Source organism: Methylobacillus draconifructus, from assembly GCF_045984385.1.
Lineage (GTDB): Bacteria > Pseudomonadota > Gammaproteobacteria > Burkholderiales > Methylophilaceae > Methylobacillus > Methylobacillus flagellatus_A.
In genome coordinates, this window is the sequence record NZ_JBJQIJ010000006.1 from 170,288 (window position 1) to 222,213 (window position 51,926).

General features: G+C 49.3%; 59 protein-coding genes, 4 tRNA genes and 1 pseudogene. 53 read left to right on the forward strand and 11 right to left on the reverse strand.

Annotated features, from left to right (window positions below; translation table 11 throughout):
- Positions 1–134: 134 nt before the first annotated feature.
- Complete coding sequence (locus ACKF11_RS13635) at positions 135–575, forward strand: hypothetical protein (protein WP_407997515.1); 441 nt, start codon at positions 135–137, stop codon at positions 573–575.
- Between the two features lie 24 nt (positions 576–599).
- Here ACKF11_RS13635 and ACKF11_RS13640 read toward each other — a convergent pair whose 3' ends face one another.
- Together ACKF11_RS13640 and ACKF11_RS13645 are read right to left on the reverse strand one after the other, a co-directional pair.
- A complete protein-coding gene (locus ACKF11_RS13640; protein ID WP_407997516.1) occupies positions 600–1,643 on the reverse strand; it encodes a hypothetical protein in 1,044 nt (347 codons plus the stop codon).
- Positions 1,644–1,660: 17 nt separating this feature from the next.
- The gene (locus ACKF11_RS13645) at positions 1,661–2,677 is read right to left on the reverse strand and encodes a site-specific integrase (protein WP_407997517.1); all 1,017 of its coding nucleotides are present in this window, start codon (positions 2,675–2,677) and stop codon (positions 1,661–1,663) included.
- Between the two features lie 581 nt (positions 2,678–3,258).
- Here ACKF11_RS13645 and ACKF11_RS13650 point away from each other — a divergent pair.
- The 15 genes from ACKF11_RS13650 to ACKF11_RS13720 all read left to right on the forward strand — a co-directional run bounded on the left by ACKF11_RS13650 (position 3,259) and on the right by ACKF11_RS13720 (position 18,185).
- Positions 3,259–3,741: a DotD/TraH family lipoprotein gene (locus ACKF11_RS13650; protein ID WP_407997518.1), complete on the forward strand. Its 483-nt coding sequence runs from the start codon at positions 3,259–3,261 to the stop codon at positions 3,739–3,741.
- Positions 3,738–4,568, forward strand: a complete 831-nt coding sequence (locus tag ACKF11_RS13655; RefSeq protein ID WP_407997519.1) for a type IV secretory system conjugative DNA transfer family protein — start codon at positions 3,738–3,740, stop codon at positions 4,566–4,568. The genes ACKF11_RS13650 and ACKF11_RS13655 overlap by 4 nt, the downstream gene beginning before the upstream one ends.
- On the forward strand, positions 4,568–5,758 hold the full coding sequence (locus tag ACKF11_RS13660; RefSeq protein WP_407997520.1) for a type IV pilus twitching motility protein PilT: 1,191 nt from the start codon (positions 4,568–4,570) through the stop codon (positions 5,756–5,758). The genes ACKF11_RS13655 and ACKF11_RS13660 overlap by 1 nt, the downstream gene beginning before the upstream one ends.
- On the forward strand, positions 5,758–6,057 hold the full coding sequence (gene icmT / locus ACKF11_RS13665) for an IcmT/TraK family protein (RefSeq protein ID WP_407997521.1): 300 nt from the start codon (positions 5,758–5,760) through the stop codon (positions 6,055–6,057). Before ACKF11_RS13660 ends, icmT begins: the two co-directional genes overlap by 1 nt.
- A complete protein-coding gene (gene parM, locus ACKF11_RS13670; RefSeq protein ID WP_407997522.1) occupies positions 6,011–7,027 on the forward strand; it encodes a plasmid segregation protein ParM domain-containing protein in 1,017 nt (338 codons plus the stop codon). The genes icmT and parM overlap by 47 nt, the downstream gene beginning before the upstream one ends.
- Positions 7,028–7,429: 402 nt before the next feature.
- Positions 7,430–8,206 (forward strand): toxin co-regulated pilus biosynthesis Q family protein, encoded by a 777-nt coding sequence (locus ACKF11_RS13675; RefSeq protein WP_407997523.1) that lies wholly within the window; start codon positions 7,430–7,432, stop codon positions 8,204–8,206.
- Positions 8,207–8,218: 12 nt separating this feature from the next.
- Positions 8,219–9,949: a secretin GspD/PilQ domain-containing protein gene (locus ACKF11_RS13680; RefSeq protein WP_407997524.1), complete on the forward strand. Its 1,731-nt coding sequence runs from the start codon at positions 8,219–8,221 to the stop codon at positions 9,947–9,949.
- A gap of 3 nt (positions 9,950–9,952) precedes the next feature.
- Positions 9,953–11,236 (forward strand): type 4b pilus protein PilO2, encoded by a 1,284-nt coding sequence (gene pilO2 / locus ACKF11_RS13685; protein ID WP_407997525.1) that lies wholly within the window; start codon positions 9,953–9,955, stop codon positions 11,234–11,236.
- Positions 11,223–11,786 (forward strand): type IV pilus biogenesis protein PilP, encoded by a 564-nt coding sequence (pilP, locus tag ACKF11_RS13690; RefSeq protein ID WP_407997526.1) that lies wholly within the window; start codon positions 11,223–11,225, stop codon positions 11,784–11,786. Before pilO2 ends, pilP begins: the two co-directional genes overlap by 14 nt.
- Before the next feature lie 3 nt (positions 11,787–11,789).
- A complete protein-coding gene (locus tag ACKF11_RS13695; RefSeq protein WP_407997527.1) occupies positions 11,790–13,529 on the forward strand; it encodes a GspE/PulE family protein in 1,740 nt (579 codons plus the stop codon).
- Positions 13,530–13,531: 2 nt separating this feature from the next.
- Positions 13,532–14,584: a type II secretion system F family protein gene (locus ACKF11_RS13700; protein WP_407997528.1), complete on the forward strand. Its 1,053-nt coding sequence runs from the start codon at positions 13,532–13,534 to the stop codon at positions 14,582–14,584.
- Between the two features lie 131 nt (positions 14,585–14,715).
- Positions 14,716–15,282, forward strand: a complete 567-nt coding sequence (locus ACKF11_RS13705; RefSeq protein WP_407997529.1) for a type 4 pilus major pilin — start codon at positions 14,716–14,718, stop codon at positions 15,280–15,282.
- Positions 15,283–15,339: 57 nt separating this feature from the next.
- On the forward strand, positions 15,340–16,293 hold the full coding sequence (locus ACKF11_RS13710; RefSeq protein WP_510338918.1) for an ATPase, T2SS/T4P/T4SS family: 954 nt from the start codon (positions 15,340–15,342) through the stop codon (positions 16,291–16,293).
- On the forward strand, positions 16,290–16,889 hold the full coding sequence (locus ACKF11_RS13715) for a 5' nucleotidase, NT5C type (RefSeq protein WP_407997531.1): 600 nt from the start codon (positions 16,290–16,292) through the stop codon (positions 16,887–16,889). Before ACKF11_RS13710 ends, ACKF11_RS13715 begins: the two co-directional genes overlap by 4 nt.
- A 54-nt stretch (positions 16,890–16,943) precedes the next feature.
- Positions 16,944–18,185: a toprim domain-containing protein gene (locus ACKF11_RS13720; protein WP_407997532.1), complete on the forward strand. Its 1,242-nt coding sequence runs from the start codon at positions 16,944–16,946 to the stop codon at positions 18,183–18,185.
- A 277-nt stretch (positions 18,186–18,462) separates the two neighbouring features.
- Here the strand turns inward: ACKF11_RS13720 and ACKF11_RS13725 are convergent, their stop codons facing one another.
- From ACKF11_RS13725 to ACKF11_RS13740, 4 genes are read right to left on the reverse strand one after another with little or no spacing between them, the layout of a single operon-like run.
- The gene (locus ACKF11_RS13725) at positions 18,463–19,023 is read right to left on the reverse strand and encodes a hypothetical protein (protein WP_407997533.1); all 561 of its coding nucleotides are present in this window, start codon (positions 19,021–19,023) and stop codon (positions 18,463–18,465) included.
- A 12-nt stretch (positions 19,024–19,035) separates the two neighbouring features.
- Positions 19,036–19,695, reverse strand: coding sequence for an EAL domain-containing protein (locus tag ACKF11_RS13730; protein ID WP_407997534.1), 660 nt, complete (start codon positions 19,693–19,695; stop codon positions 19,036–19,038).
- Positions 19,688–20,110, reverse strand: a complete 423-nt coding sequence (locus tag ACKF11_RS13735) for a RusA family crossover junction endodeoxyribonuclease (protein ID WP_407997535.1) — start codon at positions 20,108–20,110, stop codon at positions 19,688–19,690. Before ACKF11_RS13735 ends, ACKF11_RS13730 begins: the two co-directional genes overlap by 8 nt.
- A 6-nt stretch (positions 20,111–20,116) precedes the next feature.
- Positions 20,117–20,677, reverse strand: coding sequence for a hypothetical protein (locus tag ACKF11_RS13740; protein ID WP_407997536.1), 561 nt, complete (start codon positions 20,675–20,677; stop codon positions 20,117–20,119).
- A gap of 82 nt (positions 20,678–20,759) precedes the next feature.
- Between ACKF11_RS13740 and ACKF11_RS13745 the strand changes: the two genes are divergently transcribed.
- From ACKF11_RS13745 to ACKF11_RS13790, 10 genes are all read left to right on the forward strand, one after another.
- Positions 20,760–21,167, forward strand: a complete 408-nt coding sequence (locus ACKF11_RS13745) for a type IV secretion IcmS family protein (RefSeq protein ID WP_407997537.1) — start codon at positions 20,760–20,762, stop codon at positions 21,165–21,167.
- A complete protein-coding gene (locus tag ACKF11_RS13750; RefSeq protein ID WP_407997538.1) occupies positions 21,164–22,666 on the forward strand; it encodes a hypothetical protein in 1,503 nt (500 codons plus the stop codon). Before ACKF11_RS13745 ends, ACKF11_RS13750 begins: the two co-directional genes overlap by 4 nt.
- Positions 22,666–23,172: a lytic transglycosylase domain-containing protein gene (locus tag ACKF11_RS13755; protein ID WP_407997539.1), complete on the forward strand. Its 507-nt coding sequence runs from the start codon at positions 22,666–22,668 to the stop codon at positions 23,170–23,172. The genes ACKF11_RS13750 and ACKF11_RS13755 overlap by 1 nt, the downstream gene beginning before the upstream one ends.
- Positions 23,156–24,268 (forward strand): secretion/conjugation apparatus DotM-related subunit, encoded by a 1,113-nt coding sequence (locus ACKF11_RS13760; RefSeq protein ID WP_407997540.1) that lies wholly within the window; start codon positions 23,156–23,158, stop codon positions 24,266–24,268. The genes ACKF11_RS13755 and ACKF11_RS13760 overlap by 17 nt, the downstream gene beginning before the upstream one ends.
- 118 nt (positions 24,269–24,386) lie before the next feature.
- Positions 24,387–24,899 (forward strand): hypothetical protein, encoded by a 513-nt coding sequence (locus ACKF11_RS13765; RefSeq protein WP_407997541.1) that lies wholly within the window; start codon positions 24,387–24,389, stop codon positions 24,897–24,899.
- 5 nt (positions 24,900–24,904) lie between these two features.
- Positions 24,905–27,346, forward strand: coding sequence for a TraM recognition domain-containing protein (locus tag ACKF11_RS13770; RefSeq protein ID WP_407997542.1), 2,442 nt, complete (start codon positions 24,905–24,907; stop codon positions 27,344–27,346).
- The gene (locus tag ACKF11_RS13775; protein WP_407997543.1) at positions 27,327–27,935 is read left to right on the forward strand and encodes a YcbK family protein; all 609 of its coding nucleotides are present in this window, start codon (positions 27,327–27,329) and stop codon (positions 27,933–27,935) included. The genes ACKF11_RS13770 and ACKF11_RS13775 overlap by 20 nt, the downstream gene beginning before the upstream one ends.
- 75 nt (positions 27,936–28,010) lie before the next feature.
- On the forward strand, positions 28,011–28,829 hold the full coding sequence (locus ACKF11_RS13780) for a disulfide isomerase DsbC N-terminal domain-containing protein (protein ID WP_407997544.1): 819 nt from the start codon (positions 28,011–28,013) through the stop codon (positions 28,827–28,829).
- Positions 28,830–28,858: 29 nt separating this feature from the next.
- A complete protein-coding gene (locus ACKF11_RS13785; protein WP_407997545.1) occupies positions 28,859–29,320 on the forward strand; it encodes a hypothetical protein in 462 nt (153 codons plus the stop codon).
- 108 nt (positions 29,321–29,428) lie between these two features.
- Positions 29,429–30,382 (forward strand): 3'-5' exonuclease, encoded by a 954-nt coding sequence (locus tag ACKF11_RS13790; protein WP_407997546.1) that lies wholly within the window; start codon positions 29,429–29,431, stop codon positions 30,380–30,382.
- Between the two features lies 1 nt (position 30,383).
- Here ACKF11_RS13790 and ACKF11_RS13795 read toward each other — a convergent pair whose 3' ends face one another.
- From ACKF11_RS13795 to ACKF11_RS13815, 5 genes are read right to left on the reverse strand one after another with little or no spacing between them, the layout of a single operon-like run.
- Entirely contained in the window at positions 30,384–31,061 is a 678-nt protein-coding gene (locus ACKF11_RS13795; protein WP_407997547.1) for a hypothetical protein, read from the reverse strand.
- Positions 31,039–32,556 (reverse strand): DNA topoisomerase, encoded by a 1,518-nt coding sequence (locus tag ACKF11_RS13800; RefSeq protein WP_407997548.1) that lies wholly within the window; start codon positions 32,554–32,556, stop codon positions 31,039–31,041. Before ACKF11_RS13800 ends, ACKF11_RS13795 begins: the two co-directional genes overlap by 23 nt.
- A 5-nt stretch (positions 32,557–32,561) precedes the next feature.
- Entirely contained in the window at positions 32,562–33,722 is a 1,161-nt protein-coding gene (locus tag ACKF11_RS13805; protein ID WP_407997549.1) for a hypothetical protein, read from the reverse strand.
- Positions 33,719–33,994 (reverse strand): hypothetical protein, encoded by a 276-nt coding sequence (locus tag ACKF11_RS13810; RefSeq protein ID WP_407997550.1) that lies wholly within the window; start codon positions 33,992–33,994, stop codon positions 33,719–33,721. Before ACKF11_RS13810 ends, ACKF11_RS13805 begins: the two co-directional genes overlap by 4 nt.
- Complete coding sequence (locus tag ACKF11_RS13815; RefSeq protein WP_407997551.1) at positions 33,994–34,386, reverse strand: hypothetical protein; 393 nt, start codon at positions 34,384–34,386, stop codon at positions 33,994–33,996. Before ACKF11_RS13815 ends, ACKF11_RS13810 begins: the two co-directional genes overlap by 1 nt.
- 46 nt (positions 34,387–34,432) lie before the next feature.
- On the opposite strand from ACKF11_RS13815, the gene ACKF11_RS13820 reads away from it, so the two are divergent.
- The 27 genes and pseudogenes from ACKF11_RS13820 (at position 34,433) to ACKF11_RS13950 (ending at position 50,629) form a co-directional block, all read left to right on the forward strand.
- Positions 34,433–34,951 (forward strand): type IVB secretion system protein IcmW, encoded by a 519-nt coding sequence (locus tag ACKF11_RS13820; RefSeq protein ID WP_407997552.1) that lies wholly within the window; start codon positions 34,433–34,435, stop codon positions 34,949–34,951.
- Complete coding sequence (locus ACKF11_RS13825; RefSeq protein ID WP_407997553.1) at positions 34,938–35,510, forward strand: hypothetical protein; 573 nt, start codon at positions 34,938–34,940, stop codon at positions 35,508–35,510. Before ACKF11_RS13820 ends, ACKF11_RS13825 begins: the two co-directional genes overlap by 14 nt.
- Positions 35,511–35,519: 9 nt before the next feature.
- Positions 35,520–36,683 (forward strand): conjugal transfer protein TraW family protein, encoded by a 1,164-nt coding sequence (locus tag ACKF11_RS13830; RefSeq protein ID WP_407997554.1) that lies wholly within the window; start codon positions 35,520–35,522, stop codon positions 36,681–36,683.
- A 7-nt stretch (positions 36,684–36,690) separates the two neighbouring features.
- On the forward strand, positions 36,691–37,308 hold the full coding sequence (locus ACKF11_RS13835) for a hypothetical protein (protein ID WP_407997555.1): 618 nt from the start codon (positions 36,691–36,693) through the stop codon (positions 37,306–37,308).
- Positions 37,298–38,212 (forward strand): M23 family metallopeptidase, encoded by a 915-nt coding sequence (locus ACKF11_RS13840; protein WP_407997556.1) that lies wholly within the window; start codon positions 37,298–37,300, stop codon positions 38,210–38,212. Before ACKF11_RS13835 ends, ACKF11_RS13840 begins: the two co-directional genes overlap by 11 nt.
- Positions 38,213–38,338: 126 nt before the next feature.
- Positions 38,339–38,737, forward strand: a complete 399-nt coding sequence (locus ACKF11_RS13845; protein WP_407997557.1) for an ankyrin repeat domain-containing protein — start codon at positions 38,339–38,341, stop codon at positions 38,735–38,737.
- Between the two features lie 2 nt (positions 38,738–38,739).
- On the forward strand, positions 38,740–39,024 hold the full coding sequence (locus tag ACKF11_RS13850; protein ID WP_407997558.1) for a hypothetical protein: 285 nt from the start codon (positions 38,740–38,742) through the stop codon (positions 39,022–39,024).
- Positions 39,025–39,353: 329 nt separating this feature from the next.
- A tRNA-Arg gene (locus ACKF11_RS13855) sits at positions 39,354–39,429 on the forward strand.
- Positions 39,430–39,456: 27 nt separating this feature from the next.
- Positions 39,457–39,532: transfer RNA gene (locus ACKF11_RS13860), tRNA-Gly, on the forward strand.
- Positions 39,533–40,040: 508 nt separating this feature from the next.
- Positions 40,041–40,592 (forward strand): GNAT family N-acetyltransferase, encoded by a 552-nt coding sequence (locus tag ACKF11_RS13865; RefSeq protein ID WP_407997559.1) that lies wholly within the window; start codon positions 40,041–40,043, stop codon positions 40,590–40,592.
- An 82-nt stretch (positions 40,593–40,674) separates the two neighbouring features.
- Positions 40,675–40,748: transfer RNA gene (locus tag ACKF11_RS13870), tRNA-Cys, on the forward strand.
- Between the two features lie 86 nt (positions 40,749–40,834).
- Positions 40,835–40,912, forward strand: a tRNA-Gln gene (locus tag ACKF11_RS13875).
- Between the two features lie 18 nt (positions 40,913–40,930).
- Complete coding sequence (locus ACKF11_RS13880) at positions 40,931–41,365, forward strand: hypothetical protein (protein WP_407997560.1); 435 nt, start codon at positions 40,931–40,933, stop codon at positions 41,363–41,365.
- A 4-nt stretch (positions 41,366–41,369) separates the two neighbouring features.
- Positions 41,370–41,690, forward strand: coding sequence for a hypothetical protein (locus tag ACKF11_RS13885; RefSeq protein ID WP_407997561.1), 321 nt, complete (start codon positions 41,370–41,372; stop codon positions 41,688–41,690).
- A gap of 19 nt (positions 41,691–41,709) precedes the next feature.
- Complete coding sequence (locus ACKF11_RS13890; protein WP_407997562.1) at positions 41,710–42,582, forward strand: DUF6036 family nucleotidyltransferase; 873 nt, start codon at positions 41,710–41,712, stop codon at positions 42,580–42,582.
- Positions 42,583–42,758: 176 nt separating this feature from the next.
- Positions 42,759–43,805 (forward strand): RNA ligase family protein, encoded by a 1,047-nt coding sequence (locus ACKF11_RS13895; RefSeq protein ID WP_407997563.1) that lies wholly within the window; start codon positions 42,759–42,761, stop codon positions 43,803–43,805.
- Between the two features lie 182 nt (positions 43,806–43,987).
- Complete coding sequence (locus ACKF11_RS13900; RefSeq protein ID WP_407997564.1) at positions 43,988–44,713, forward strand: hypothetical protein; 726 nt, start codon at positions 43,988–43,990, stop codon at positions 44,711–44,713.
- Between the two features lies 1 nt (position 44,714).
- Positions 44,715–45,455, forward strand: coding sequence for a hypothetical protein (locus ACKF11_RS13905; RefSeq protein WP_407997565.1), 741 nt, complete (start codon positions 44,715–44,717; stop codon positions 45,453–45,455).
- Positions 45,452–45,997, forward strand: a complete 546-nt coding sequence (locus tag ACKF11_RS13910) for a protein-tyrosine phosphatase family protein (RefSeq protein ID WP_407997566.1) — start codon at positions 45,452–45,454, stop codon at positions 45,995–45,997. Before ACKF11_RS13905 ends, ACKF11_RS13910 begins: the two co-directional genes overlap by 4 nt.
- Positions 45,998–46,030: 33 nt before the next feature.
- Positions 46,031–46,285 (forward strand): annotated as a pseudogene (locus ACKF11_RS13915) (PCRF domain-containing protein); the annotation flags it as partial.
- Between the two features lie 18 nt (positions 46,286–46,303).
- Positions 46,304–46,711 (forward strand): peptide chain release factor-like protein, encoded by a 408-nt coding sequence (locus ACKF11_RS13920; protein ID WP_407997575.1) that lies wholly within the window; start codon positions 46,304–46,306, stop codon positions 46,709–46,711.
- Between the two features lie 69 nt (positions 46,712–46,780).
- The gene (locus tag ACKF11_RS13925) at positions 46,781–47,044 is read left to right on the forward strand and encodes a hypothetical protein (RefSeq protein ID WP_407997567.1); all 264 of its coding nucleotides are present in this window, start codon (positions 46,781–46,783) and stop codon (positions 47,042–47,044) included.
- Between the two features lie 2 nt (positions 47,045–47,046).
- Positions 47,047–47,676, forward strand: a complete 630-nt coding sequence (locus ACKF11_RS13930; RefSeq protein ID WP_407997568.1) for an HD domain-containing protein — start codon at positions 47,047–47,049, stop codon at positions 47,674–47,676.
- Positions 47,677–47,730: 54 nt separating this feature from the next.
- Positions 47,731–47,991, forward strand: a complete 261-nt coding sequence (locus ACKF11_RS13935) for a hypothetical protein (protein WP_407997569.1) — start codon at positions 47,731–47,733, stop codon at positions 47,989–47,991.
- A gap of 8 nt (positions 47,992–47,999) precedes the next feature.
- Positions 48,000–48,704: an A1S_2505 family phage non-structural protein gene (locus tag ACKF11_RS13940; protein ID WP_407997570.1), complete on the forward strand. Its 705-nt coding sequence runs from the start codon at positions 48,000–48,002 to the stop codon at positions 48,702–48,704.
- A 118-nt stretch (positions 48,705–48,822) separates the two neighbouring features.
- Positions 48,823–49,098, forward strand: a complete 276-nt coding sequence (locus ACKF11_RS13945) for an HU family DNA-binding protein (RefSeq protein WP_407997571.1) — start codon at positions 48,823–48,825, stop codon at positions 49,096–49,098.
- Between the two features lie 109 nt (positions 49,099–49,207).
- Entirely contained in the window at positions 49,208–50,629 is a 1,422-nt protein-coding gene (locus ACKF11_RS13950) for a type II secretion system protein (protein WP_407997572.1), read from the forward strand.
- The last annotated feature ends 1,297 nt before the right edge of the window (positions 50,630–51,926 follow it).

Genomic DNA, 51,926 nt, shown 5'->3' on the forward strand with positions numbered 1-51,926 from the left:
GCCAGTTTCGCCACTATATATGTAAACAATAGATATTGCAGGGATGGCCAATTTGGGAGACTGAGAGCTGATGGGTTTGTGATATGGTTATATTGACAAACGAATGCGTTTACGGTATAATATAAGCAGTTTCAGTGATTGATCCCAAGCCCAACTTTTTAGGAAATCCAATGAGAGACATGCTGGTCCCATCAGAGCGCGATATGGAATCCTACCTGGTGATTGTGGGTGCCTGGATGGTCGTCATGTTCACCATGTGGGGACTCTCCTTCATACCCAGCGGTTATGTGGTCTACAAAGAATACATCGCCGTGATCTCATCCTTTACCTGCCTCCTGATATCCATTTCCGTGCTGGTGGGTGAACCACGCGCCTTGGCGCCCGGATTATCCGCAAACCTCATGATGATGTTTGGTTTCCTGCTGGTGGCTTTCTTGAGGCCCGAGGTGACTACTGGTTGGCAGTATCAATTCTTTGGCCTCCTCTTCATGCTGGTGGTGCTCTTCTATCCGCTCATCAAGCTAGCCATCGTTTTTCTAGCCTGGGTACCAACACGCGTCAGGCCGAAGTTCTGATCCCAAGCCTTCCCACCAGCTGGACTACACGATAATTGGGGGTTTGACCCCATTTACCACCGCATGCACTACCTCCCGCATTTCTTCCAGGGATTCCTCAGTTAATTCCAAGGGCATGCCCAAAGACCGCCTGTATTCGGATTCCCAAAGTGCGCATTGGGTGTACAAGAAGATGTGGTACCAGTCAGCCTCGGTTCTTGGAACCGTGTCACCAACAGCGCCCCGGATGTAATTGAAGGTATTGGCCAGTGCCGTGGTCACAATGTAGCGAAGGATGATGGCTTCATGCACTTCCTGGTAGGTCTTGAGGTCATTTTCAGCAACCCATGATCTCAATGCAGCATGGCTTTGGGTTAGGTCAACCAGATTCTGACTCATGTTCCCCGAGATTCCAGGGGAGCCACGGAGCTTTGATTTGTCTGCCTTAGGTTCTGGCTGCATTACGAGAACCAACATCATGGATAATTCGTTGACCGCCCAGGCAAGACTTTTTCTGTTCTCCAAAAAGCTGTTTGAATCCTTGGCGACCCGGATTACTTCTGACATCAACTGCCTTCCTATGTCGCCCCTGTTATCTATTGAGAACCTTTTCGCACTAGGATCTGTTAGCCAATATTTGATGATCGCCTTGCGACCAAACTTGATGACAGGTTGGTTAGCAATATCCCGATAAGCCCTGAGCTCAGCCCACATCGCCGGGATAGTCTTGATCACAGCAATGTCAGCTTGGATTTTGGATCGCAGGCTTACGGTGGCAATGAACAGCACCGCCCCGGCAATCGAGATAAATAGTATCGAATGCGAGAAGCTCGCCGCTATATAAAGGATTGTCGTAAAACTAAGAGCAGCTACGAAAAACAACTCCTTCACCTGGGTGGCCGCGATCAGTACCAGGCCCACAGCAATGAATGACATGGGCATTCCCTGATTCACCACCAGCACAGCAGCAATGACCAAGAATATCGAGATGGAGTACCGTACCCACCACTTGGGGCCGAGCATCCCGGTGGGGAGCAAGAACTCTGGGTCTGTATAAAAGGATGACTTAACAACTTTGGCTGCTGACATTTTGATTGTCCCGGGGGTTAGCTGGTTTGTTCTTCATTGGCGACATCTTGTCGACGCTCGAATGGACTAGGTGTCTCTTTGGAAACCCGATCCACTTCTTCCTGGAAGGCATGAAGCCCCTCCACCTTGTGCCCAGCACGCGCATGGGCATAATTGATTTTTGAGGTGTCAGCTATCTTGTGACCCATGAGTGCCCCAGTTTCCTGAAGGGATAGGGTGGCCTTGGCGTTGGCCGAAAATTGATGCCTCATTGTATAAAGCGAAATCCCATTGTGTCTTCTGGAAAAACATAACCGGCTGGCGCGGTAGATGGTGAACCGGCAGCGTTCCTTGATATCGGAAAATGACAGCTGCTCCATCTCAATGGCCAGAAGGTTTAGGAATGCCGTAATACTTTCTCGGGTGTACTCATCCAGATGCCCAATAGGCACATGTCTGAATTCACCATGCGATCGACCATTGGTGTTCTTCGCGTTCAAGATTCTTACAGCTCGAACACCTTCATGCTCAACTAGGGTGGCAGACTCACACTCACATGGACGCATGCCCAGATGGTAATTGGAAAAAATCCATAGGGCGCTGAGCACGTTGAACTTGCCTTTATGGGCATAGAGCCAGTTGCACAGCTTAACCATGTCATCAAATGTGATCTTCTTGGACTTCCGCGCGCTAGCTCTTTTGATGGTCGGCCTGACATTAGGCGAATATTCAATGTCCTTTAAATACTCGACCGCATCAGCAGTTTCATCGTCTCCACCCATCAGCTCTTCAAAAGCGCAAATTATCGAAGCCTTGTAAGAACGGTATGTAGAGGCAGATATCAAGCCGCGCCTCATACGATCGACATGCCATGTCGCCAACTGCATTGGAGTTAGCGGGTGTGCAGGATCAACTGAGCCTGGCATCGTCTTCATGAGGTCTTTACGGGCCTGCAGTTCGATTCTCCGAGCTGCCGCAAGGTACTGTGCGACCGTGTTTGCGGTGCGCGTAATGGATTTTTTATTCTCAGAAGTATTGTTTGTTTGAGATTCCATCCTGCCCCCGTTAGTGAGAACTAAAAGTAGTCATCTTTAAACGCTTTTAAAATCAATAATTAAGTTCACGTTGTTGGCTGGGTCGATTTTCTGATGCCCAAACCTTGTTTCGACCCAGGCATCACCAGGGCGGAAATTGTCCCTGAATTGCACACATGGTCATCCAAAATTCCTTAGGATTTGAGCGCCAAAAAATTCCAGATCTCTCGATATTTATAAATATCGCTAATTAGGTATCACATGCGATATACACAAATTTTGGGAAATATTACCATGCAATTGGCCGGGATTTCCAACATAACGCGATGTCAAAATTTGGATAACATTTCTATTTGTTTACTTTATCAAGTTGATGCGTGTTGTAACACACTGATTAATAAAATTATAAATACACCAATGTAGCATTCATATTAGTCAACTTAATGCTGATAAAAAGTCATCCTATTAGATTTCCGGTATACATTTGGATGTCACTTTGAATCCAAAAGATGCTTTTCTAATCCTTTAGGTGTCATTTAGTTTGACTTTGGATATCCAAATGATATGATGCGAATGTTATCCCTTATACGAGATTTCAGAAAATGAAGATCAGTCTGGTGCTTTTTGCGCTGTTGGCCTTGGTTGGTTGCAATGCCACCACCACCAAAGTAGTGCAAGAAAAGAGTGGCCCACCACCATTGACGGTGGATGAGCGCATTGCCGGTGCTGCCGAAGTGGCAGTAAAGGCGTTGAATGAAATGGCCCAGGTTGAAGTTGCAACCAGCAAGAAGGCTGCGCCAGTAAGTAATAAGGTGCCCCCTGGCCTGGCCACTAAGGTCAACGTGAACTGGAGTGGGCCGATAGATGCATTCCTAAAGCGGACTGTGGAGCTTTCCACTGGCTATAAATTGGTTGTCCGCGGAAAAGAGCCTGCTGTCCCTGTTATCGTGACTGTGGATGTCAAGGGCGTTACCCTCTTTGAATTGGTCCGCAATGCGGCTACTCAGGCTGGCGTTCGAGCTAATGTCACAGTTGATGCAAGTGATGCTGCTAATCGCATAGTGGTGTTGGAGTACGCAGTATGATGGACGCCCCAGATCTTCAGCACCTCCAGGAACTGGATAGGGGCGCCATCGTATCTGAGGTTAAGGGTGGACAAATTCGCCTTGATGCCCTGCGTGAGATTGCGATCGGCATTGGTGCCCGTGGTGGCCTCAATAAGCGTAACGGTGAAATCAAGGATCGCCTTGAAACCCATTCCAAGCATATGGACCGGGTTTTTGATTTTCGCCCTTTGCTGATTTCTGCACCTGCAGGCATCTCACAGACAACTCAATACTACATTCTTCCCCCGGTGATCACTGAGGGTCGCAATGCACTGAAGACGGTGGATGCGCTAGAAATTCACGCGGCCGACAAAGTATTTAAGATCGAAGCCCAAGCTAAGTTTGTCACCAATCCTCCCACCTGGAAGGAATATCTGAGTCAGCCGACACAGCCCGTAGAAACGCCAGATGCAACATTGCTTCCTCGCGATTCTAATGAGCGAGCTGCCTGGAAGCGTTGGGTTGAAGAGGGCTGGAAGATTGGCTACCAGCAAGCTGACGCAATCTTTGATCTCAACATGTCCCGTCTTGAGCGCGATTATCAAGGCATGCTTCGTTATAAAACTCTGTTGAAGCAAAACATCGTGAGCAAGCCCTTTGTGGCTGAAGCTCGCCTGGGTGTAGTGGGCGGTGGTGACGATCTTGAAATTGATAGTCGTCAACTTCGTATTACCGCGCTGCCTCTGCTCAATACCAGGGCCGCAGAATGGAAACCTACAGCTTATGCGATTCAACAGCCTGCACCCGCAGTTGTTGATGTTAAGCCCAAGGCTGCTGAACGTCTTGATGTCAGGAGCATCCGCTAATGGAGAAGCTCATGTTCCCGGACGCCCCGGCAAGATTTGAAAAAGAGGATCTTGATGGTTTGCTGGTCTGGGCTTCCCAGAACAACATTTCCGATATCACCTTCCGTAGTGAAGAGTGCGTTTTTGCTAAGCACTTCGGTAGGCGTATGCGTGTTACTGCGCGCCGCCTGACAAGCCCGGAGGTGGGTGGCATCGTGAATACTATTTACGGAGACAACGGGACTGCACAGCTTTCAGCTGGCCGGGATGTCGATACCGCGTACTCCGTTCAGGAGAATCGTGATACCACGCATCGCTTCCGCTTCAATGCTACTGCGGTTCAGGTTAATGGGGTAAATGGATATTGCATCGTTCTTCGCTCTATCCCGTCAATGCCGCCTAGCCTGGAAGCAATCGACTTTCCAATGCAGCTTCTGGGTCCCATGTCGATGAATCAAGGGATGGTGCTGATTACCGGCGAAACAGGCTCAGGTAAGTCCACCTTGCAGGCGGCATTACTCAGGTATCGACTGGAGCAAGATGACGCAAATCTTCACGTGCTCACTTACGAGCAGCCAATCGAATTTGTTTACGACGATGTTGTGAAGCCTTCATCGATGGTAAATCAAAGTGAAGTGCCTCGACATATACCTTCTTTCGAGGCAGGTATTAGAAATGCGATGCGTCGTGACCCGGACATTATTTTGATCGGAGAGTCGCGAGACCGCATGACCATGGAGGCATCAATTGAGGCTTCACGATCAGGACATTTGCTGATGACAACGATGCACAGCAATGGGGTGCCTTCAACGATCAGGCGTGCAGTTGGGATGTTTCCAGAGGGTGAGCGCAACGTTAGGGCGATGGACATTATCGAGTCGACCCAGGTCATTTTGACTCAGCGCTTACTGCGTACGGTAGATGGTAAGCGTAAAGCTGTGCGCGAGTTTTTGGTTTTTGATGACCAGATCCGCAACACCCTGTTATCGACCCCGGTAGACAACCTTTCGTATATCACCAGAAAGCTGACCAAGCAGTACGGCCAGACCATGGCTGATGATGCCAAAAATCTATACAGGGACAACCTGATCAGCAAGTCAGAGCTGGAATTGGTAGTTGCCCGCGAGACGCATAAGGATGAAGACAGCAAGGTTGCCATTGAGGGGGCAAGCCACATCGTTCCGCTGGGTGACAGATTGGAGCAAAACTGATGGCTGCCTGGAGGGAAACAGGTAGGAGCGTGAAGATTGCCTTTATTGGAGATGCAAGATTGCTTTCTCCTTTTGGGCTTCTGGTGTTCTTCCCAAGCTGGTGGATCCTGGGGTTGTGCGCAGTCTCAACCGTATTACTGGTTCTTCTCAATTACAAAGGTTATTCGTTTCCGGTTTTCAAGCGCTGGCTGAGAACCAAGCTGATCGGAAAAGTACGCCTATCAAGGTCGGCAATTAAAAATAGGAGGTTTTATGGCAAAGCAAACCCCGGCAGGGCAAATCTACGCCGTTGGCATTGATGATGGTCGCGCATACACAAAGCTGTATGCCGGCAATGGTCAGCAACTGAAAATCCGCACTTCGGTTAAGCCAGGTGTTCATGCAGGTATGGCAGGTCTGGCGGCAGATAGCAACCAAGGATCTGGTGTTTATACGATCAATGGTAGCCAATTCACGGTTGGCGACCGCATTGCTGGTGAAGATACCAGGTTTGCAGATTTTGATGGTTCTGTCATCAACTTGATGGCAATTCACCATGTATTGGTAAGGGCTGGTTTCTCAAATGAACAAGTGGCCATTGCCACCGGTTTGCCGGTAAACAGTTTTTATCTTGGTGGCGCGATCAATGAGGATTACATTGAACTCAAGCGTGATGCGCTTTCAAAGCCTATCGAGAAATTTGGGGACGGTGGGATTCCTGCCATCATCTCTAAGAACATCGTCTTCTCGGAAGCGCTGGCAGCCTGGATGGATCATGTGCTGGATGAAGAAGGCAATATCCTTCCTGGTGTGGATATTACGAGCCCGGTAGGTGTTGTTGATTTTGGTGGCCGTACTTTCGATACCCTCTGGATTAATCCACCTGGTGAAATTGATCATGGTCGTTCTGGCACCACCAATATTGGTGTACTGAATTTGTTCGATTTAGTAGGCACGGCGATCAAGAAGGAATTCAAGCAGGAAGCTTCGCGCAACATGCTTGAGCAGGCCGTCAGCACCAAAATTATCACTCTGTATGGCGAAACTCACGATGTCACTGACATTGTGGCCAAGGCTGGGGCTGAAATTGCCGAGCAGGCTCATCGGGATATCCACCGCAAATTCGGTAGTGCTATTGCCGAGCTCAGTAAAATCATTTTCGTAGGTGGTGGTGTAGCGGCACTTCCCCAGATTGCAGAGCCTTTCCGTAATGCTGTTATTCCAAAAGACCCTGAATTTGCAAATGCACGCGGCCTTTACAAATTCCTGCGTCATACCTTGGAAAAATAATGGCTCGCCATGCAAGGTCTATTCCGCTGAGATTGGATGCAAGGGTGGCCGAGGAAAAGGCCATCCTTGATCGTTATGACATGAGCATACCCGGGAGAAGGGTGGACTACCTCAGGGGCTTGCTAATAGCTGGATATCGCGCGCTGAACGGTAAGGCGCCACCTCCCACAATGTTTGATGCCCCAGAACAAACAAAACATGTTGTAGATAAAAGTGCACATGAGGGAGTCAGTACGCATTCTTCAAGGCCCTTACAGAATTCAGAAGAAAACCAACAAAAACCCTTGGCAGATAAGGCACAAAAGGTGTCTTTCGCGGGGCTAGCTGGTAATCAACTATAATTTTCTGGATTTGCTTAAAGATTGCGTATAATATACCTCATAAGAGAAGGAGTTGAACATTATGAACCGTTGGAAGATGAACTTAGTTGTAGCTGCAATTCTTGGTGCGATAGCGCCAGCATCAGCGTTTGCGGGCTTTGAGGTGGTTGATGCGCCTGAAGAGCCTGCGAAAGAAGTTGCGAAGCCAGTTGCGCAAAAGGTAGCTCAATTGCAACCTGCAGCCCCCAAGGCGACTATTCGCCAGCAAGCAGTCCTGATTGGTGGCTTGAATCAAGTGGGCCGTAAGCCTGCAATCATTCCTCCGGCAAAGGGCATGGTGAATGGCCAGCCCTTGCGTGATGCATTGTCCTTGCTGGTACCTACAAGCTTCTCCATTTACAACGATGGCAACATCAACCTGCTTTCCGCTACCAGCTGGCGTGGCAATGGCCAGGATGACTGGACAGTTGTCCTGGGCAACCTGCTGCGCACCTCCGGGATAGCGGCGACCCTGGACTGGGATCAAAGCACCCTGAGCCTGGAAAAACAGGTTCAAAAGGTAGCTCCTCCAGCACCTAAGCCAGTATGGAAGCTCGCGCTGGCTGACAAAACTGTTCGCACCGCGCTTTCCCGCTGGTCGAAATCCAATAACTGGCAGCTCGATTGGGATGTGGCCGTTGATTTCCCGATTCCTTATGACATCGAGTACCAGGGTGAATTTAAGTCTGCAGTTGAAGAGGTGATGCAGTCTCTTCGTGGCAGCGACTATCCCGTTGAAGCTTGTGCCTACGATGAAAATCGTGCCCTGCGCATTGTGCGTATGGGTGAAGCAAACAAGTGCAAGCTCGCATCTAATTAACAAGGACTCATCATGAAGAAGCATTTTGCCCCGGTGTTATTGCTTGCGCTGACGACAGCAATGACTGGCTGCGCCCTGGAGCCATTGGCTCGTAAGGAGGCTGATGCCAGCTACGCAAACAATGACAAGAAGATTGCCGAGCTGAATAGCACGGTCAAGAAACAGATGGATGAATCCAATACGCTTGTGAAGTCCTTCAAGGGCAAGTGGATTGGCGCCAAATCTATCCCTGTTTCCAGCGATGTCGTGCTGCCTGAAGCGTTTTATGCTTCCTGGGGCTTTAACTTCCCCGGCCGGGTCAATATCGCAACTGCTGCTGAACGTATAACCATGGTGACGGGCATTCCGGTCTTTGTTAAGCCTGATGCCTATGTGCCACTGGCTCGCTTCGTGCACGGCGCCAACGTTTCGAACTCAACTAATACCACTGCTGTGGCTGGCACCCTGCAAGGTCAAGAGCAGATGCAAATGCTGGGGATGGCCCAGGATGGTTCTATCAATGGCAGCATCGCCTCCGATTTCTCCACCACAATGGAGCTCAACTTCCAGGGCACGCTGGTAGATTTCCTGAACCGTATTGCCTCTCGCGCTACGCTCAGCTGGGAGTATCGCGATGGTCGCATCGAGTTCTACCGTGTAACCACCCGTACATTCACACTGAAGACTACGCCTGGCGATTCGGTATACAGCTCCAAGATCGGCAAATCTGGCTCAACTCAGGCTGGCAACCAAAGCAGCGGCACAGGCTCCAACAGTGCTAGCAATGCTTCATTCAGCGCTGACTCTGCGGTCACTATGACCACTAACATCTCCGTTTGGACCTCGGTGCAAACAGCTGTTTCATCCATGTTGTCTCCATTGGGTCGTATGTCCATCAACCAGAGCACCGGCACGATTACTGTCACTGATAGTAAGGATGTGGTGGATGTGGTCGGTAAATACATCGAAAACGAGAATCGCACACTGAACCGCCAGGTGCGCATGCGTGTTGAGCTGTTCAACGTAATTTTGAGCAAGAACTATGAAAATGGTGCTGACTGGAACGTGGTGTTCAGTCGCTTGAATAGCCTGCTGAATCCAGATTGGTCCTTGAACTTCGCCACACCAACATCCTTGGTCGGCCAAGAAGCTGGCAGCCTGGGTTTCAAGATTACAGCAACTGGCTCCAGCGGCCTGGCGCGCTGGAATGGTACTGAGGCCATGATCAAGGCTCTGAACGGTATCGGGATTGGTAGCGTCTCCCATACGACTACGGCCGTTACCCAGAATCGTCAGCCAGTTCCAGTGGCGCTCACTGAGCAGGTAAGTTACCTGGCAGCGACAACACCTGTAGCTGCAATGGTCGGTGGCGGTACGGGCGGCGTGCCGGGCCTTACTCCAGGCATGGTGACCACTGGCTACATCATCAACCTGCTGCCTACGGTTAATGACAATGGCTCCGTGTCTGTGCAGTTCAGTATCGATATGTCTGAGCTGAAGCGCATCAACACAATTTCATCCGGCCAAGGCGCAAACCAACAGTCGATCCAGGCGCCTGAAGTGTCCAGTACACAGTTCCAGCAGAAGATAACTGCGCGCTCTGGCGAAACCATCATCCTGAGCGGCTTTGAGCGTTGGAATTATCAGTATGAGAAGCGCACGCTGACCGAGGGCGGTAATAGCTGGCTGCAAGGCTCGTTGTCTGGCAAGGGGCGCAAAGAAGGCCTGGTCATGATGATTACCCCTGTAATCGAGGATAACTAATCCATGGCTGCCACCACCATGTTCGTTCGTTCCGTAGGCGAGAAGAATACCCGTCTTGCCTTTGGGATGATGTGGTCCACCCTTAAGAGGGTTGGTCGCGAAGCGGATGAAATCCGTGAGCTGGCCAAGGACAACAAGGTTACTTCTTATGCAAGGTCAACCAAGGGTCACTCTGAGGATGCCCTGATTGGCCTGCCAATCAACCTGGATGCTTCTGACCTTAAGGGTAAGGTTTACTCTGCAGCGCAGGCGTTTGCCTCTATGGATGGCGTTCAAGATCACAGCATGATGATCTGGCGCTTTGAGGATGACCTCGTATGGGTTTGCCGTATCAAGAACGGTTTACCCATGGTTGGCAAGGATAAGGTCATGCCTGCCAGTGAGGTGGCTGGTTTCATCAATGAAGAGCACAGCTTTTCTGATTACTCAATCACCACATACGGTAACTGGAGTGGCGAACCTGAAGGCCTGAACATTGAAGATATTGCCTTCGCTTGCGGTCGTGATGATGAAATTCGAGCCGTACCTGGCTTCAAGCTCACGCTGCCAAAGATCCTGACACTTGTCTTGATCCTCGGTAGTGTCGGCGGCGGTTATGTCTACAACAAGGACAAGGCTGCGCGCGAAGAAGCTGCCAGGCAGGCTGCCATGGCTCAGCAAGTGTCGGCCAGCGATCAATATGTTCAAGCCATTAAAACGAACAAATCTGGTACGCCAGCTGCTGTTCGCTGGGCTGAGCTGCAAGACGCTATCAACGGTATTCAGCTTGTTTCCGCAGGCTGGGCCTTGGATCGCATTGATTGTGATGTTGAAGTGGCGAACAGCTGCACAGTGACTTGGAAGCGCGAGATTGGTAGCAATCTTGAGCTGAATTCAGAGTTGAATCTCCCTGAAGATACCCAGTGGTCTCTTGATGCGGGCAAGGTCACTTACCAGGTCAAGCTTCCTGATGCAGCAAAGGACAGCAATTTTGGCCTTGCTGAATCGCCATCCATCCGAGATTACCTGAAGAACTTTGTTAGCCAGATCCAGGATGCCTCATTGGCTGGCCTCAATATCAGCCTCAAGAATGGCCTTCCTTACGGAATTCCTGCTGGCGTGACCCTGGGTGACATCAGCCCTGATGTGCTGGTGACGGCTGGTGAGTGGGAAATGCGCGGTGAGATCTGGTTGGCTGAATATGCCTTCAATCTGCCTGCAAACATGGTTCTCAAGTCTTTTTCAGTCAACGTCGAAAACGCTGACATCAAATTCAGTATGAAGGGTAACTACTATGCAAAAAAATAATGGATTCCTGATGGTCGCATTGGCCTTTTCGGCTATGTTCCATGGTCCAGCGGCAATGGCTGAGGAAGCTGCTGCCAAGGCACCTACAGAGGTATTCACTATCGGTGATTACTCTGCGATGAAGAAGAAGCTCGCGCAGCTGAAGCTCGAAGTCGAGATCAAGAAACAGCAGTCTGAGCTGGATGGCACAAAACAGTCCAACCAGATCCAGATGCAAAACTTGCCGGTGGTACCACTCGGTAATGCGTCATCCAAGGTGAACTTCAGCAACCCTGATGATTTCGAGCTTTCCGCGATTTTTGGTCGCATGGGTGCTCTCAAGGCCGAGGTTAAGGTTGATGGTCGCCCTTATATCGTAGAAGCCGGCAGCAGGATCATTCCTGGCTGGGCAGTTACTTCGGTGAGCAATGATCGTGTGGTCCTGCATGATGGCAAGAAGTCCAAAACCATCTTTATGGCAGCAGCTAGCTCTGCACCAGCACCATTTGATGCAGGTATCAAGTCTCTGCCTCCCGTCCCTTCTATCGGCTCAAATAACTTCGGGCGTTAATTCATGTTCTCGAATCTCTTCGGTCGTGGCGATAAAAAGAAGCCCGCTGCAGTTAAGGCGTCTACAAAGCCTGTAACCGCAAGGCCTCCCAAAGCTATACAAGCCACTGATGTGAAGCCTGTGCGGGCAAGCACTGGTCCCATAATCTCTAATGCTGAGGAAATTCCAGAGCATAGGTCGGTGGCCACGGCTGAGGGCGGGTTATTCCATTTGTCTGCCCATCTGCAAACAAAAATGGCAGCCATCGAAGTGAATCTCGGACAATACCAAATACTGGTCACCACCGATTTTTGGCAGAACAACAATCACCTGACCCTTGCCCAGGATGTGAAGCAAAAAGGCTACAAGGTTGTTGCTGAGAAAAAGATTGATGATGGCACCTTGCAGATTCTCTACTCGCGCTGGGCGAATAAAGAGACCCTGAAGGATGCGGACGTTGAAAACCCAATCCTGACGAAGCAAGTAGAAAAAATCGTGCTCGATGCTGTAACCGATCGCGCAACGGATATCCATATTTGCCCACGCTTCAATACTGCCAATAGGACTGGCGCTATCTTGTTCCGGATAGACGGCAAGCTGCGTGTATACATGAAGTACCCCGCTGATGCGTTGGCGACATTGGTTGGTTACATCTACACGAAGAAGGCAGAGCAAAGCAGCCGTTCAGAGCCTGCCTTCAACAAGGATTCTGCTCAATCTTGTTCGGTTGTCGTGATGCTTGATGACAGGGCAGTGCGCATTCGTTACCAATCCACCCCTGTTAATGGTGGTTTTGATGTTGTCATGCGTTTGCTGGTGTTGGATAGCCAGGATAAGACCAAGAGCCTGGAAGATTTGGGCTATGAGCCCACCCAGGTGCGGGATTTGGATCTGGCTTCCAGGAAAACTGTTGGTGTGATCATCGTCGCAGGTGTTACAGGCTCAGGTAAGTCTACAACCCTGAAGACTTTGATGACCAGGTCGCCACGCAGGCATTTGGTGAAGTCATATTCCATTGAAGATCCAGTGGAATACCAAATGGGCATGGTGTCGCAGATCAGTGTGCAGCGCTCAAGCGATGACAAAGACACGGACTCCAATCCATTCCTGAGAAGCATGCGGGTCCTAATGCGTTTGGATCCTGATGTGATCATGGCAGGCGAGGTACGTGATAACCCATCATGCCAAATGCTGCAGACAATGGTTCAGTCTGGTCACCAGGTAATGACAACAGTGCATACCTCAAGCGCCATTGAGATTCTGGACCGCCTGTCGTCTGAGTCGATGGGCCTCACCAGACAAACCCTCTCCGGTAAGAATTTCATTTCCGCGCTGGTATTTCAACGCCTGATTCCGCTGCTGTGCGAGCACTGCAAGATTCCGGCAGTGAAAATTGTCCCGGAAGATCGCCTGGAGTTGCTCGAAACTAAGTTCGGGATTTCGCGGAAAAATGTGTACGGCGCGAATGAAGCGAATAACAAATGCCCGCATTGCGGGGGCACAGGCATACACGGCCGGACAGTAGCTTCTGAAATTATTCTGCCCGATCGCGATTTTCTCCGCCTGGTCCGTAATGGCGATGATTTGGCTGCTGAAGAGTATTGGCGTACGCGCCGCGTCTCGGGTTTTGATGACCCGGACATGACAGGTAAAACTGCATTTGAGCATGGCCTTTACAAGGTTGCTTGTGGGTTAGTAGATCCACGCCACCTGGAAGATGAATTCGATCCTATGGAAATGTATCAATTGGTGGAAAGGAAGTAGAAATGAGTTTCGGATTGAATTTAGCGCTGTTTAACTTCAGATCAAAGCGTGCAGATTTTTACTACGATTTGGCGAAGGCAATGGATGACCAGTCTGACTTGGTGAGCGAATTCAGCAATTTACGTAAGCGTGCAACTGAACGTGGCCAAAAGGGTAGGGCACAAATGTACGCCAAATGGATTGAAGGTCTGGACTCCGGCAGCCTTTCCAATGCCCTGAAGGGTGATGTGCCTGAAACAGACCTCATGATCATCTCTGCGTTTGAGACATCTGGCCGCTTGGCTGAGGGCTTGAAGTTCTTGTCCAAAACAATTCGTACCGCGCAGAAAATGAAGAGCTCTATGATCATGGCGCTTGCTGGGCCAATCTTTGCTTTGGGCCTGGGCATCATGGTGCTGGCCCTCATGTCCTTCATCTTGATGCCAATCATGGTTCAAATTTATCCGGTTGAAGAGTGGCCATTGTCTGGCCGCATCCTTTACCCGATATCCCAGATCGTGGCGAATTACGGTATCTACATCGGTGTAATCATAGTCTTGGCCATCGTGGGTTTTGGGCTTTCAATCAAGCGCTGGTACGGTGATAAGCGCGTGGTAGTGGACAACTGGATTGGCTATAGCATGTTCCGTGATTACAACGGTGCGATGTTCCTGACCTCTTTGGCTGCATTGATGAAGGCTGGCACTGGCATCATGGAAGCTTTGGTGAAGCTGCAGGAAATGTCGACGCCCTGGATGCAATGGCATATCCGCAAAATGATCAAAGGGCTTGATAGCCGTGCTGGCGAACCTGCAGAGGCGCTGGATACTGGTTCCTTGCCTGAAGAAGTGATGGACCGTATTGCTGACTACGGCAAGCGTTCTTCATTCCTGGAAGCCATGAACATGATTGGTCTGGAAAGTATGGAGCGTACAGAGGCCAAAATCGCGAAATCAGCACAGACTATCAATATGCTTATGTTGTTTATGGTGGGGATCCTTTTCGTTACGATCATCGTGGGCACGGTGCAAACAGGTATGCACGCCCAGACTGTAATCAGGGCAAAAATGGTTTAAGCCAACGCCCAGATAGAAAACCTGAGAAATTTTGTTTGATTCTTGGGTTTTTTAATGTAATCATAGAATGCGTATGTAGTATTATATAAACAATCAACTGAAATTCTTTCAACCTGTTTAAGGGGCAGTAAATGAACACTTTTCATAATTCGAATTTGAACCTGAAGGCTAAGCTGATCAACGCCAAGCGTCAGGGTGGCTTCACATTGGTTGAAGTAGGTATTGTTGCTGTGGTTGTTCTAGCCTTGCTGGCTGGTGTGATCAATGCGCCTCGCATCATGGCAGATATGCGCGCCAATGATGAAATTGGTGAACTTAAGACAATTTCTACTAATGTCCAAAAGATCTATTCCAATGCGCCAAGTTATAACGGTGCAACCATGGCAGAAATCATTGGCATGAAGGCCTTGCCTAAAAACCGCGTTGTTAATGCAACCACCGCAACCAACCGCTGGAGCGGCTCACTGACGCTGACTCCAGCAACGTTGACAACTGCAGATGATGCGATCCGCATGACCCAGACAGCTGTTCCTGAGTATGAATGTGCCACCATCATTCCACAAACGGAAGCTGGTTTCGCCCGTATTTCAGTGGGCGGTACGGATGTGAAGCCTTTCGGTGGCACCATGAACCGTACAGCTCTGGGCACACAATGCACAGGTGCAAATCTGACGATCGATTATTACTTCACCAAGTAATTCAACTACAAGAGATAGGCCTGTTTCCCAGGCCTATCTTTTTTGTATTAGATAGAAATGCTTTTAGGAAATAAATCAATGAAAGATTTTGCATTCGAAGACGTAACAGATTTGCATGTGGATACTGTAAGCCCCACAGAGCAATCCGTCCTGTTCCCTGGCCAGGTGCGTGTTCAGGGTGATGCAATGGTGAGCTTTGTGAATCGCCTTGCCGATGAAATCAGGGCAATTCACAAAGCTAATCCAGGTCGCAATCGATTTACCGTAAAAGGTGACATAGGCCGGTTCCGTGTACAGCACATGATGGCTGATAAATATGCTGTCCGTGTTATCAATGATCTTCCCTCCTTTGATAAGCACTCCTTCAGTAAGCCCCATGTGGCAAAGCTGTGTTCAGAAGATTACCTCAAAACCGGTGGCCTCATCATGATAGTGGGGCCTGCGGGCAGCGGCAAAACTTCAACTGCTGTAAGCACCCTTAGAAAGCGCCTGGAAATGTTCGGCGGTTTCGCGCTCACAGTGGAAGATCCACCAGAGTACGATTTGCGAGGTTTTGTTGGTGAGGATGGGTACTGTGAACAGCTGGATGTGACGGAGATAGGCTTCGAGAAAGGGCTTGAAATCAGCCTGCGTAGTTTCCCTTCAAAGAATTCGTCAATGCTGTTCTTTGGCGAAGTTCGCAGCAAGGCTGCGGCCGCTGAATTGTTGCGGATTGCCGTTGACGGTCACCTAGTTATCACCACGCTACATGCGAAAGATATTCCCAGTGCAATAACAAGGTTGATATCCATGGCCAGCAATGATGGTGAGGATGAAGCCCGATACCTGTTGGCTCAAAGTTTGAAGCTGGTAATTCATCAGCAAATTGACGAACAAAACATTGTGAAGTTGGAGGCGCTTGACGTTGATAGCACAGCATCATCAATTATCAGGAATCCCCAGGCGGAAATGAATCTTACTGATTGTATTCGCAGAACAAAGCAAATGTTGAATGCCGCTAGGACTGCATGATGAATAGGGTCGTATGTGTTGATGCTGACGGTGTCCTGGTAGATTTTTTGAGGGTTTGGTCCCAAGCAATGCAGGATGTGCTCGGTAAGTCTATGCCCTTGCTCAGGAATCAATACCCTTTGGCCGATCGATATGGCCTGCAGCCTTATGAGCTGGATGCTGTCTGGCATCATTTCAACACCCAAAACCTTTGGGAATCATTACCTGAGATGCCTGGCGCCGTAGAAGCAATACGGCTATTGAGGGAGCATGACTACCAGGTGAATGTTGTAACCATGATTGAGCCTGAGATCCTGCCTGCCAGATTGAACAACTTTGAAGCTATTGGCATGCCAATGGTGCCTGTCCACGTCTGCAGTGGTACCAAAGAACATATTTTGCGTAAGCTTGGCGCAGTTGCTCACTTTGACGACAATCCAGCTCATATAAATGAAGCCCTGGAAGCGGGTGTAGAAGCTCGTATGCACGTGGTCAACCATGTTGGGGACCTCAGCCCTTCAGCAGCAACTGGAAGGCACCATTGCCTCTTAAATGCAGTCAATGACTTCATTCTTACATTCCAAGACAAGCGCGGCATGACAGTTAGCTTCGAGTAAAAGTGTGAACGTGGTATAATATAAGCAACATTAATCAATGATTCGGGTGCTATTGTGGGTGTATTTTCAAGGGTTCAGGTGCCAGCACCCGCTGAAGTAGAAAACAAATCTAAACCTCAGGCTATTCCGGCTGCACCATCTCATGCAGTTATTCGAGCTGCAACTGCCAATCCAATCCCCAAAAGCGATTTACCACCTGTTGCCCCTGAGAGGCCAAAGGCGCCACCAAAGGCTGTTAAAAAACCTGTCGACGTTGAATCAATTCTCTGGGATGCGCTGGACAAGCATGGCGCCAAGGTTAAAAGGTACGGCGCTGACTGGATCCGTATCCCTGCAGTATGGCGGGGCAGCAGGGAATACAACGTCTCTGTTCACGCTACAGCCGGTTTTGCTATCGATTTTCCAGACAATGCCAAACGTCTAGACTTTAATGAGCTCATGGAGCTGCTCGAACACAAGCCAGGTGATATCCAGCTGGTGAGCGCAGACAAGATCAACGTCCAAAATAGTGCCCAGGATCGTAGGCGTGATGCCCAGAACTTGTGGCGGAAAGGGACAGACCTCACACGCATCTCCATGGCCTCCAGGATAGCCAGACGCTACCTCGTTAAACGTGGCATACCAGAAAGCACCATCAGTCGTATTGCTGGCCAGATCCGTGCGGTACCGGGTGAATTCGGTGGCGCGACCTTGCTGCTACCCATATTCCAACCTTCTAAAGAAGGGGTAATGATTGGTGTCCAGCGGATATTTCTGAATTCCCAGTCGGAGAAATACGGCGAGGATCCAAAGCGTATGCTGGGTTCTCATTTCGATGGGGACCGTGCTGGTGGGTTCTTGATCGCTGGCGATCGCACCAGGTTCCAAAGTAAAGAAGTTGCTGTTGTGGAAGGCTTTGAAACAGGCCTTGCGGTGTCAGCAGCTACTGGCATGCCAGTATATGTTCTGTATACCGCCAATGGCGTTAGAGGCGTGCACCTGGATTACCTAAGCTCGCTTGGTGTTGAGTCAGTATTGTTTGCTGAAGATAATGATGACCCAGATAAACATGGTCGCCGTGCTGGCCAAGAAGCTACTGATTTTACAGCAGGCAAGATGCACGCAATGAATATACCATGCCGCAGAGCCACGCCAGTTAGGAGTATGGTTGGCAATAAGGCCTGTGATTGGCTGGATATCTTCGTTAAAGACCGTATAGCATGCGCAAGGCTATTGCTAAATGCACTTCCATTTGTGCCCAAGCCAAAACCTCAGCCAAAAGTTAGGCCGGCAATGGCCAACATGTACAAGCCTTAATATTAGATTGCTGATAGCCAGTCGATGGCTGAATTGAAGAGTCTGGTATTAGCGGGGGCTTTATGAGCTTCATGTAGTCTCACTTCTGAGTACCCACCAATTGTCACGCTTGCAGCCATACAGGCCGCTGACTCAGCCTCACTATAAGAAATGAAAAGCGCCCACAGTGGCGTTTGGGAGCTAGATCTCTGGTAACTCATGGCTACCTGACCTGTAAAGTCAGGGGAGATGGAGGAAGTGGCGGTGCTCCCATCCATCAGGCTTTCGTAGATAACCCTCATCCTGCTGCAGAAGCTTTCAGTACGTCAATAACGTAATCAAGGTGGATAGCAGCCGCCCCAAAGAACACAAAAATGAATCCCTTAGATACAGTTTCATTTGAACTGCCTTCAGATACACCACGGAATACCAACAGGCCACGAACAACCGCGGCTACCCCGACCACCCCGATGAACATGAATAACACCTTGCGAGCTGCTGTGACCTTTGCTTCAAGTCCAGTTCCAGCGCTATATCCAAACGGGTTGAAGTTGCCATCACCAAAGACCGTGACCGTAAGAGCGCCCAGCGTGCTGTTGAGGTAAATCAGGCACACGCCAACGGCGATTTGGACACCAACCTTCATGATGACATTGTCGTCACGGCCACGATCGTCAGCTGCATTCTTCAACTTGAGGATGGCTGCCAGGATGACCCACAAGCCAATGCAGTAGGCTAACGCCCCAATAAGCGTTTTAATGGGCCCCAGGGTGTTACCAAGATTGGTGATCAAGGTGTAAACATCAGGCATATTGCCAAGGTTGAGCTTGCTTACTGCATTCTGCAGAGTTTCATTCATAGTTTTTGGTCCCTATCCTTCAAGTTCACGGAACAAGAAGCCTTGTCCATATCTGGCGCCACAATCAATGGCCAAATCAAGATCTGCTGAGGTTTCGATCCACTCAGCGACCGTGGGCACATCTTCATCGCGACATAGTTGGCAAAGCATTTTGAATACACGTTGATAGGAGGCTGATTCCCTTGCCCCGTGGATGATGGATCCATCGATCTTTGCGATATCAGGATTGGTCAGTAGGAAGCGCTCAAGGCCGTCTTGGCCTTTGCCCATGTCATCAATGGAGAGGCGAATGTCGAAGTTTGATTTCCAGCTTCTTAGGCGTGCTGCAGCTTCCTGTACCTTGCGCGCCGTGCAACCGGCCTCAATCCATTCGATGACAAGGCCAGGCTTGTTCTTTGAGGCCCTGTACATCATTTCATCCGAGATCATCAATATGGATTCAGAAGAGATGTTGATGCTGACTATGCCTTCAAGGCCGGCAGCAATCTGGCCAATATTGTGAATGGTAGAAAGGTCGTGATGGAGCCAGTGGTCATATTGCCTGGTGCTCAGGATCTCGAAACCTACGGTACTGCCCGGATTGACCAGGTCATGGATAGACTCGTATTTGTAGCGATCTTCACTCGGCGTGTACTCATCAATTGATGGTTTATCCCTTACTAGACTAAGCATGAGCAACATCCTCCAGGCGGAAGGATGGAAGCTTGAAGTCATCAGAGATTTCTTCAACGATGACCTCTGAGTAACCAGCTTTTGGCTTTGCTTTGCCCCACAAATAAGTTGGGATGCCAAGCACCTTGCAGTTGTCATCAACAATGACACCAGATTCGGTGAGGCAATCTAGGACTGGCTTGAATGAGGACACCAGACCTTCGTAATCAGGTTCGCTTGAGCTGTGCCGAATCAGGGTGACTTTGGCTCGCGCTAGTGGCGTCCTCGGTTTGCCTTGCTCAAGGATCAAATGCCAAATGGCCATTTTGAGGCCTCTATCCTTTTTTGCGCGTGTCGACCAATGCCCGTTTGCATGCCTGGCAGCATTGGTGGTTTCTGGCAATTCAGGGATTTTAATTTTGAGTTGATATGCCATGGCGACCTACATCTTGATGTTGCGTCGACGGCGCTCAAAAAACTCATCATCCACCACTTTGAGCTCGAGCGTGACTTTACGCTGGTGGCCGCCCAAGTGGCTTGCGGCCTCCCCAATGGTCAAATACTTCTTATCCTTAAAGCAATCGAGCTTTTCGCTTACGTCGATAGGAATGACGAATGCGCAGCCAGCCAGCGGGGTGGCAGGGGAAGTGAACAAGAATATCCTGTTAGATGAGAAGTGGACACCAGCCATCAGCCAGGGCACCACATTCATCCAGGACATTTCGGCTTCTTGGACTTCAATTTTAGGGAAGCCGTCAGCACCAAGTCCGATCATGAAGCGTTTCGCTACCAAGGAATCAAACATCACGATGCGTTCCTTGATTTTGATATGACCAAGTCCAAAAAGTGGGTCGGCCCAGAGGTAGAACTTTGCAAACGCTCTGAGGTGCAGTTTTGCTTCCTCAGAGAGCTGGTTTTTCTGAAGCTCCGCAAGCAATTCTGGAGCATCTGCAGGCAGCGCTTGGGAATTCGCGTTCAAATGTAGTTGTTCAGGCTGATTCATGGCCCACCAATCATATTTTAAAGTTGACTATAGAATATCGTGTATGTAATATAACCTAAACGATTTCACAAGGCAAATTCAAATGGCTTCAACCGTTGGCGAATCTCTGGTTTACCAAAAAATGGCAGACAAGTTGGGACTTAATTTCAGATTTGGTAATCAGGATATGACTTCTGAAGAGGTATTTTCCCCTGATGGAGCCCTCCCTCTATTCTTCTTGTTTGCTACACGCAGTGTGAATGATTTCATGCCTGAAACTGATGTTGGAATCCTGGTTGAAAAAGATCCGAACTCTTTACTAGGTGTCCGCGCAAGTCTCGCATCAGGTATATCAAGCGCATCATCCAGATTCTTATTTGTTCTCGATGCCATCACCGAGGCCATGAAGCGTCATTTGATCACCGGCAATGTCATGGTTCTGGACGGCCTGTATCACGAAGTTGCCAATGACATTGCATCCATCATCCAAAACAAGCCGGAGCCTGTATGAGCACTTTTGTAACAACCGGGGCATTGAGCCCAGAGGCCATACTGAATGGCGCCCTAAGCACCATTGGTAGCAAGCAGTTAGGTGCTGCGCGCACAATCCCTGTCCCAAGGCTTGCAGATGCTCCAGCTGCGCAATTGGAATCCGTAGACACATCTTCCGGTGACGTTGCGGCCGTTGAATCAACAAGCGGCATCAGCGCCACTGTTGTTGCAGGCTCCACAACTGGTGAAGTTGATCCATTAAAGCCTGTGGCAGAGCGTTCTGTATTTACACGCAGTGCGAAACTTCCTATCCCCAAGCCTGTAAGGCAAAGGCAGGAGCGTACTGCTCAAGCTCCTATTAAGACTGCACCTGCTGATGTGGTTGAACAGGCGAGTGCTGAAGTTGTTCATGCCGATCCTGTGGTTGATGTTAATCCTGTGGTTGAGGTCATAGAGGCGGAGTTGGTCACAGATGCGCCAACTGAGCCTGTAATTGTGCAGGAAGCTTCAGCTGAAATTGAATTGGTTAAAGAGGTGGCTGAAGTAGCACCGGCAGAGATTGCCGCTGCAGAGCCGGTTGAGCCTGCTGCAAAGCCAGCATCAGCACCTGCAAAGCCGGATAGGCGAACACTGAGCCAGGTGAAGGCTCAAAGTCAGGCGAAGAAGGTCCAGGGTTACGACCATAAGATCGTATTAAACACTTTCCGCATATATGCCCCGCTGGTAGCGGCCGTTACGTACGCACCTGGTCGAAGTGGTGAAGCCAGGAATACCTCTGAGGGTATCCGTGTGATGCGCGCAGAGGTGGATAGGCTTACCAAGCACTTCTGCTCGATGATTGAGGTGGATCACCTTGATCAGGATCAACAGTGGGTGGTTTCCCAGTTCAGGGCACTTGCTGCAGAGCATGTGGCCATGGAATGGAAGCGTAACCCTGATCCCCAGACATTCAAGGTCGATGAATACTCAGAAGCATTTGAAGAGCTGCTGAGGAATGATGCTGTGGCGCCGGATAAATTCGATTTCCCAGGCATGAAGGAAACGGTACGCGTCCAAATCTCCATGATGAAAAGCCTGGAGCCAACAATTCGTGAGTTTGCGATTCTGGAAAACATTGTTGGGTCTATGAATCCTGACTTCAGGATGGATCGCTCGAAGCTCTTTACTCAATGTGCCGAGCTACTCTTTGATGAAGCCAAGCGCTTGGTGGGTGAAATGGATATCCCAGACACGGATCCATCCTACCTGATCTCATTCCAATCGATGCTGAATCGCTGTGGTGAGCCAATGGCAGCCTCAGTGATGTATTTCAGTGACCGCTTGATCGAGCAGCTGGACAAGATGACCCCCCTGGAGCGGAATGCTTTCTTCCAAAAGAGTGCCAAGGAAGGCCGCACCGCTTTGTTGGACCTCAATGTTATTGCTGATGATTTCCGTGAATCCACCCAGGCCCTTTTGGATATCTCCTTCACTGTGATGGAGAAGTATGCCAGAGGGCTGAAAGGGCCGGGCTTGTAATGCTGGGCAAGACGTTAACAGCGCTGTGGTTGCTGGCGGGACTGCCTGGCATTTCTCTGGCAGCCACAGGCGGGCAATACGATTCAGAAAACATGCCCCTATGCCACATTTACGTGGCTGCTGCAGAGTTTCAGTTGTATCCAAGGCTTCTGCATTCTCTTTACCTCACAGAGGGCGGGAAAAAAGGCTGGGCAAACAGAAACTCATCCAATGGATCTCTGGATCATGGTCCTTTCCAGATCAACTCAATCCACCTGGCCCGTCTTGGCCAATATGGCATTGACGGCAAGATGCTGGCTTCGGACTCCATGATTAATGCCAGGGTAGCAGCCTGGAGATTGAAATCTGAAATTATTTTGGCTGGGGGCAACGTTTGGAAAGGCGTAGGCAACTACCGCTCCAAGACCCCTAAATATCACAACGAACAAATCATGCGGGTTGCAAATAAATACAACAGCCTGCCCGACATTGACTACCGAGGATTTTGTTATGGCTCAGCAAGGTGAAGATAACAGCAGTGTAATTACCAAAGAGATGTGGGCCGGCATAGGTCTGCTGCTGTTTGGGGTGGCGTTCTGGTTTATGTTCCATACGCCATTCACTATTTTTGCCTTTGGTATTTGGCAAGCTGAAATTTGGGTTGTGAATCTATTTACCAATGCCTTGGCACCAATTGGAAATTGGATGACAAATGCTGAACCTGAAATGGTTAAGTTTGATCAGTTCTTTGCAATTGCAACTGAAGTGGGTAGCTATACCAGGTTCTTCTGGGTGCCTGTACTCGCTGGGCTTGCTGGTTGGATGCTGTTCACTGACACCAAATCCAAATTCAATAAGCGCATGACATTGGAGTCACTATCCAAGTCATTCGAGCCATTATGGCCACACGCATCAATGGGTTTCAGCACCAAGAATCTAAAGCACTTTGAACCAGGTGTGGGCAAGGGCTCTGCGTTGAAGCCGCGTGAGTTTGCCAGGAAATATAAATTGCTCGACCAGGAAGGGGAGTTGAAGCTTGAGGCCACTGAACTAGTCCTAGTTAAGCAGCTGGGACCAAAGTTTGTCAGTTTCGCTGAATGGAACAAGCCTGGTCATCAATACAAGTTGTGCCTGGCAGCCCTGTTCTTCCTGAAATACCACCGTCAGGATGAAGAATTCAAGGAATTCAGAAATGCGCTTGCACGTGAATTCAATGCCACGGGCGATATTGTTTCCCTATATCCGAAGGCATGGGAGGTGGTGCAGGCGCACATGGAATTTTTCGAAGTGAAAGAAAAACGGACCGGCTATTTCTACCGTTACCTGAAAAAACGTCACGCATATGAGACAACATTTCTTTATTCGATGTTCGGTAAGAGCAAGCGTGGGGTCTTTGCACCATGTGAATTTCGCTGGTTGAAAACCAAAAACCGTACCCTTTGGTACGCATTGAACTCTGTGGATCGTCGTGTGGCATGGACTGAAGCCATGGGCGTCAAAGCGCACTGGTGGGCTGAAATCGCGAGTAATAAGGCGATTAGGACCCCTGTAATTTCTGAGGCCATCATAGGATTAAAAGAGGCGCTCAAGGAAATCAGGGAAAGAACAGTAGAAGAAACCTAGCCGTATAGGTTTTATCTAGAATTTCCTTGATCTGATTGGGTTGATAGCGTATACATTAAGTATCGCTTATCAAATACATCATAAGAGCTGTCTGATAATGAATATAAGAGGTAGTCACATGTCCAGTATTGTTTCTAAGGTTTTTGGTGGTTGGGCACGCCGATCGCGCGTTTCAACGGGTATTTTCGATAAAAACATCCGCGTGTTGAGTGGTGATAAATTTGTGAGCGTGAGGAAAGATGGCCTGGTCGCCGAAGTGACTGGCAATACCGTCAAATTAATTTCCGGAAGCCTTGTTCATGAGTTTCAGCTCAATAGCACTGGTTCTGCTCAGCGATTGGGCAGGATGCTTTTCAAGGCCATGCGCCCGTTCTATTACCGCTTAATCAAGCTAGGGATTGCACTGGCTGTTGCCAGCATGGTGATTTCAGCGTTCAAAACTCCAGTTAGCGACAATATTGACTTCATCACACCAGCGGTTTCCTCAGATCAAGAAATTGCTGATGTCATGCGCCTGATTGAGCGCGCTAAACAAGATCAGGCGGGCAATGCGCCTATCGGTGCCCCTCATGACCAAGAACATGGCCATGCGGATGCGGCAGAACTACCTCCCATTCCATTCTCTGAATAAGCACTATGGCAAAACTCCGCGGCATAACTAACGATCAGGAAGTATCGTCAAGACGCATCCACCGCAATACCAAGCCTGTAGGTACTCAGTTCAAAGAGTTCATCTGCAGCCGTACGGGTGCATCAATGACTATTTTTGGCCTGACTTTCGCAGGCATGCTACTTCCATTCCTGATGGAGTTAGTCGTAATCGTGAGTGCGGTCATATTCTATGCCCAGTACAGGTACAAGATATCTCTGCCATTCAGCCTGCCTAAGGCTTCTGGCTTGCTGGATCCTGCCAACCCCAACCCAGCGGGTAAGGTAGTTCCTGCCGAGGGTGTGATGTTCCTCGGAAATGAGGACGGTACGAATCAAGAGTTATGGCTGAGTAAAAGCCAGGATTGTACTCACACTCTGATGCTCGCTACGACTGGTGGTGGTAAGACTGAAGCGCTACTTTCCAAGGCCTCTAACTACCTCGCACAGGGCAGTTCCTTTGTATATGTCGATGGTAAAGCGGACATTGGCTTACTCAAGAAGATGTATGCGCTCGCCAAAATCTTCAACCGTGAAGATGACTTGTTGGTAATCAATTACAACACTGGTGGCACGGACATTAGCTTTGATATCCCAGATCAAAAGATCTCGAATACCCTAAACCCATTCTCCTTTGGTTCCAGCTCTTCTTTGACACAGCTGCTGGTTTCATTGATGAGTGATTCTGGCGGCAAGGGTGATTTCTGGAAGGATCGTGCTATTTCCCTTGTTGAAGCGATCATACCGGCATTGGTGTGGCTGCGTGACAAGCGCGGCTTGCTGCTGGATGTGTCAGTCATTCGTGAGTACCTCAACCTGGGCAGAATCGTTGAGCTCCGAGCAATCAAGGATATGCCAAGCAGCATTCAGGAATCCCTGAAAGCTTACTGCCAGAACTTGGCTGGCTGGCAAGAACGTAAAGGCGCAGCGCAAGGAGATTCAACCCTTGAGCAGCATGGTTACCTTCAAATGCAATTTACGCGCACCCTGGGTTCTCTGGGTGACGTTTATGGCCACATTTTCAGGACGCAGCTGGGTGAAGTCGATATGTTCGATGTCATTACCAACCGTCGCATCCTGGTAGTTATGTTGCCGGCGCTTGAAAAAGCACCTCCAGAATTGGCCAACTTGGGTCGCGTGATTGTGGCGATCTTGAAAAACATGATGGCTGCCTCCCTGGGAAGTCAGGTGGAAGGTGACACCTACAAGGTCGTTGATGACCGATTTACAAATGCTGATACGGCGTTTGGTACCATTTTCGATGAATATGGTTACTACTCTGTTGATGGCTCCGCTGTGATGCCGGCTCAGGCCCGCTCACTAAATATTGCCATGACGTTTGCTGGTCAGGATTACCCTGCATTCAAAAAGTCCTCTGAAGAGAACGCAAAATCCATCATCGCGAACTGCAACTGCAAGGTATTCGGCAAGCTGGAAGATGCTGAGGATTCCTTGGAGCTTTACAAGAAGATTGCTGGTGAGGTGTACGTCACCAATGCAAGTGGATACAAGAAATCAGAAGGCTTCCTGGGTGGCTACTCATCGAGTGAAGATGCCAACATTCAAACGGTTTCCCGCGCCAATTTCCTGGATTTGAAGGACAAGAAGGAAGGCCAGATGAACATCTTCTTTGCATCGAAGATGGTGTTCGCTAATTGGTTCTACGCCAACCCTGGTGATCCTGAAAAGATGCGGGTTAATGAATTTGTTCGTGTACGCCCACCAAGCCAGGAAGTCCTGGACAGCATTGATGAGAGCCTGTCTGATCTGATTGCCAGCATCAGCGATCCGGAATTCCACAAAGAGCTTCCAGAGCCAGCGCCAAGCAAGGACATCACTTTCATTGTTGATGAGCTAGCAAGGCATAAGGATCTGTCGGCAGCAGAAAAGGCGGCAGCCACGCTGGCAAGCTACCATCTCAAGAATGTTGCCCAGGGCGAAGAGTCTCCTGACCTCACCATCGAGGATTTGAACGGCACTACTGAAGATGAGCTCAATGAGGTGTTTGGTGCCCACGAAGCTGAAACAGTGAAAAAGATCAGCCTGGTAAATCATGCGAGTCATAATCTGGATTCTGATGACCTATCCCACCTGACCCAGCAGATGATGCTTCAGGACATGGAGGCTTCCCCTGGTGATGCGCTCATTGCGGCGACCATAGGTGAAGGCATGGTGGGCGAGGCGAACAGATCTAAAGCCGTGCTTGCGGGCCTGGTAGATGAAGGTTTTACCCATGACAGCATGGTTGAAATAGACAGGATGTCTGGCTTGACTGCTGGTCAGTCGTTTGAAAATGCCAACACTACAATCAATGAGCTGGATCGCCTGACTCAATATCCACAGACCCAGCCAACACCTATGGATGTTGATGAGTACGTTGATGCCCTGGGCATGCTGGATAACCTCATCAATGACACGGGTGAATTCTAGTATGGATAGGCGGGGCTTCATAAAGGCTTTAGGGTCCTTTGTTGCCTTGTCTGCTGTGCCATCTACCGTGATGGCTGCAGTGCCAAAGCAATCAGCCTCCCCGGTAATTGCCGTGCCAGTCGACATGCAGAATTTCTGGTTGGCGCCGCGCGAAATCTGGTTGGCCAGGGCGTCCACCGGCGAGGAGGCAAAAATATGCTTCTGGAAGAATGGTCAGCTTGATGTTGATGGGTATATCAGGGCATGCCAGCTGTTACGCGACGTGCGTGCAGGTAGTGCAGTCCAGATGGATGTAGGCTTGCTGAATTTGCTACGCGCTATCCAAGGGTGGCTGGTCTATTTCAATATCAATAGCCCAATCATCATCAATAGCGGGTACCGCACAGCTGCAACCAATGGCAAAACCGAGGGTGCAGCCAAGGACAGTTATCACATGCGCGGCCAGGCTGCTGACATCACAATGCCTGGCATCCCGACAAAATACCTATCTCAGCTCGCTAAATCATTCAATGCTGGTGGCATGGGCTTTTACCCGAGCAAATCCTTTGTCCATGTGGACACAGGGCGAGTCAGGTCTTGGCGCGGATAGAATCTCTTGGACTATTGGTACAATTGCGCATAATATACCGTATAAGCGATTAAACCCGGTTTCTTAAGGAATACAATGAAAAAGACTCTTTTAGCAATCTCCGTTTTGTTTATCTCGGCATCCAGCTGCGCTTACGCAGATGCTGCCAATGGTGACGGCCTGGGCAAGGCTGGATCGCAAATTGAAAAGACATTTGGCGCGAAGGTGCTGAAGGTTACGCCAGCCAGGGCCATTGGCCTGAATGCTATCCTCGCAGAAAAGGATGGCAAGCAACGGGTGTTCTATGAGACCCGTGATGGCAATTACCTGTTCTATGGCATGGTCTACGACCGTGAGGGCAATGTGCTCACCCCGGTTGACGTTGCCGCGCTCAATGGCAAGGTGCCACCAGCTCAGCAGCCTCAGATTGCGGCCCAGGCAGTAGCTCAGCAGCCACAAGCTGCGCAGCCAACCCCACCAGCGCTGAATGCAGCTCAAGCATTGCTGGCAGCCAAGAAGGCCAACTACATCTCAGAAGGGACTGGGAAGCCGGTATATGTCGTGTTTGATCCCAATTGCCCTTACTGCAAGTCCCTGCATTACAAGACGCGCTCACTGCTGAAGAATAATGAAATCCGCTGGATCCCAGTGGGCGTCCTGACGCCTGCAGGTGGGGATAGCCAACGCAAGGCTGCTGCCTATATTCGCGGCAATGTCCCAGTGCCTAGTTTTGAGCTACTGCAGCCCGTAGAGCCTAGCGCAACAGAGAACAAGAAGGTCAACGACAATCTACGCGTCTTGGTGGCGGCAAACAGCAATCAAGTACCCGTGGTTATCTGGGAAGATCAGGGTAAAGCCAATATGGTGAACTCGGAGCCAACACCTGCCCAGATGAATCAAATCTTCGCGAGGTAAACAGGATGAGCTTTGGTTCTGGATCCGGGATGAGTCCTGGGCTCTTCACTCGGATGATTAATCCATCGTGGGCCAAGGTCCACAACGAACTATCTTTTGGCCGCAAGGAACTGAATGAGCATCTTGCCTGGGATGCAGAAGAGGTAAAGCGTGAATTTATCTCTTTGACTGGATTTGATCCTGGCAAGGCGCAGTATGCCGATGCAGACGTACAGCATGCCTGCCTGGACACAGCCCGAGAGTTGGATTCGGCTTTGTATATGGCTGATGAACTCATTCAGCTGGATGGCCGACCTGCACTTGTGTTCGCGATGGGGTGGATGTCTGGGCGTACCTGGTTGTCAGGTGCTGATCCTTCTGGAATGCCAGATGCTGACACAATTGCTCACCAGGCAATGCGTCATGCCCTTGCAGTTGGATATGCGGGGAATGTTGAATTTATTACTGGTTTCACAAGGCGCGTTGAGCAGGGACATGCATTCGTAGCCTGACACTCTTTGCACTACTACACAGAAAGTGAGAGTGAAATCATGTATGCGGATTATCTTAGTGCCACATAATCAATAGGTTATGTGGTTTCTTCTTTTTAGGAGGTGAAAATGGGTGTTTTTGACAGGCAAAGTATCTCGGCTGCCATTAAGGCGATCGAGGCCACTGGTAATTTCAAGGTATTGAAAACCGTGGAGGGGCATGTGTTTCCCCAGGTGGACGACCGCGGCAATTTCGCACCAGGTGATTTGCAGGTTGGCGCCATCGTGGATACCGAAACAACCGGCCCTGACCATGGCAATGATCTGCTGCAGTTGAGCATGATCAAATTCACATACCTGGCATCAACTGGGGAGGTGGTTTCCATCGATGGGCATTTCAACCAATTCAATGATCCTGGGTATCCCATCCCCCAAGAAATCATCGCGCTCACCGGCATCACAGATGACATGGTTGCAGGTAAGGCTGTGGATATGGAAGCGCTACAGGACTTCATCCAAGGCATCGATCTCACTGTTGCGCACAAAGCCAGCTACGATCGTATGGTGGTTGAACAAAGCTTCAGCTCGTTGCGTGATGAATGGATCAACACCAGGTGGGCTTGCAGCCTTCAGGAGATAGACTGGAAGGCCCTGGGCTTCGGATCAGCAAAACTTGATTATTTGCTCTTCAAGCACGGCTATACCTATGATGCCCACCAGGCCGACGTGGACTGCAAGGCATTGTTATTGCTGCTGACCCTGCAGCACGATGGTAAACCACTCCTGAAGTCGCTCCACGACTCCAGCGCGCAGGATAGCCATGATATATGGGCAGTGGGGGCCAAATTTGATGCCAAGGATCAACTTAAAGCCCGTGGCTATCAATGGAATGATGGGGTGACAACGAAATTCAAGGCATGGAAGAAATCTGTCTCAGCTTCAGAGCTGGCAGAAGAGTTGGAGTTCTTGAAGACAATCTACATGGGGAATGGCGAGCCTGTGATTGAGACCCAGACTGCCTACACTCGATATTCTGTGCTAGCGGATGGGCCTCAACCTAGCCGGACTGTAAGCCCAGCTTAAACTAAGGGCGCCTAGCGAATACGCTTCTGCGCCTTGGAGCTTCTTCCTCCTGATTGGCCGACACCTGGTGTTGGCCTTCATCATTTTGTGGCGTCGATTCTCCCAATATCACAATGCCTTTAATCTGCCTTGCCATGGACATTACTTCATCCCTGATCTGGTCCTCTGTGCGGGTAATATCCTGGCCATCCTCATAGCGCTGCAATAAACCACTAGGCATATGGATGGTGACTGGAATGTTGAGTGCCACAGCTGCAACGGCGCCGGCAATATCAACCCCGGTTTGGCCCCCACATACAATTGATCCAATTGGGTGTTGCTGGTGGGCGATGGCCAGAACCTGGTAAATGTACTGATTCACCCTGGCTTGATCCCATTTGTGCCTTGCGAACGTGTAGATCCCATTGCCTGCAATATTGATGCAGGGTTCAGTCATCGGCCTGGCCATGGTCGCAAGTGTCCGACCATGCTCCTCATAGGACTGTTCTATGCCCTCAATCGACATGGGCAGCCGTATATATTTCTGACCAGCGGCCTTCTTGGTGAGGCGCTCACCAGCAGTTTCATAATCAATCGCGATTGCGGCTGTAATGTCGCCCTTGGAAGCGTTGGCATAGGTACGCGGGGCATAGGATGATGAGCTGTTAGCAATGATTTTAAGCAAGGTGATGACTCCCATTTGATGTTGGTTGTGTTTGTTCCAGGTGTGATTGCACACGGGTTGAGATTTCGTGACCAAGGCGTTCTATCAGCCAGGCAGCGCGCATCGCTGGTGGCATGGTTGTTTGCTTGGTAAGCTCCAGTTCAAACTGCTTAAATGACGGCAGGTCTAGTAACTGAGGTGGTGTAAGCCTGATCCATTCACGGCCTTTGGATGTCAGAGACAAATAGGAGTTGGTCAGCTGTCTGGCAATGAATTTCTCGGCCAGGCGCACCTGGGCGATTGGTCTACCTAGTTTGTGCTCAGCAATGATCTTGAGGATGGCAACATCAGGCGCCAAGATGTTCAAACCTGGTTCCGGACGACGCTGGATCCATGGCAGGCGCCTGGTCTTTATTCGTTGCCATGGGAGATGCTTGGCCCATGCCGGCAAATTTGTGGTGTCGGGGTAGCTGACCTGGTGAGGTAAGCCGCACAGGATTAGATTCCTGGTGAGCATGGCCATAATGGCTTGATCTGTACCCAGCAACCTCAGAGGTGTCTGAAAATCAACCTCGGATAGTGGGCGAGGGCACTCTATGCCGAAATCGTTTGTTACCTGCTGCACATGCTCGAAATCCAGATCATACAAACCATGCTTGTTTGCTGCCGCTTCAATCCATTCAACGGCCCAGCTCGATAAATCTCTGGAATTCGTGCGAGGGTAGGTGAGGGATTGTTGCTCGAACAATTGGTGCATGCCTTGAGCTATATCCCGGATAGGCAGTCTCAGCTCCTGAGCACACTCGATAATGGCTTCTGAGTAATTCCATGGCGCAAGCCTTGTTGTTTCGCAGGAGCCCTCCCTTGCCTGTAGTTTGGTGCCGCTAGTGAGATCAAAGAGCTTATTGATGTCATGAGCGTTGGCATGGGTTACAGGTATTGCCGCCTGGAAGGCCGCGCCACAGTCCAAACTTTCCATTTCAAATATCGCAGTGCCGTATACCTGGGGAGCGTTTGAAAAGATTCCCAGCAGCGCGCTATTGGACCTGCTGATTGCCAAAGATTTGCCTTTGGATGACAAGGCCGTCCCAAGGGCGCGGTCAATGATCCTTCTGGTTATTCCTGGCCAGGCGAGCTTAACATCAATCAAGCTAGCTTCCTTGAATGCAATTTTGACGGACTTGATATCCAAGGCTGCTAGGTTGACCCTCAGTAATGCTACTTGGGGCAAAACTAATGCAATGTCACTCGCAATCACGTCACCATCCTGATCGGGGTCTGTAGCTACCAGGTAAAACTCATAGACTCCTGCAGTCCTGGCGATTTTTTGAAGGACAGTCTTATTGACTGGTTCCCTCGGCGCCTCTCTGAACATGGGGTCAATTACTGGAGTGGATAGATCTTGAGGGTGGCAAAAGAGATTGCCCTGAGTTGAAATGATGTCCAGGGAAAGACCTAATTGGCTGACAGAGCGCCCAAGAGAAGTTGCTTTCCCCTGGGACTCTACAAAAACGCAACCTCTGCCAGCCATTAGGTTTACAGGGAGGTTGGCTTAGCGCCAGTATTGGCGAGGTTGCCAATGAAATTGCTGATCTTCTGCACCAAGAGCTTGATACGCTCTCTCAACGCTTCAGACAATTGGAAGGCTGTTTGCTTGACCTCGCCATTTTCGATCTTGAAAGGCACCTTGCCAGCGGCAGCACTGATGCGCTGCAGAAGAGGCTCAATCTTGAGGCCCGCTGCATCAGGATCGTCTTTGTGGAGCTCAACCGTTTTATCGATCATGCCCTGCAGCTCACCTAGCTGGCTGACCAGCTTTTTATGAGCATTGTGAACAAGGCTCTCACCGTCACCACCATTTTCATTGAGGTAGGATTCGAATCTGAGACTAACTTCAGGATCCCAGCCACCCCTGGCGGTTACTTCAGCTTCGATGAGCGAATAACCAGGGTCCTGACGGAAAGATTCCAGGTTGGTCACAATGGTGTTTGCCAGCTTTTCAGTTTCCTGCATGTAGTTGCCAGGGCGATCCTTGCGCCATTGCACCAAGTTAGACAGGCCTGCTGTCGCTAGCTTGGCACCCTGGGCAATAGGCTTGGTAATCAAGCCTTTCGATAAGCTCGCCGCACCATAAATCAGGTCTGCAATGCCCAGCGGCCTGGATTCACCTTCTGGCTGAGGTTCCTGGCGTTCAAATTGGCTAGCATCGTAATTCGGACGGGAATCCTTATTGGGATTCACTGGAGCGATGAAGCTGTATGGCTGTTGCTCTAATGATGTATCGGTAGAGTATTCCGGGCTGAGGACATCATCTTGCTCATCACCAAACATAATCTTGCTGGCATCGAAGGCTTCCTCGAAATCATCCTTTACCAACTCATCGGAAATGGTGGGCTCAGCAGGTACAAAGCTTAGGTAATCGCTAAGTGGGAATGACCCGTTGAAGCCATCAACATAAGCTTTAAGCTCAAATTCTTCGATACCGAGGGAATCCTTGAAGTACGAGGAAATGGCTTCCTGGAAATCATTGGCATTGTTGACCAGGGCAACCGGGGCAATTTGGGGGCCATGGATATAAAACGCTGGCGGACTGGATTCGCTATCAAACTCGAGCTTTGAGTTTTGTAGCAGCAAAATCAAGTCAGCGTGCTTTTCGGGATCCAGTGTTTTGATCAGATCGTCGAGGGAGAATTTCATTTGATATGTTCTTCCTTATGGTCATCATTGACGGTGAGGGAGGCGGAGATTTGCTCCGTGGACTTTTCTTTAAACATGGTGACCCATTGGTCCTCATGCTCTACTTGCCCGTGTTGTCCTGATCTAACAGGGGTGGTCGTGGTCAAGTTGGAAATCTTAGAAAACAGGCGATCCTTCCAGCGCGCAAACAGGCTTTCACCGGGCGCAGGCGCAGGTTCTTTGTTTTGATTTCCCAAAAACCACAAACCACGTATTTTTTCCATTACTGCCATTACCTAACCTTCATCGAACTTGGCTGACTTGGCGCGTCATCGATTGGGCGACTATCAATGGTGCCGAATCCGCTATTGGCCAGGCTGGAAAGTTTTCCATTCCTGGATTCAGTCAGGCTGCGTTCATCCTTAACCATCATAATGAGAGCATTTTCAAGTTCAGGTCGATTGAGAAGTTGGGAGCATATTGACGATGATAGTATCTTGTTATTAATCTCACCTCTCATCACATAATCAGCAGAGTCGCCTTCGAAGCTGACTATGGAGTTGTTGGCGTCCTTTGCCACAAGAGCTCGCTGTGGCGAACCAATCACATCCAAGCCTGACGCCGGGGATAGCTGCCCAGGGTTTAAACCTGGTTTTCCCTTATGCTGTATACCTTCTGTCGCCATAAGTATCCTCTTGATTCAAGTTTTTATATCGCTTATAGTATACCACATGAACGATACCACAACTAGTCAGATAGATCGCCCGGGCAATAAGCCTGTACGTCCCATCTATATGGATGAGCACCAGCTGTCTTCCCGCTGGCAAGAAGATATTAGGCTCTATTCGATCATGGTGACCATGGATGCTGTTGAGTCATGGGTAGTCAATGATCCGCGTATTGAAGCGGCCATTCAGAAGCTTGGTGAAACGATTGAGAACAATGGTGACGCCATCAAGATTGGTTCGGCGTGCAGGGATTTTCTATTGATCTTGGCACACATGAAAACAGGCAGAGCCATGCACATCATGAATTGCCTTGATGAGCGTTTTACAGGTGCCGGGCTGAAGTTGGTTCAAACCGCAGTATCGCTCCATAACCATGGTGAGTTCGATTATCCAGAAGGCAAGTTGATGGTCGAGCGCCTGGATGTGCTCCGCAAATTGCGGACATTGGGCAGAGTTTTTTCACATTCCCGGCTGAGGTTTGTAATCCGGGCACTTCAAGAGGTAAAAAATGATGACAAGTAAACACCTTCAGGTGGCAGTGGCGCTTGCTTGGCTTAGTTCAACGCATTTTGCTTTGGCAGATACTGCCGCAGCTGGCGGGATTCCAGCCTTTACGGGCACAGATGCTGCGACTCAGGCTTATTGTGAACGTAGCCGAAACAATACAACGGCTGCCAAAAATACGCAGTTGGAACGTGTAATCCCCAGACCGGCAAACGAGTATTTCTCTTCGGGCACCTGCCTGGACACCATTATGAATACGCGCATCAACATTTTCACTATGGGTTCGGTAGATGGCATTCTCAAGCAGCTCATGAATATGGCCGTGAACCGCGCCTGCTCTGCAGTTATGGGCGCCTGGAATCAGACCGTCAATGACGTCAATGGCTCCATCGGGACCTCTGTAAACGTTCCATACGTCGGCAACGTAGCCAGTGCTGGCGTTGGTACAGGCTTTGGCGGCACTCCCATCAACGTGAACGGCCAAGCTACATCAGCGACAACCGTATCGGACACAATCGTTGGTGGCAGCAGTAGCGCGTCCTCTTCGGTTGAATCTCTTCGCAATATCTACAGGTAAAGGGAGCATATGAAAGCTCTGGTTCGTAAGAAAATAGCAACGGCAGTGATGCTCGCCACCATTGCCGGCGTCCCTACATCAGCGCACGCTGATGCTGTGGTGGTAACCAACTTCATGGCAGATGGTTTGTTGGCAATGACCCAGGCAGCACAAGCTGGTGCAGCTACAGTGTCAGCTGCGATCGCTAGCCTCGGTGCAACCCTTAATACAGCCATTCTGAGCTTATCATCACAAAATCAAGCAAATTCTGAGCGTCAGAACACCGTAAACAAGGCGTTGATGGAGGCTGCGCAAAACTACGACAAGGCATACAAACTTCAGGAGCATGCTGCACAGATTGATCGTGAGTATGGTTCTGCAGATGCAAATTCCGTCACCCAGAGCGCGGCATGTGCTGCAATTGCTGTTGGTGGTAATTTGGCAACCGCGATCAATGAAAAGCGTGAAAACAAGGCCGCTATGGCCGAGTTGATGCTAAAGACCAATACGGCAACACAGGATCCATTCGAGGTTCAGCGGAGATCTCTCAAGCTGCATTCCGATTACTTCTGCAGTGATGAAGATGTCACACGCGGCCGCTGCAAGAAACAAGCGCCTGCCGAGCTTCAGAATGCGGATCTCAAGGCGTCAACCCTTTTCAGCCCAGGTGAGAACATGACCTATGGTGAAAAGCAAGAAATTGCGGCTAACGAGTACATCAACAACCTGGTTGCAGCCTCACCGACGCCCGCACTGACGCCAAGGCAGGAGGCTACGCCTCATGGTGTGGCGTACAGGGCTGCCATGCAAGCCGAACACCGTAAGCTCGATATCGCTGCAGAATCCTTGCGGGAGATCGTTGCTTCGCGAAAAGGGGAGCCGGGTTTAGGAACTAAGGTAGGCATGCCCTCACCTGACGCAAGCGTCATGGGGGTTATGTCCTTCTATGCAAGCAAGTTCTTGAATCCGGGCTGGATATCATCTCTAAGCTCTATGGGGCAAGCTGATCAATTGCGTGAGCAAACCAGGATGATGGCTTTCCAAACTTGGATGGATTGGCAGGCCTATCTTCAAGCGGAGCGCATGGAAACTATTGTTGCGGTTCAGCTGGTAGACCAGGTTAAAAACAGCCGTTCTCCAGAACTTGAAACCTTGCGTAGGAATGCGCAGCGTTCTGAGCCGGTGGCGAAATAGGCCTGATATGAAAAATGTAGCCCTCATCCTGCTGTCCTTAATGTCGACTACCGCAATTGCTGGTGGGGACTTTACAGCCAGCCTCAAGCAACTAGAGAAAGACTCCAGGGCCATGGAGCTGATGGACGCAGATAGGGCTACTTCCATGGTCGATGCAATTTTGCAGCGCGATTACATGGCAACCAGGAATATTGGCACTGAGCCAGATGCAAAAACCAGAAATGGTATGAAGTTCATGTCCCAGCTCGCGATGAGCGGGAACATCGTATCTGCCCAGATCGTCGCCAGGGAGCTTTCCCAGAACTATGGCGCCAAATCCCCAACCTTTGAGCTGATACAGCGTTTTGTAACTTCAGCTACCGAGCCCACAGGGCACGACGAACTCTATGAAGCCGTGTACGCGCGGTATGAGGTCGAGGTAAGGCGGTACCAGGCCTGGCCCAGGGATAAGCGCGATTGCGCAACTGTAGCCCTTTTGGGCGCTATGTACGATGACGACCTGGCGCTTGGATATGGCTTGCGTTGTGCTGGCTCACCAAACAATCAAAACAATGTCGAACTGTCTGCCAAAAAACTCAAAAGATACATGGCAGGCATCAGGCAGGGTGTGAATAATGAAAACTAGAATTCTATTCGCCGCCATGGCGATGCTTGCTTCCAACTATGCACACGCGTGCCTACAACAACCCATACCAGGCACATTGATCACATCAAATTTCGGTATGCGTTTTCACCCGGTATATAAAACCTGGAAGTCCCACAATGGTACCGACATGCGTGCAGCCATGTTCACTCCAGTAAAGGCTGCTCACTCTGGGCAGGTCACGTTTAGTGGCTTTATGGGTGGCGGTGGCAATGTGGTCATTATCCTGGGATCTGATGGCGTGCAAACCAGATACCTTCATTTGGCCAAGGCCGGTGTGCCTTCAGGTTCTTATGTTAGCGCCGGGCAATTAATTGCTCAGTCGGGCAATACAGGTCATGCCTCTGCAGCGCCGCATCTACACTTTGAGGCAAGGATGAACGGAGGATCTACCCCGGTGGATTCAAGGTCATTGCTTTGCCAGGCATTGGCTGAAAAGTCAGGGGCTGGTCCAGACTCAAGCGGCAATGGCCAGCAAGCACCACGCGGCCCAGTCGGGGCAGACGGCACCCCCACTAATTTCGACTCAGAGCCTAATTTTAATGGCTGGGCAGACATGTCTGAGTTGGACATCATGCGCAATGAGGTTGAAAAGCGATTCCTCAACCCTGACTGGCACGTCATCATGAATGGCTGCGGTGCCGACATCAATATGACCGCGATCGATGGTGTGGTGCGCCCTGCAATGGCCTGTGATGCTTTCCTGCGCAAGGAAATGCTCATCATGACATCACTCAAAAATTACCTGAAGTTCAAGACAAAGGAGAGTAGAGAGCGTTCCACAGCTATATTGGGGGCCAGGCTGGTGGATCAGGTGAAAGCTGATAGGTCGGAACTTGATGCCCTCAGGCAAAGAGCTCAAGGTAGTGAAGCGGTGCCTAGATAGCTCTGGAGAATCGAACGTTCTACAACCCCGGAAATCCGGGGTTTTTGTTTCTGGCCCAAGCAAAATCCGTTTATGTTGCTTATGTGGTATAATATAAACAATATACAGCACTTTAAGGGTCTCATCATGACACGCGATCAACAGCAAGAATTACTGCACACCGCTACGCTCCAGGTTGTATCAGGCAAGATGACTGGTAGTAGGGTTCTCACCTGTTGCGCTTATGCGATCGCAATTGATAACCAAGAGGCCCTGAGGGAGCTCCTCCCAAAAGTAGATCATGTCGATATACCCATGAAGGGTGAGTCCCTCTTGGCAATGGCCTGCAGGGTGGGCAATCTTGAAGCCGTTAAGGTTCTGGTTGAAGAATTTAACGCTGACATTTCCTATTCTGACATCGGTGGGCGCGTGCCTGCTGATATCGCATTTGATCATGGCCATATCGAGATTTATGACTACCTGTCATTGAATCCAGTGCTTGCCCCTGAGCAGGTTGTGCCGGTGGTCGCCCCTAGATTGAGCTAATCGTGAGCCAGGGCATACGAATTCGGGAGCCGTTTTCTCATCTATCCCATGCGGATAGCGACGGCAACACGATCTTGCATCATGCATGCCTGTCTCAAATACCTGGCGCGATACTGTCTTTGGTGGCGGCTGGCTATTCAGCTTCCCAGGTTAATGCGGAAGGCAAAAAGCCCTTTGATCTTATTGAGGACAATGAGATCAGAAACCAAATGATTGCAGCAACGGTGGTTGAGTTGAATGAGGCTGTATTCATTCCGGAAAAGAAAAGCAGTAGGGCGAGATTGTAAAATCGCTTTTCATATACCTAATACGCTTGACACGGCCACCTTGGATCGATATACTGTGAACATTCTGAAATTTCAACCGAAAGAACTGCTGATGACTTTGCGTGCTCATGAAAAGGTTTGTGCTCCTGCTTTCCAGCAGTGCATCCAAGCTTGTTCGTGCTCTGTATTCAGCAATTCCCTCAACTGAAATTGATCCCCTTCCTTGCCGGGGATCCCGGCGAGGCACTTCCTTTCCGGTCAGCTGCAAGGCTGATCTTTAAAAATTTGAAATTCGGCAGTAGAGCGCTACTGCCAAAAACTTTGCAGACAAGTTTTGTCTGTTTGTAGATGCCCTGGTAGCTCAGTGGATAGAGCGTTCCCCTCCTAAGGGAAAGGCCAAAAGTTCGATTCTTTTTCGGGGCACCATTATTTCCAGGCAATTGCCTGGTCTCAGCGGAAATAGCTCAGCAGGTAGAGTTGCTGCCTTCCAAGCAGATGGTCGCGGGTTCGATTCCCGCTTTCCGCTCCAGTTTCATTGAAAGGACTGTGTAATGGCAAAGTCTTTGATATGTGCTGGCAACATCAAGATGCGTGGTAAGCGGCACAAGGTTTTAACCTGCAGATGTTGCGAATGCATTGATTTCTAATCCAGGATCAACGACAAGGTGACCAGCTCTGAAATTAAAGAATACAAACAATACGGCAGCCAGGAATAGGCGCCAAACCAAACACGAATCCCCAGGTCGCGTGAGCAATAAGCTAAGAAAACAAAAGACAGGGCGGAAAAAAGGATGGGCATTGACTGCTCATAAGCCAGCGGACCGAAATCCCGCTCCCGTACCGAGGTAAGCGGGAAGAATTCTTGAACAAGGGCATGCCTCCATGGATGGCATGCTCCCCATAAGCGTGAGGGATAGAGCGCTTTGGCTCAAACCTGGTCATGTCACTGCGCACGCATCAACGCGTGGGATTCATCCCAGCTGGTAGAGGCCACCAATTTTTACCAGACACTTTCTTCCCATAGGCAAGGCAGCCTTATGAACATTCAGCTTCACAAAGTCGCGGGGGAGAACCCCTTCATATACCATCCGGAGTTGGCCACCATCTGGCCTGAGCCTTTGAATGCATTTGCATGGGAGGCAACCGAGGAAACATTGGCCCTAAATGGAGCTGATGGAAGTGAAATCTTTTTGATTGCCGTGGATGGCGCTGTGGCTGGGATTACGGGATATATGCCGTATTTTGAAGCCAGTGAGCCCGGAACGCCCGTCACCAGGATGAGCGTGTCCAAAGTGTGCTTGCGGTGGCATGGCGTGCTTCCTAGATACCGAGGGCAGGGGATATCCAAGTTGGTCATCAGGCAAATGACGGAATTTGGGCAAGCCGCTTTTCCCAATGCAACCCAGTTTATTGAGTTGGTGCCAAACAACACCTTGGGAGTGGCAACAGCAGCATATTTCTCCGGTCTAGGGTTTGTGGCCACCGGCCACGCAGAGTTTATTGAAGAATTTGGTATGGAGTTTCTCGAATACGCCATACCGATAGATCTATTACGCCAGGCCAGGGTATATGTTCCAGGCAAAGTTTAAAATATGAAGAGAAAGCCGTCACTTTAGGTATTCGAGCATAGGAGAGGGCGGCAATGCGCTTCATCTGGAACCTCGGTTCCAAGCACTCATCGTCTAACGGTTAAGGCGCCGATCCTGCAAGGGTTAGGTACAGGAGTTCGATCCTCCTAGAGTGCTTCAAAACAAGCCACTTATCGCAATAAGTCAAAGTGACAAATTGCGCATGTGGTATACTAAAAGCCATTATCGGCTGGTTGCACAGTTGGGGATTCGCCAAGATGGTCTAAGGCACCGGATTTTGATTCCGGCATTCCCAGGTTCGAATCCTGGATCCCCAGCCATTTTATGGAAGATAACTTGTGATGCTCGAAGCTTTCCCTGAATTCCAAATTACTGATTGGGAAGGCGCCCAGGCCGAAGGGCCGGCTGAGTTGGTCGGCTTGCCTTACACGGTTCTAATAGAGAAGGGTAAAGAGCTGGTCACAATTAAATTGAGTCTCCCTGGTTATTCGGGAAACATGAATTTTTCAATTGAGATTGATAAAGGCCTTCCCACCCTGCGTGCATATAACGAGGGTGATGAACCATTGGCCAAGCTGGCATTGTCTCCCACTGGCGTGAATGTTGAAACTTTCGAGTCCGGCGTGACAAGAGAGTTTGAGATTCAGTCTGATCCAGACTTATACGCTGAGTACCAGCTTTGGCTCCAGGCTAGAGCTAAGCAGTTGGTAGCTGAATCAGCAGCCAGCGAGGCGCCAGAGCAAACATTGTTAGCATCTAAACCCAGGATGTAATGGTATGAGTCTCGAATTAATGCAAAAGCTGCTGCTTGAGCCAGAGTTTAGATCGCTTCAGCAGGAGAACATCAAGGATCTCATAGTGGTGTATCACCACTTCCAGCCTCAATTTTCAGTAACCGATTCCCCTGATGAGGGCTCTGTCACTCTATACTTTGAACTTGGAGCCCCTCAGTCACTGGAGGATGCGGATCATGGTTTAATCTATGATCTCATCACAGAATCATGTGACCCTACAAAGGCTGCTCAATGGGTAGCTGAGTTCGCTAGCCGAACCAACCAGGCAGCGACAGGCCATACACCAAGCCGGCCGCGTGTTTGAGAATTATAGAAAGTAGCAAATGGATAGAAATGTTGAAGACCAAGTAATCGAGGCCTGCCTGTTTGGACCAGAGCATCTTTTCTGGGTTTCAAGCCAGGATTCTCCCCACCTTACCAAAGCGTACAAGGCGGGTTTTTCTTACTTCATGTTCAACCGTACCGGCCACACACCTTGGGTTGAGCTCACTTATCGGCTTGACCCGGGGTTCATGCACCCGGATGCATTCCAAAATTGGCTGGACAAATACAAGGTCGACATTGGTAGGTTCTTGAAGACATTAGCAGCTCGGGATAGCACGCTACTTGATTACAGTGGTGCGCAATTGCGCTTGCTTAAGCAAATTGACCAAGAGCTTGAAGGTGTGGATGAGAAAGTTGTCATGTACCTAACCGGTGGTGCGGCGGTCAATTACTACACTGATGGGCGAGCAACTGAAGATATCGATGCCGTCTTCAATAAGAAGGTATTGCTGTCAGATTTTAAAATTGCATTTACTGACTCTACTGGTGCCGTACGCCAGTTGTATGTCGATAAGAACTTCAACGACACCTTTGCTTTGATGCATGAGAATTATCAGCAGGATGCCATAGAAGCTCACTTTGAAAACGTCACCTTTAAGAACCTGGATGTCCGAGTAATTAATCCAGTTGACCTGGCAGTTTCCAAGATAGCCAGAATGAACGACAAGGATATTGCCGACATTAATGCTTTGCGCATGTGTGGTTTGATCAAGGCAGATGCAGTTAGGCAGCGCGCCGAAGAAGCAATTGGTGGATATGTAGGTAATCTTTCATCGATAAAGTCCAACATCAATCACATTGTAAATTTGATAGGTCCAGATAGGTCCGTAGATATAAATGCCACCACGGGTAAAGTACAAAAACCCTTTTAGGTAGTCACCCACAATATTCGTATCACTCCTGGCCAGTTCACTGGCCTTTTTTTCAACCTTTGCATCTCATTTAAGGAAACAAAATGTAATCCATCAATCACCTTGAACAGCTAGCTAGCCGGTTCAATGCCGGTTTTTTTACGTCCGTAAGGATTGATCTTTTAAAAGGAATTATCATGAGTACGCCAAAATTGCTCACCCGAGATCAGTTCAGGGAGGCTACATTCGAGAGAGATGGTGGTTGCTGCGTATTTTGTGACAACAAAGAGGTAACAGCTCACCACATCATTGAACGTCGCCTATGGCCTGATGGTGGGTATTACGTCGAGAATGGCGCTTCAGTTTGTGATGAACACCATATCATGTGCGAAACCACTGAACTCAGTGTAGAGCAAGTCCGTGAAGCATGTGGTATCAGGCGGATTGTTTTGCCACCACACCTCTACGTAGACCAGGTATATGACAAGTGGGGTAACCCCATCATGCCGAATGGAACCAGGTTACGGGGAGAGCTCTTCTATGATGAGAGTGTCCAGAAGATCCTGGCCAAGGGTGGCAAGTTGGGTGATTTCACACACTATGCCAAATACCCAAGGACACATCACGTGCCCTGGTCACCTGGGATGAATGATGACGACCGAATGATGCCCAACATGAAGCAATTTGAAGGGCAGCGGGTCATTGTGACGGTCAAGATGGATGGTGAGAACACTTCCATGTATCGTGATCATATTCATGCCCGTAGCGTCGACAGTCGCAATCACCCATCGAGATCCTGGGTAAAAGGGTTCTGGGCAAGCATTGCCGCCGACATCCCAGAGCAGTGGCGTATCTGTGGGGAGAATCTGTATGCACAACATTCAATAGTGTATGAAAACCTGGAGAGTTATTTCCAGGGATTCTCCATCTGGAATGAGCGTAACTTTTGCCTATCCTGGGATGAGACCATTGAATGGTTTGAGCTCTTTGGTATCACGTCAGTGCCATTGCTTTATGATGGCTTGTACGATGAGAAATTGATCCAGGCACTGTGGCAAGATTCAGACTGGGATAGCGTTGAAGGTTACATTATCCGCAAGGCAGATGGATTCCATTACGGCGAATTTAGGGAAGCAATTGCCAAGTTCGTACGTCAGGGTCACGTGCAAACCAATAAGCACTGGATGCAAGGGCAAGAAGTGAAGCCAAACAACTTGAAATCACGCAGACCAGCTTTCCGATAAAATTTGAAAACCATACCTTTCGGGGTGTGGTTTTTTTTCATTTAATTCAGAGATGATAGAAATATTAATTACATTGGGTGGTTGCTATCTTGTTGAATTGTAATACTTAAAACTTTGTATCTTGAAATATACTGCGAAGTAGGTATAATATAAGCATCATTTAAAGTTGCGGGATTTCCCCCATGAACCATGATTTTGCATTGCGCCTTACAGACTCCCTTGGAGTTGTTGCCAGGATTCGTGGGATAGCCAACTTTATGGGGGTGTCGCAACTGTCTGATATTACCCCAGAGCTCAAAGGTGAAATCGTCGAAGTTGTGCTAGAGCTTGATGGTCAACAACCAACGGCAATCGGTGGTTCAACGGTCTACCAGCGCATCATCAAGGATGACAGCTTGGGCGATCTGGTCAGGCTCAGCATCATGGATCCAGAGAAGCTTGATTATGTCTTGATTGCTTATGAGCAAGGTGACACCATTTTTTCTGCAATTTTAGAGGCGCCAGCGGTTGCCTCTGCCACCGTCTATTCCCAAAGTGACGACCCGCAAACCCTTTTGAAAGCTGGTTCAGCTGCAAACTTTGAGCTGACTTCAAGAAGCGTTGGCCAGGTCGACATAGAGAGCAGCTATTCAGAAGAAATTAGCGTGGCTAAGATGCTTAGCGAGCTTGTCACTGCTGAAGTACCTGTTTACATAAAAAACAACTCACCAGTGCTCATCGAGAGTGCCCTGGAAGTCATTCAAGAGCTTTCTGGCCAGATGCTGGAATTGGCAGAGAAAAGTGATGTTGGGAACAACCAAATATTCGTCGTTGGTATGAAAAACCTTGTCCATGCCCAAAAGTCCCTCGACCTACTGCTTAAAGGCACTCAGGTCGCATCTGGTAACAAATTACACCTGGAGTTCTAAAATGCAAGCCGAGCAAAAACCAACTTTCATGCAATCATTGCCGTGTGATGAGCTCTTCAAGCCACTCGATGACTTCAAAAATGCCAACATTCTGTTCCAGAGCAAGGTAAGCGGCGCTAAGGTGCTGGTCCCCAACATATGGTACAACCTCCCAATTAGGCGGTATGCACAAAATTTGATAGATGCTAGCAAATTAAGCAATAACAAATATGGCACCTTGCTTATGGAAGTGTTTACGGAGCGTATTTTAGGTTACCTTGATATTGTTGAGAGTGGTGACGAATCAAATCCACTTTTTGAAACTGCCAGGGATTTCATCTCTCAAGAGTGTGGAGCGCTGTTGGAATTAGAAGATGGCTATTATCTGAAGATGAGCCATGTTAGCCCTATCAAAGGCACATTCGGGACCACAGTATTTTCGGAAGATATTGAAGAAATTCAAGCAATGCTGGATGCTAGCCCGCATTCAAAATTTGAAATCTCCGGATTTGATCAACCGTTTACGGTATCTGCTTATAGCTTGTTGATGGATGCTATTAAAAGTAAGCGCAACTATCATCGATATGGCACACCATACCTGACCAGACAGGAAGTCATTGTTGACGTGGTCGATAATCTGCAGGATCCAGAATACCTGAGCATTGTCTGTGAATTTGAAATTGACCGGATTGCAAGAAATAACCCCAAGGCATCGATCACTATGGTTGAAAACTATCACCGACCACGGCGCATGAATCCGTGATTACTGAAGTCCAATTTCTTGGGCAAAGGGACGCATGTGCTTTCAGGGCAACAAAGCCTACTTTTGCCATATCGATTACCAATAGTGGCGCCAAGCAGGCGAACTTAAGACGCATTGAATTTCAAGGCATCCTGCGACTTGAATTTGATGATGTGAACGAGTCGATGGCAGGTTTGGAAGTAACTGATGTCCCTGATCTCCTGGTGGGGCATGAATCGGGCAGGCGCATCATGATCAATGGCAATGAATATTGCGATTATAATGACGCCAAGAAAATACTCGCATTCACCGAGATGGTAGCTGACAGCCAGGATGCCTATGCCATCATGGTTCATTGTGAGGTAGGGGCCTCAAGATCTGCAGCAGTAGCGAAATTCATAAATCGGTTCTATGGGGCTGATTTGATTATTGGTCAGCATGATGGCAGCCAGGCAAATACCAGGCTCGCTAGATTGTTGGACAAAGTGTCGGCGCAGGAACAGCCGGCATTGGGAGAGCTCCCACCTGGCATCCTGAATTTGAGAAAGCTTGGGAGGCCTTAATTACCTAGTTTTAATTTAATGGAGGTTGTTCAAATGAAAATTCGTATTGAAATCCGTCCTGGGGAGGGCGGCAAAGACGCAAAATTGCTGGTGGCCAAGCAGGCTGGCATCTACGCCAAGTATGCAGAAAACCATGGCATTAAACATTCCCACCAAGAACAGTCCTTCGGCTGAATCCTTACCTTAGACGGACCTGAGAAATCGGTACGTCCACTTCTCGCCGAATCTGGCGGCCATCGCTGGCAGCGAATCCCACCTACTGAACGTAAAGGGCGTGTCCATACGTCAACAGTGACTGTTGCCGTGATGAATGATGAACCGGCGCGCGCATATGTTATCAATCCAAGCGATGTTCAAGAGTTTACCCAGCGTGGATCTGGGCCTGGTGGACAACATCGCAATAAAACCGAGTCTGCAGTCACCCTGGTGCACAAGCCGACCAATATCCGCGTAAGGATTGATACCAGGTCACAACATCAAAGCAGGGCGCAGGCCTGGGCGGTATTGCAGCAAAGGGTGATTGATACCTTGGCTGGTCGAGATTCTGATATCGAGAATTGTGAGCGTAGAAATAAAGTTGGATCTGGGATGCGTGGTGACAAAATTCGCACCTATAGAGAACAGGATGACACTGTGATCCACCACAAGGGGGATTTAAAGATCAGGCTTGCTGATGTTCTCAAAGGGCATCTATTTGGTAGGCAGAGCGCCTAAAAACTACCTTGACGTCACACCCTGTTGAGCCTAGCATAAATGCGTATGTGATATATTAAAGGAGAAATTATGGAAAATGATAATGAAGTGTTTAGTGCGACTGGCGGTTTGGGCGCCGGCGCCAATGGTGTGAATGCGGCCAGCCAGTTTGAACAGCGTTTGGAGGTGTTGAAGACTGTACTGACAGGTGTTCCTCCCTTGGAGTGCCTGAAGCTCTCGACCGCGCTTTCCAATCATTATTTTGATCGCGTCAAACAGGAAACAAGCGACCCAGAAATACAAGAGGCGTTTGCCTTCCTGGAAGAACTCGGGGAAAAGGCTGTAAAAGGGTGAGCATGACCAGATTGTTTAGCGATCGCTTATTTAGTGCCCTTGTTTATGCAAACACCAGCCATTCCCACGTGAAGACCAACATCGGGGTTGGCCAGGTGCGCAAATACACTGGTGACGCCTACATCGTTCACCCGATCGAAGTGATGAACATCCTTTCGGGTGTGACTCAAGATGAAGACGTTTTGATCGCCGCCTTGCTTCATGATGTTGTCGAAGACACTCAGGATGATGGTGCTGGACGGAATGCTGCTTTCATTCAAAATGAGATCCATGCTCTTTTTGGCGAACGCGTGCAGAAGCTGGTTCTTGAGGTTACAGATATCTCCAGGCCTTCGGATGGCAATCGAGCCGTCAGGATGGAAATTGACAGGCAGCACTACGCCCTGGCTTCTCCTGATGGCAAGTCCATCAAGCTGGCAGATGTGATCTCCAACACCAGCAAGATAATGGAGCTTGATAGGCGGTTCGCGCAGAAGTACATCCAAGAAAAGGCATTGTTGCTGGAGTTTCTAACTGAGGGCGCCCCTGGGTTATATGAGATGGCCACCAAAGTTATTGTCAGCGTATATGAAGATTTCGGCATGAGCATCCCCAGTCACCTGAGAAATACCGATAGGCCAGCTCCAAAATAACTACATCTCCTATATGGTATAATAAAAGCATCATCTAACTTCGGAATTGGTGCAATGGAAAATATCAAAGGCGTTTTGGTGCTTGGCAACGCCACTCAGGAAAATGAACTGCCTGCTACCTTGAACAGAACCACAGGTATTGTTGAAAGTGAGCTGGAAGCTGTCGAGCTGGAAGGCGCCGTTGACTACATGTACTTCGAGGTGGGCACGATCAGATTTGACGTCATTCACAAGCCTGGCTCGGAGGGCGGTTATGTACTGTCCTCGCTTGAGCAAGATCAGAACGTGTCTCAGAAATCCAGCCCAAGACCCTAACTCTCACCATGATCAAAATCAACCTGGCCTCCAATTCTGTATCTTTTGTATTTGGATCCAATCAGGCTGGCAGGCATGGCAAAGGTGCTGCAGCGTTCGCCAAAGAAGAATTTTCGGCTGCATATGGAGTAGGCGAGGGCGTTTCTGGCCGATCCTATGGCATCCCTACCAAGGACTTCAATGTAAAGACAAGGCCACTGGCGGACATTGTGCCCGCCATCGCCAAGTTCATATCGCATGCCAAGCGGAATTCCACGACCACATTCTTTGTAACCCGTATTGGGTGTGAGCTGGCTGGCTTCAAGGATGAAGTCATTGCGCCATTATTTAAAGATGCGCCAGCCAACTGCATTCTTCCATTTGCCTGGGAACCGCTGGTGGGTAGGCAAAGCAATCAAACTGTGCTGGTACTGCCAGGCATGACCAATGTGGATCTACACAAAATCATGACTAACTTGAGCCCTAGTTCCAGGCTCATCATCCTGGGTGACACCAAAGACTTTGTCCTGGATGAACGGGATGGTCTTCAAATTACCGGCTTGCCCGTGGCCAAGATCAACAAGTTTGCCAGGTTCTTTGAAAATTACATCGACATGATCATTGTGAATGATAGCTATGATTTGCAATTCGCCGGAGAGCGAAGAATCTATAAGCTCGACGTCAACTCCCTATTTAGGCCGCCAGTAAAACCACGCTCAGTCTTTAAGCGTTAGGGAAAATCCACTTAAATCTTTACCGGGCATGGCGTGTCCCGTTTTATCCCTTGACTTACCATATATTCCCATTAGAATTGCTTATGTAGTATTCGATAAGCATAGTATAGGAGAACGTATGACCAAAAACGAGCTTGCCATCATCTTGGCTCAGGACGCTGGAATTAGCACTACCTCTGCGCGCCTGGCCATAGATTCTTTTACCAGTGCAGTTACCAAGGCATTGCGACGGGGCGAGGAAATCCGCATTACAGGCTTTGGCGCCTTCAATTTGCAGCGTACCAAGGCTCGATTGGGTCGCAATCCCAAAACTGGCGAGCGGATCAAGCTGCCCGCGTCCAATCGCGTGGTATTCAAGATTGGGTCCAACCTCAAGACAGCGATCAACACTTAGCCCCCGCGGGTATGGTTCACGCCATGCCCGGTGAGTGTTTCCGTAAGCGCGTAGTTTCCGAAAGCACTTACTCGATAACCCAAGCATGTTCAATCATTGGAAATAGGCCATGAACAAGTATTCACAAGCATCCAAACAGCAAGGCTTCACGCTCGTCGAAGTCGGCATTGTTTTAATCATCATGACCCTCATGGTCGCTCTTAAAATCAGGGAAGATGCACAAGAGCTGCGCATGGCCCTGGCCAAATCCCAGGGTGAGCAGATGAAGGTAGCCGGCAAGGGGCTCTACAATTATGCCCTGGCAAACTTCAACGCAATTGTTGATGGTACCGCTGTAGCAGGCGTTGCTAATACGCATGCCCCCACGGTGGCTGAGCTGAAAACACTCGGCTACATGGAGTCTGGTTTCAACGCCAATACTTTCTATGGCGGCACTTACAACTTCACAATCAATAAATCACCGGCTACCTGCACTACGGATTGCAATATTGCAGGCCTGGCTTATACCTCCACACCTATGAGGGATCCAATCGACAACCAGGTCGACGCAACACTGCTAGGCCAGGCGATCAATGCGATCGGCGCTGATGGTGGTGGCAGCACTCGTACTCCAGCTGCGATCAATGGTAAGGCTGGTGGTTGGACCTCAGCGAATCCAGCAGGCGCTGTAACTGGCATCCTGGCAATGCGTGTTGGTGAAGGTTCCGCTCTGGATCTCAGTGCATATTTGCGCCGTGATGGCACTCGCCCTATGACTGGCAACCTTAATATGGGTAATCAATCCATCGAGAACCTGCTGGTGGCCATATCTGGTGCTGCATGCCCTGATATTGGCGCGCTGGCTACAACGGCTAATGGTGATGTGCTGTCTTGCCAAAATGGCACCTGGCAGCAACAAGGTAGCGCGTATTGGAAGGATCCTGTGGGCACGGCTGCAGGTCTACCTGCATGCACTATGTCTACTATCTGGCAGACCAGGTTGATCACCGCACCTACAGTCGGTACCAAGCCCATCCCATATTCCTGCAATGGCTCTGCATGGGTCGCACTCATGATCGATGACGCAGGCAATCTTACCGTTCCAAATACAGTTGCCCTGGGCAAAATTCAGGTCAACGATATCGTCGCTGAAGGAAGTGTTTGTGCAACAAATGGCCTTGTAGCCCGCGACGCTACTGGTTTGATACTGTCTTGCCAATCCGGTAGCTGGAAGTCATCAGGATCTACAACTGGACGATTCATATTTCAGCAGACATATTTTGGGTCTTCAACCCGAGTAAATAATTCTGGAAGCCTTGTTTTTGTGACCGCCTACGGTTTTAACGGTGTCGGTGGTACATGTGGAAATAGAATTAATGGGAATGCAACGGTTGATGGAATTGCAGTTGCTTCTATTGGTATCACAATGGATACAGGTAGTAAGGTAGGGTCTTTCTCATTTGTTGTACCAAATGGATCAACATACTCTATAACCTCAAATCCATACGGCTGTGGGTCAGGCAGATTTACGGTTTCGGAATGGGGACTATAGTCTTGCCAATCCGGTAGCTGGGTTGGGCAAGGAATTGGGCATGGTCAAACTTGGCAGAATGTGACAGCATCACGTGCTTTTAATGTTGACTATTTAAACAACACCGGCAGAGCAATAAGCATAAGTGTATCTGGTGGCTCATCAAGTTCTGGGGCCTATTACAGTATATCCGTAGGCGGCATGATGATTGCAGTCGAGCAGCACGAACTCACAGGTGCATATGATAACCATAACGTCAATGCAATCATTCCTCCCCGTGCGATGTATCGAGTATCTATGCACTTAATGTCTAATACCACGTGGATGGAGCTTCGCTGAATTGCCAATCCGGTAGCTGGTCTGGGCAAATGAATTTTTTGAGGCAAACGAAATATGCTTCGAATACCACTTCAAACCAAGTCGTCAATTTAGGCCCTCACAAGCTTTGCATGTTATCAGTTGTCGGTTCCGGCTTGGGGGGAGCATCTTTATACTGTGGCGCCAGATCAAGCATCTATTATCAAACTGGTAATTGGTATCTCAATACCAACTCGTGCGGTAATGTAAGCGCCTGGGCAGAGGCAACGTGTTTTGACTAGCTTGCCAATCCGGTAGCTGGAAAGGTCAAGGAGTTGGCCAAGGTCAAACGTGGTTGGATATTCCGCTAAACGGATCAAACTCAACCGGGAAGCCAATTCAAATATCGTGTACTCAGATGGGACTCTGCACGGGGCAAACACTCACAATTAAGATCGGAGGTATTACGGTCGTTCAGCCTTCGCATGACAATGGGGTTTGTGTAAGAAATACAGCCAGCGGAGTGATTGTGCCTACGGGAGCTTCATGGTCTGTTTCAGGAGGGTCAATTTCTTGCATGGGCTTGATGTGATTGCCAATCCGGTAGCTGGAAACGTATTGCAAATCGAATAACAACTTGCAGTAAAAACATTGCATATGGCTTTTCTGGGCCTGGTACATATTCATTCAATTTTTCCGCATCTGATTGCGGTGGTGCTTTACCTTCTCAATCTGCCAAAGCAATGTTAAAAACAGTAAATGTTTGTGGTGGGACAAATTCTTTTGGCGTTACCAATACAGCAGGGCCTGCTATATGGGCTTTTTTCGTTAATCCTTGTACGTGGCCAACACTTGGTTATCAAGCCATCTTCGAAGCTGTTTTTTTTGACTAGCTTGCCAATCCGGTAGCTGGAAAGGTCAAGGAAGCTCTGTTGGTCGGATTACAAAGTTGATGTTTAGCGCCAATGGTGCTTGCTCTAATGTCTGGTATAACCCATTAGGAACAGCAGCTTGTAATTGC

Bases quoted from the DNA above. Each gene is read 5' to 3' on its own strand.
- ACKF11_RS13795 (WP_407997547.1), bottom strand. From the start codon at position 31,061: ATGGGAGTCATCACCTTGCTTAAAATCATTGCTAACAGCTCATCATCC.
- ACKF11_RS13930 (WP_407997568.1), top strand. From the start codon at position 47,047: ATGACCAGATTGTTTAGCGATCGCTTATTTAGTGCCCTTGTTTATGCA.
- ACKF11_RS13740 (WP_407997536.1), bottom strand. From the start codon at position 20,677: ATGAATCAGCCTGAACAACTACATTTGAACGCGAATTCCCAAGCGCTG.
- ACKF11_RS13765 (WP_407997541.1), top strand. From the start codon at position 24,387: ATGTCCAGTATTGTTTCTAAGGTTTTTGGTGGTTGGGCACGCCGATCG.
- ACKF11_RS13725 (WP_407997533.1), bottom strand. From the start codon at position 19,023: ATGAATGAAACTCTGCAGAATGCAGTAAGCAAGCTCAACCTTGGCAAT.
- ACKF11_RS13895 (WP_407997563.1), top strand. From the start codon at position 42,759: ATGAGTACGCCAAAATTGCTCACCCGAGATCAGTTCAGGGAGGCTACA.
- ACKF11_RS13730 (WP_407997534.1), bottom strand. From the start codon at position 19,695: ATGCTTAGTCTAGTAAGGGATAAACCATCAATTGATGAGTACACGCCG.
- ACKF11_RS13655 (WP_407997519.1), top strand. From the start codon at position 3,738: ATGATGGACGCCCCAGATCTTCAGCACCTCCAGGAACTGGATAGGGGC.
- ACKF11_RS13845 (WP_407997557.1), top strand. From the start codon at position 38,339: ATGACACGCGATCAACAGCAAGAATTACTGCACACCGCTACGCTCCAG.
- icmT (WP_407997521.1), top strand. From the start codon at position 5,758: ATGGCTGCCTGGAGGGAAACAGGTAGGAGCGTGAAGATTGCCTTTATT.
- ACKF11_RS13900 (WP_407997564.1), top strand. From the start codon at position 43,988: ATGAACCATGATTTTGCATTGCGCCTTACAGACTCCCTTGGAGTTGTT.
- ACKF11_RS13715 (WP_407997531.1), top strand. From the start codon at position 16,290: ATGATGAATAGGGTCGTATGTGTTGATGCTGACGGTGTCCTGGTAGAT.
- ACKF11_RS13750 (WP_407997538.1), top strand. From the start codon at position 21,164: ATGAGCACTTTTGTAACAACCGGGGCATTGAGCCCAGAGGCCATACTG.
- ACKF11_RS13820 (WP_407997552.1), top strand. From the start codon at position 34,433: ATGAACGATACCACAACTAGTCAGATAGATCGCCCGGGCAATAAGCCT.
- ACKF11_RS13865 (WP_407997559.1), top strand. From the start codon at position 40,041: ATGAACATTCAGCTTCACAAAGTCGCGGGGGAGAACCCCTTCATATAC.
- ACKF11_RS13835 (WP_407997555.1), top strand. From the start codon at position 36,691: ATGAAAAATGTAGCCCTCATCCTGCTGTCCTTAATGTCGACTACCGCA.
- ACKF11_RS13785 (WP_407997545.1), top strand. From the start codon at position 28,859: ATGAGTCCTGGGCTCTTCACTCGGATGATTAATCCATCGTGGGCCAAG.
- ACKF11_RS13920 (WP_407997575.1), top strand. From the start codon at position 46,304: ATGAATGATGAACCGGCGCGCGCATATGTTATCAATCCAAGCGATGTT.
- ACKF11_RS13755 (WP_407997539.1), top strand. From the start codon at position 22,666: ATGCTGGGCAAGACGTTAACAGCGCTGTGGTTGCTGGCGGGACTGCCT.
- ACKF11_RS13810 (WP_407997550.1), bottom strand. From the start codon at position 33,994: ATGGCAGTAATGGAAAAAATACGTGGTTTGTGGTTTTTGGGAAATCAA.
- ACKF11_RS13710 (WP_510338918.1), top strand. From the start codon at position 15,340: ATGCTTTTAGGAAATAAATCAATGAAAGATTTTGCATTCGAAGACGTA.
- ACKF11_RS13675 (WP_407997523.1), top strand. From the start codon at position 7,430: ATGAACCGTTGGAAGATGAACTTAGTTGTAGCTGCAATTCTTGGTGCG.
- ACKF11_RS13775 (WP_407997543.1), top strand. From the start codon at position 27,327: ATGACACGGGTGAATTCTAGTATGGATAGGCGGGGCTTCATAAAGGCT.
- pilP (WP_407997526.1), top strand. From the start codon at position 11,223: ATGCAAAAAAATAATGGATTCCTGATGGTCGCATTGGCCTTTTCGGCT.
- ACKF11_RS13695 (WP_407997527.1), top strand. From the start codon at position 11,790: ATGTTCTCGAATCTCTTCGGTCGTGGCGATAAAAAGAAGCCCGCTGCA.
- pilO2 (WP_407997525.1), top strand. From the start codon at position 9,953: ATGGCTGCCACCACCATGTTCGTTCGTTCCGTAGGCGAGAAGAATACC.
- ACKF11_RS13645 (WP_407997517.1), bottom strand. From the start codon at position 2,677: ATGGAATCTCAAACAAACAATACTTCTGAGAATAAAAAATCCATTACG.
- ACKF11_RS13885 (WP_407997561.1), top strand. From the start codon at position 41,370: ATGAGTCTCGAATTAATGCAAAAGCTGCTGCTTGAGCCAGAGTTTAGA.
- ACKF11_RS13770 (WP_407997542.1), top strand. From the start codon at position 24,905: ATGGCAAAACTCCGCGGCATAACTAACGATCAGGAAGTATCGTCAAGA.
- ACKF11_RS13640 (WP_407997516.1), bottom strand. From the start codon at position 1,643: ATGTCAGCAGCCAAAGTTGTTAAGTCATCCTTTTATACAGACCCAGAG.
- ACKF11_RS13935 (WP_407997569.1), top strand. From the start codon at position 47,731: ATGGAAAATATCAAAGGCGTTTTGGTGCTTGGCAACGCCACTCAGGAA.
- ACKF11_RS13950 (WP_407997572.1), top strand. From the start codon at position 49,208: ATGAACAAGTATTCACAAGCATCCAAACAGCAAGGCTTCACGCTCGTC.
- ACKF11_RS13800 (WP_407997548.1), bottom strand. From the start codon at position 32,556: ATGGCTGGCAGAGGTTGCGTTTTTGTAGAGTCCCAGGGGAAAGCAACT.
- ACKF11_RS13660 (WP_407997520.1), top strand. From the start codon at position 4,568: ATGGAGAAGCTCATGTTCCCGGACGCCCCGGCAAGATTTGAAAAAGAG.
- ACKF11_RS13815 (WP_407997551.1), bottom strand. From the start codon at position 34,386: ATGGCGACAGAAGGTATACAGCATAAGGGAAAACCAGGTTTAAACCCT.
- ACKF11_RS13790 (WP_407997546.1), top strand. From the start codon at position 29,429: ATGGGTGTTTTTGACAGGCAAAGTATCTCGGCTGCCATTAAGGCGATC.
- ACKF11_RS13825 (WP_407997553.1), top strand. From the start codon at position 34,938: ATGATGACAAGTAAACACCTTCAGGTGGCAGTGGCGCTTGCTTGGCTT.
- ACKF11_RS13760 (WP_407997540.1), top strand. From the start codon at position 23,156: ATGGCTCAGCAAGGTGAAGATAACAGCAGTGTAATTACCAAAGAGATG.
- ACKF11_RS13705 (WP_407997529.1), top strand. From the start codon at position 14,716: ATGAACACTTTTCATAATTCGAATTTGAACCTGAAGGCTAAGCTGATC.
- ACKF11_RS13840 (WP_407997556.1), top strand. From the start codon at position 37,298: ATGAAAACTAGAATTCTATTCGCCGCCATGGCGATGCTTGCTTCCAAC.
- ACKF11_RS13905 (WP_407997565.1), top strand. From the start codon at position 44,715: ATGCAAGCCGAGCAAAAACCAACTTTCATGCAATCATTGCCGTGTGAT.
- ACKF11_RS13680 (WP_407997524.1), top strand. From the start codon at position 8,219: ATGAAGAAGCATTTTGCCCCGGTGTTATTGCTTGCGCTGACGACAGCA.
- ACKF11_RS13945 (WP_407997571.1), top strand. From the start codon at position 48,823: ATGACCAAAAACGAGCTTGCCATCATCTTGGCTCAGGACGCTGGAATT.
- ACKF11_RS13780 (WP_407997544.1), top strand. From the start codon at position 28,011: ATGAAAAAGACTCTTTTAGCAATCTCCGTTTTGTTTATCTCGGCATCC.
- ACKF11_RS13805 (WP_407997549.1), bottom strand. From the start codon at position 33,722: ATGAAATTCTCCCTCGACGATCTGATCAAAACACTGGATCCCGAAAAG.
- ACKF11_RS13940 (WP_407997570.1), top strand. From the start codon at position 48,000: ATGATCAAAATCAACCTGGCCTCCAATTCTGTATCTTTTGTATTTGGA.
- ACKF11_RS13650 (WP_407997518.1), top strand. From the start codon at position 3,259: ATGAAGATCAGTCTGGTGCTTTTTGCGCTGTTGGCCTTGGTTGGTTGC.
- ACKF11_RS13735 (WP_407997535.1), bottom strand. From the start codon at position 20,110: ATGGCATATCAACTCAAAATTAAAATCCCTGAATTGCCAGAAACCACC.
- ACKF11_RS13745 (WP_407997537.1), top strand. From the start codon at position 20,760: ATGGCTTCAACCGTTGGCGAATCTCTGGTTTACCAAAAAATGGCAGAC.
- ACKF11_RS13925 (WP_407997567.1), top strand. From the start codon at position 46,781: ATGGAAAATGATAATGAAGTGTTTAGTGCGACTGGCGGTTTGGGCGCC.
- parM (WP_407997522.1), top strand. From the start codon at position 6,011: ATGGCAAAGCAAACCCCGGCAGGGCAAATCTACGCCGTTGGCATTGAT.
- ACKF11_RS13890 (WP_407997562.1), top strand. From the start codon at position 41,710: ATGGATAGAAATGTTGAAGACCAAGTAATCGAGGCCTGCCTGTTTGGA.
- ACKF11_RS13700 (WP_407997528.1), top strand. From the start codon at position 13,532: ATGAGTTTCGGATTGAATTTAGCGCTGTTTAACTTCAGATCAAAGCGT.
- ACKF11_RS13830 (WP_407997554.1), top strand. From the start codon at position 35,520: ATGAAAGCTCTGGTTCGTAAGAAAATAGCAACGGCAGTGATGCTCGCC.